This is a genomic window from Sphaerisporangium rhizosphaerae, assembly GCF_042665155.1.
GTDB classification, from domain to species: Bacteria; Actinomycetota; Actinomycetes; order Streptosporangiales; family Streptosporangiaceae; genus Sphaerisporangium; species Sphaerisporangium rhizosphaerae.
This window is the reverse complement of sequence record NZ_JBHTCG010000010.1, coordinates 225,730-279,959: the sequence shown is the minus strand read 5'-3', so window position 1 is coordinate 279,959 and position 54,230 is coordinate 225,730. Positions and strand designations below refer to the sequence as shown.

At 70.8% G+C, this 54,230-nt stretch carries 54 protein-coding genes and 4 tRNA genes (1 of these 58 running past the window's edge); 29 read left to right on the top strand and 29 right to left on the bottom strand.

Annotated features, from left to right (window positions below):
• Positions 1-243 precede the first annotated feature (243 nt).
• The 7 genes from ACFQSB_RS18070 to ACFQSB_RS18040 all read left to right on the top strand — a co-directional run bounded on the left by ACFQSB_RS18070 (position 244) and on the right by ACFQSB_RS18040 (position 6,650).
• Entirely contained in the window at positions 244-960 is a 717-nt protein-coding gene (locus ACFQSB_RS18070; protein ID WP_380827755.1) for an ABC transporter ATP-binding protein, read from the top strand.
• 5 nt (positions 961-965) lie between these two features.
• Positions 966-1,697 (top strand): ABC transporter permease, encoded by a 732-nt coding sequence (locus ACFQSB_RS18065; protein ID WP_380827753.1) that lies wholly within the window; start codon positions 966-968, stop codon positions 1,695-1,697.
• The gene (locus tag ACFQSB_RS18060; protein ID WP_380827751.1) at positions 1,694-3,076 is read left to right on the top strand and encodes a sensor histidine kinase; all 1,383 of its coding nucleotides are present in this window, start codon (positions 1,694-1,696) and stop codon (positions 3,074-3,076) included. Before ACFQSB_RS18065 ends, ACFQSB_RS18060 begins: the two co-directional genes overlap by 4 nt.
• A 2-nt stretch (positions 3,077-3,078) precedes the next feature.
• Positions 3,079-3,717 (top strand): response regulator, encoded by a 639-nt coding sequence (locus tag ACFQSB_RS18055; RefSeq protein WP_380827749.1) that lies wholly within the window; start codon positions 3,079-3,081, stop codon positions 3,715-3,717.
• Positions 3,718-3,822: 105 nt separating this feature from the next.
• Positions 3,823-4,755 (top strand): MerR family transcriptional regulator, encoded by a 933-nt coding sequence (locus ACFQSB_RS18050; RefSeq protein ID WP_380827746.1) that lies wholly within the window; start codon positions 3,823-3,825, stop codon positions 4,753-4,755.
• 163 nt (positions 4,756-4,918) lie between these two features.
• Positions 4,919-5,758, top strand: a complete 840-nt coding sequence (locus tag ACFQSB_RS18045; protein ID WP_380827743.1) for a hypothetical protein — start codon at positions 4,919-4,921, stop codon at positions 5,756-5,758.
• 97 nt (positions 5,759-5,855) lie between these two features.
• Positions 5,856-6,650, top strand: a complete 795-nt coding sequence (locus ACFQSB_RS18040) for a helix-turn-helix domain-containing protein (RefSeq protein ID WP_380827742.1) — start codon at positions 5,856-5,858, stop codon at positions 6,648-6,650.
• 29 nt (positions 6,651-6,679) lie between these two features.
• On the opposite strand, the gene ACFQSB_RS18035 is transcribed toward ACFQSB_RS18040, so the two are convergent.
• Complete coding sequence (locus tag ACFQSB_RS18035) at positions 6,680-7,312, bottom strand: TetR/AcrR family transcriptional regulator (RefSeq protein WP_380827741.1); 633 nt, start codon at positions 7,310-7,312, stop codon at positions 6,680-6,682.
• Between the two features lie 95 nt (positions 7,313-7,407).
• Between ACFQSB_RS18035 and ACFQSB_RS18030 the strand changes: the two genes are divergently transcribed.
• Positions 7,408-8,244 carry a class I SAM-dependent methyltransferase gene (locus ACFQSB_RS18030; RefSeq protein ID WP_380827739.1) on the top strand — a complete coding sequence of 279 codons (837 nt, stop codon included), beginning with the start codon at positions 7,408-7,410 and terminating at the stop codon, positions 8,242-8,244.
• A gap of 348 nt (positions 8,245-8,592) precedes the next feature.
• Here ACFQSB_RS18030 and ACFQSB_RS18025 read toward each other — a convergent pair whose 3' ends face one another.
• A complete protein-coding gene (locus ACFQSB_RS18025; protein WP_380827738.1) occupies positions 8,593-10,002 on the bottom strand; it encodes a glycoside hydrolase family 18 protein in 1,410 nt (469 codons plus the stop codon).
• Positions 10,003-10,166: 164 nt separating this feature from the next.
• On the opposite strand from ACFQSB_RS18025, the gene ACFQSB_RS18020 reads away from it, so the two are divergent.
• The 4 genes from ACFQSB_RS18020 (at position 10,167) to ACFQSB_RS18005 (ending at position 14,215) form a co-directional block, all read left to right on the top strand.
• A complete protein-coding gene (locus ACFQSB_RS18020; RefSeq protein WP_380827736.1) occupies positions 10,167-10,988 on the top strand; it encodes a helix-turn-helix transcriptional regulator in 822 nt (273 codons plus the stop codon).
• 201 nt (positions 10,989-11,189) lie between these two features.
• A complete protein-coding gene (locus ACFQSB_RS18015) occupies positions 11,190-12,254 on the top strand; it encodes a LacI family DNA-binding transcriptional regulator (protein ID WP_380827735.1) in 1,065 nt (354 codons plus the stop codon).
• Between the two features lie 90 nt (positions 12,255-12,344).
• The gene (locus ACFQSB_RS18010; protein WP_380827733.1) at positions 12,345-13,559 is read left to right on the top strand and encodes a sensor histidine kinase; all 1,215 of its coding nucleotides are present in this window, start codon (positions 12,345-12,347) and stop codon (positions 13,557-13,559) included.
• Positions 13,556-14,215 (top strand): response regulator, encoded by a 660-nt coding sequence (locus ACFQSB_RS18005; RefSeq protein WP_380827731.1) that lies wholly within the window; start codon positions 13,556-13,558, stop codon positions 14,213-14,215. Before ACFQSB_RS18010 ends, ACFQSB_RS18005 begins: the two co-directional genes overlap by 4 nt.
• A gap of 140 nt (positions 14,216-14,355) precedes the next feature.
• Here ACFQSB_RS18005 and ACFQSB_RS18000 read toward each other — a convergent pair whose 3' ends face one another.
• Both ACFQSB_RS18000 and ACFQSB_RS17995 read right to left on the bottom strand, forming a co-directional pair.
• Positions 14,356-15,288: an NADP-dependent oxidoreductase gene (locus tag ACFQSB_RS18000; protein WP_380827729.1), complete on the bottom strand. Its 933-nt coding sequence runs from the start codon at positions 15,286-15,288 to the stop codon at positions 14,356-14,358.
• Positions 15,289-15,417: 129 nt separating this feature from the next.
• Positions 15,418-16,056, bottom strand: a complete 639-nt coding sequence (locus ACFQSB_RS17995) for an HD domain-containing protein (protein ID WP_380827728.1) — start codon at positions 16,054-16,056, stop codon at positions 15,418-15,420.
• A 300-nt stretch (positions 16,057-16,356) separates the two neighbouring features.
• On the opposite strand from ACFQSB_RS17995, the gene ACFQSB_RS17990 reads away from it, so the two are divergent.
• Together ACFQSB_RS17990 and ACFQSB_RS17985 are read left to right on the top strand one after the other, a co-directional pair.
• The gene (locus tag ACFQSB_RS17990; RefSeq protein ID WP_380827727.1) at positions 16,357-16,614 is read left to right on the top strand and encodes a helix-turn-helix domain-containing protein; all 258 of its coding nucleotides are present in this window, start codon (positions 16,357-16,359) and stop codon (positions 16,612-16,614) included.
• Positions 16,615-16,627: 13 nt separating this feature from the next.
• Positions 16,628-16,936, top strand: a complete 309-nt coding sequence (locus ACFQSB_RS17985) for a helix-turn-helix domain-containing protein (protein ID WP_380827726.1) — start codon at positions 16,628-16,630, stop codon at positions 16,934-16,936.
• Positions 16,937-16,981: 45 nt separating this feature from the next.
• On the opposite strand, the gene ACFQSB_RS17980 is transcribed toward ACFQSB_RS17985, so the two are convergent.
• The gene (locus ACFQSB_RS17980) at positions 16,982-17,971 is read right to left on the bottom strand and encodes an ArsR/SmtB family transcription factor (RefSeq protein ID WP_380827724.1); all 990 of its coding nucleotides are present in this window, start codon (positions 17,969-17,971) and stop codon (positions 16,982-16,984) included.
• A gap of 134 nt (positions 17,972-18,105) precedes the next feature.
• Between ACFQSB_RS17980 and ACFQSB_RS17975 the strand changes: the two genes are divergently transcribed.
• Complete coding sequence (locus ACFQSB_RS17975; RefSeq protein ID WP_380827722.1) at positions 18,106-18,960, top strand: isocitrate lyase/PEP mutase family protein; 855 nt, start codon at positions 18,106-18,108, stop codon at positions 18,958-18,960.
• 113 nt (positions 18,961-19,073) lie between these two features.
• Here the strand turns inward: ACFQSB_RS17975 and ACFQSB_RS17970 are convergent, their stop codons facing one another.
• From ACFQSB_RS17970 to ACFQSB_RS17930, 9 genes are all read right to left on the bottom strand, one after another.
• On the bottom strand, positions 19,074-19,829 hold the full coding sequence (locus ACFQSB_RS17970; protein WP_380827721.1) for a class I SAM-dependent methyltransferase: 756 nt from the start codon (positions 19,827-19,829) through the stop codon (positions 19,074-19,076).
• Positions 19,830-19,898: 69 nt separating this feature from the next.
• Positions 19,899-20,543, bottom strand: a complete 645-nt coding sequence (locus ACFQSB_RS17965) for a response regulator transcription factor (protein ID WP_354844554.1) — start codon at positions 20,541-20,543, stop codon at positions 19,899-19,901.
• Positions 20,536-21,708: a sensor histidine kinase gene (locus ACFQSB_RS17960; RefSeq protein ID WP_380827720.1), complete on the bottom strand. Its 1,173-nt coding sequence runs from the start codon at positions 21,706-21,708 to the stop codon at positions 20,536-20,538. The genes ACFQSB_RS17965 and ACFQSB_RS17960 overlap by 8 nt, the downstream gene beginning before the upstream one ends.
• 3 nt (positions 21,709-21,711) lie before the next feature.
• The gene (locus ACFQSB_RS17955; protein WP_380827719.1) at positions 21,712-22,404 is read right to left on the bottom strand and encodes an ABC transporter permease; all 693 of its coding nucleotides are present in this window, start codon (positions 22,402-22,404) and stop codon (positions 21,712-21,714) included.
• Between the two features lie 14 nt (positions 22,405-22,418).
• Positions 22,419-23,312, bottom strand: coding sequence for an ABC transporter ATP-binding protein (locus ACFQSB_RS17950; protein WP_380827717.1), 894 nt, complete (start codon positions 23,310-23,312; stop codon positions 22,419-22,421).
• 315 nt (positions 23,313-23,627) lie between these two features.
• Positions 23,628-23,701, bottom strand: a tRNA-Phe gene (locus tag ACFQSB_RS17945).
• A gap of 26 nt (positions 23,702-23,727) precedes the next feature.
• Positions 23,728-23,802, bottom strand: a tRNA-Asp gene (locus tag ACFQSB_RS17940).
• 115 nt (positions 23,803-23,917) lie between these two features.
• Positions 23,918-23,990 (bottom strand) — tRNA-Glu (locus ACFQSB_RS17935).
• 83 nt (positions 23,991-24,073) lie between these two features.
• Complete coding sequence (locus ACFQSB_RS17930) at positions 24,074-25,759, bottom strand: metallophosphoesterase family protein (protein ID WP_380827715.1); 1,686 nt, start codon at positions 25,757-25,759, stop codon at positions 24,074-24,076.
• A 126-nt stretch (positions 25,760-25,885) separates the two neighbouring features.
• Between ACFQSB_RS17930 and ACFQSB_RS17925 the strand changes: the two genes are divergently transcribed.
• Together ACFQSB_RS17925 and ACFQSB_RS17920 are read left to right on the top strand one after the other, a co-directional pair.
• Positions 25,886-26,227, top strand: a complete 342-nt coding sequence (locus ACFQSB_RS17925) for a metallopeptidase family protein (RefSeq protein ID WP_354844539.1) — start codon at positions 25,886-25,888, stop codon at positions 26,225-26,227.
• Positions 26,228-26,508: 281 nt separating this feature from the next.
• The gene (locus tag ACFQSB_RS17920; protein WP_354925339.1) at positions 26,509-27,801 is read left to right on the top strand and encodes an MFS transporter; all 1,293 of its coding nucleotides are present in this window, start codon (positions 26,509-26,511) and stop codon (positions 27,799-27,801) included.
• On the opposite strand, the gene ACFQSB_RS17915 is transcribed toward ACFQSB_RS17920, so the two are convergent.
• Positions 27,798-28,247 carry a PspC domain-containing protein gene (locus tag ACFQSB_RS17915; RefSeq protein WP_380827712.1) on the bottom strand — a complete coding sequence of 150 codons (450 nt, stop codon included), beginning with the start codon at positions 28,245-28,247 and terminating at the stop codon, positions 27,798-27,800. The two genes, ACFQSB_RS17920 and ACFQSB_RS17915, sit on opposite strands and share 4 nt — an antisense overlap.
• A 231-nt stretch (positions 28,248-28,478) precedes the next feature.
• On the opposite strand from ACFQSB_RS17915, the gene ACFQSB_RS17910 reads away from it, so the two are divergent.
• A tRNA-Lys gene (locus ACFQSB_RS17910) sits at positions 28,479-28,550 on the top strand.
• A 68-nt stretch (positions 28,551-28,618) separates the two neighbouring features.
• On the opposite strand, the gene ACFQSB_RS17905 is transcribed toward ACFQSB_RS17910, so the two are convergent.
• Entirely contained in the window at positions 28,619-29,221 is a 603-nt protein-coding gene (locus ACFQSB_RS17905; protein ID WP_380827711.1) for a tyrosine-type recombinase/integrase, read from the bottom strand.
• A gap of 2 nt (positions 29,222-29,223) precedes the next feature.
• On the opposite strand from ACFQSB_RS17905, the gene ACFQSB_RS17900 reads away from it, so the two are divergent.
• Positions 29,224-30,404 (top strand): IS3 family transposase gene (locus ACFQSB_RS17900; protein ID WP_380827709.1). Its coding sequence is split into 2 segments (ribosomal slippage): positions 29,224-29,482 and positions 29,482-30,404, totalling 1,182 coding nucleotides; the frame shifts between segments, so codons are not numbered across the junction.
• A 208-nt stretch (positions 30,405-30,612) separates the two neighbouring features.
• Here ACFQSB_RS17900 and ACFQSB_RS17895 read toward each other — a convergent pair.
• Positions 30,613-31,794 carry a cellulose binding domain-containing protein gene (locus ACFQSB_RS17895; protein ID WP_380827707.1) on the bottom strand — a complete coding sequence of 394 codons (1,182 nt, stop codon included), beginning with the start codon at positions 31,792-31,794 and terminating at the stop codon, positions 30,613-30,615.
• A gap of 768 nt (positions 31,795-32,562) precedes the next feature.
• Positions 32,563-32,676 (bottom strand): integrase, encoded by a 114-nt coding sequence (locus tag ACFQSB_RS17890; RefSeq protein WP_380827704.1) that lies wholly within the window; start codon positions 32,674-32,676, stop codon positions 32,563-32,565.
• 1,268 nt (positions 32,677-33,944) lie between these two features.
• On the opposite strand from ACFQSB_RS17890, the gene ACFQSB_RS17885 reads away from it, so the two are divergent.
• Positions 33,945-34,895 (top strand): S41 family peptidase, encoded by a 951-nt coding sequence (locus tag ACFQSB_RS17885; RefSeq protein ID WP_380827701.1) that lies wholly within the window; start codon positions 33,945-33,947, stop codon positions 34,893-34,895.
• A gap of 15 nt (positions 34,896-34,910) precedes the next feature.
• Here the strand turns inward: ACFQSB_RS17885 and ACFQSB_RS17880 are convergent, their stop codons facing one another.
• Positions 34,911-36,131, bottom strand: coding sequence for an FAD-dependent monooxygenase (locus ACFQSB_RS17880; RefSeq protein ID WP_380827699.1), 1,221 nt, complete (start codon positions 36,129-36,131; stop codon positions 34,911-34,913).
• Positions 36,132-36,207: 76 nt separating this feature from the next.
• Here ACFQSB_RS17880 and ACFQSB_RS17875 point away from each other — a divergent pair, with 76 nt between their 5' ends.
• On the top strand, positions 36,208-36,942 hold the full coding sequence (locus tag ACFQSB_RS17875; protein WP_354844486.1) for a TetR/AcrR family transcriptional regulator: 735 nt from the start codon (positions 36,208-36,210) through the stop codon (positions 36,940-36,942).
• Between the two features lie 83 nt (positions 36,943-37,025).
• Here ACFQSB_RS17875 and ACFQSB_RS17870 read toward each other — a convergent pair whose 3' ends face one another.
• From ACFQSB_RS17870 to ACFQSB_RS17860, 3 genes are all read right to left on the bottom strand, one after another.
• The gene (locus ACFQSB_RS17870; RefSeq protein WP_380827697.1) at positions 37,026-37,460 is read right to left on the bottom strand and encodes a YkvA family protein; all 435 of its coding nucleotides are present in this window, start codon (positions 37,458-37,460) and stop codon (positions 37,026-37,028) included.
• Between the two features lie 67 nt (positions 37,461-37,527).
• On the bottom strand, positions 37,528-38,112 hold the full coding sequence (locus tag ACFQSB_RS17865) for a Chromate resistance protein ChrB (protein ID WP_380827694.1): 585 nt from the start codon (positions 38,110-38,112) through the stop codon (positions 37,528-37,530).
• Positions 38,113-38,210: 98 nt separating this feature from the next.
• A complete protein-coding gene (locus ACFQSB_RS17860; RefSeq protein WP_380827692.1) occupies positions 38,211-39,491 on the bottom strand; it encodes an MFS transporter in 1,281 nt (426 codons plus the stop codon).
• A 287-nt stretch (positions 39,492-39,778) separates the two neighbouring features.
• Between ACFQSB_RS17860 and ACFQSB_RS17855 the strand changes: the two genes are divergently transcribed.
• On the top strand, positions 39,779-40,075 hold the full coding sequence (locus tag ACFQSB_RS17855; protein WP_380827690.1) for a hypothetical protein: 297 nt from the start codon (positions 39,779-39,781) through the stop codon (positions 40,073-40,075).
• Positions 40,076-40,424: 349 nt separating this feature from the next.
• Positions 40,425-41,723, top strand: coding sequence for an RICIN domain-containing protein (locus tag ACFQSB_RS17850; protein WP_380827688.1), 1,299 nt, complete (start codon positions 40,425-40,427; stop codon positions 41,721-41,723).
• 156 nt (positions 41,724-41,879) lie between these two features.
• Here ACFQSB_RS17850 and ACFQSB_RS17845 read toward each other — a convergent pair whose 3' ends face one another.
• Positions 41,880-42,452, bottom strand: a complete 573-nt coding sequence (locus tag ACFQSB_RS17845; protein ID WP_354925373.1) for a TetR/AcrR family transcriptional regulator — start codon at positions 42,450-42,452, stop codon at positions 41,880-41,882.
• 85 nt (positions 42,453-42,537) lie between these two features.
• On the opposite strand from ACFQSB_RS17845, the gene ACFQSB_RS17840 reads away from it, so the two are divergent.
• Entirely contained in the window at positions 42,538-42,909 is a 372-nt protein-coding gene (locus ACFQSB_RS17840) for a DUF4267 domain-containing protein (protein WP_354844468.1), read from the top strand.
• 58 nt (positions 42,910-42,967) lie between these two features.
• Here ACFQSB_RS17840 and ACFQSB_RS17835 read toward each other — a convergent pair whose 3' ends face one another.
• The 3 genes from ACFQSB_RS17835 to ACFQSB_RS17825 form a co-directional block, all read right to left on the bottom strand.
• Entirely contained in the window at positions 42,968-43,534 is a 567-nt protein-coding gene (locus ACFQSB_RS17835) for a GNAT family N-acetyltransferase (RefSeq protein WP_380827685.1), read from the bottom strand.
• A gap of 173 nt (positions 43,535-43,707) precedes the next feature.
• A complete protein-coding gene (locus ACFQSB_RS17830) occupies positions 43,708-44,082 on the bottom strand; it encodes a hypothetical protein (protein WP_380827683.1) in 375 nt (124 codons plus the stop codon).
• A gap of 104 nt (positions 44,083-44,186) precedes the next feature.
• Complete coding sequence (locus ACFQSB_RS17825; protein ID WP_380827680.1) at positions 44,187-44,939, bottom strand: SDR family oxidoreductase; 753 nt, start codon at positions 44,937-44,939, stop codon at positions 44,187-44,189.
• 289 nt (positions 44,940-45,228) lie between these two features.
• On the opposite strand from ACFQSB_RS17825, the gene ACFQSB_RS17820 reads away from it, so the two are divergent.
• The 4 genes from ACFQSB_RS17820 to ACFQSB_RS17805 all read left to right on the top strand — a co-directional run bounded on the left by ACFQSB_RS17820 (position 45,229) and on the right by ACFQSB_RS17805 (position 51,997).
• The gene (locus tag ACFQSB_RS17820) at positions 45,229-47,268 is read left to right on the top strand and encodes a GTP-binding protein (RefSeq protein WP_417774567.1); all 2,040 of its coding nucleotides are present in this window, start codon (positions 45,229-45,231) and stop codon (positions 47,266-47,268) included.
• Entirely contained in the window at positions 47,265-49,004 is a 1,740-nt protein-coding gene (locus ACFQSB_RS17815) for an ABC transporter ATP-binding protein (protein ID WP_380827677.1), read from the top strand. Before ACFQSB_RS17820 ends, ACFQSB_RS17815 begins: the two co-directional genes overlap by 4 nt.
• Positions 49,001-51,022 (top strand): ATP-binding cassette domain-containing protein, encoded by a 2,022-nt coding sequence (locus tag ACFQSB_RS17810; RefSeq protein ID WP_380827675.1) that lies wholly within the window; start codon positions 49,001-49,003, stop codon positions 51,020-51,022. The genes ACFQSB_RS17815 and ACFQSB_RS17810 overlap by 4 nt, the downstream gene beginning before the upstream one ends.
• A 114-nt stretch (positions 51,023-51,136) precedes the next feature.
• Complete coding sequence (locus tag ACFQSB_RS17805) at positions 51,137-51,997, top strand: inositol monophosphatase family protein (RefSeq protein ID WP_380827673.1); 861 nt, start codon at positions 51,137-51,139, stop codon at positions 51,995-51,997.
• Between the two features lie 64 nt (positions 51,998-52,061).
• Here the strand turns inward: ACFQSB_RS17805 and ACFQSB_RS17800 are convergent, their stop codons facing one another.
• Positions 52,062-52,304 (bottom strand): hypothetical protein, encoded by a 243-nt coding sequence (locus ACFQSB_RS17800; RefSeq protein ID WP_354925397.1) that lies wholly within the window; start codon positions 52,302-52,304, stop codon positions 52,062-52,064.
• 179 nt (positions 52,305-52,483) lie between these two features.
• Here ACFQSB_RS17800 and ACFQSB_RS17795 point away from each other — a divergent pair, with 179 nt between their 5' ends.
• On the top strand, positions 52,484-53,113 hold the full coding sequence (locus ACFQSB_RS17795) for a hypothetical protein (RefSeq protein WP_380827672.1): 630 nt from the start codon (positions 52,484-52,486) through the stop codon (positions 53,111-53,113).
• A gap of 103 nt (positions 53,114-53,216) precedes the next feature.
• Here the strand turns inward: ACFQSB_RS17795 and ACFQSB_RS17790 are convergent, their stop codons facing one another.
• Both ACFQSB_RS17790 and ACFQSB_RS17785 read right to left on the bottom strand, forming a co-directional pair.
• Complete coding sequence (locus tag ACFQSB_RS17790; protein WP_380827671.1) at positions 53,217-53,735, bottom strand: sarcosine oxidase subunit gamma; 519 nt, start codon at positions 53,733-53,735, stop codon at positions 53,217-53,219.
• Positions 53,725-54,230, bottom strand: partial view of a 2Fe-2S iron-sulfur cluster-binding protein gene (locus ACFQSB_RS17785; RefSeq protein ID WP_380827668.1) — the 3' portion only. Its footprint extends 2,221 nt past the window's final position; 506 of the gene's 2,727 nt are visible here — the last part of the coding sequence; its start codon lies off the right edge, out of view — the gene reads right to left on this strand; it ends in the stop codon at positions 53,725-53,727. The genes ACFQSB_RS17790 and ACFQSB_RS17785 overlap by 11 nt, the downstream gene beginning before the upstream one ends.

The following is a 54,230-nucleotide window of genomic DNA, read 5'->3' as shown; positions in this document are numbered from 1 at the left end:
CGCGCCGCCGGTGAGTGTGCTGCTCGCCGGCGACGACGCTCACGTTAGGAGCCGGGCAAGGGGGTCTTCTGCGTACGAATGCACACTCGACCGCGAGCGTGCACAACGACACACAACGGGCAAAAAGCGGCCCGCGCGGCGCCGAACCCCATCCCCCTCTCACAGAATCCGCAGCCTCGACCCCGTGCTCATCAACCGATCGGTGGATTCCGGCGCCCCCGTCCGGCGATGATCCTCAAGTACATGACAGTCATCGAGATCGACGGCCTGCGCAAGGGTTACCGAGGCGGCACGGCCGTGGACGGCGTGTCCCTGCGCGTCGGACGAGGCGAGATCTTCGGCATCGCCGGCCCCAACGGCGCGGGGAAGACCACGGTCGTGGAGTGCGCGTCGGGCCTGCGGCGCCCGGACGGCGGCACCGTACGCGTGCTGGGTCTGGACCCGCAGACCGACCGGCGGCGATTGCTGCAGCGCGTCGGCGCCCAGTTGCAGGAGGCCGCCCTACCCGACGCGATCACGGTCGGGGAGGCGCTGCGGATGTACGCCTCGTTCTACGACGACCCGGCCGACTGGCGGGCGCTCATGGACCAGTGGGGGCTGACGGAAAGGCGGCGCACCGGCTTCGGGAAGCTGTCCGGCGGCTGGAAGCAGCGGCTGTTCATCGCACTGGCCCTGGTCGGCAGGCCGGAGGTGGTCTTCCTCGACGAGCTCACCACCAGCCTGGACCCCTCCGCCCGCCGCACCACCTGGGGCCTGATCCGCGACATCCGCGAGCGCGGGGTCACCGTGGTACTGGTCACCCACTTCATGGACGAGGCCGAGGCGCTGTGCGACCGCCTCGCGATCATGGACCGGGGGCGGGTCGTCGCGACCGGCACCCCGGCCGGGCTCATCGCCGAAGGGCGATGCCGCTCGCTGGACGAGGCGTACTTCGCGCTGATCACCGAGAACGGGGTGTGAACGGGATGACACACATGAAAGGCCTCACCCAGGTCGTCGCGGTCGAACTGAAGCTGGGCCTGCGGGAGCCGATGTCGGCGTTCTTCGCCCTGGCCTTCCCGGCCGTGATGCTGTGGGTGAAGATGCGCGGCGACCGCCCCCTTCCCGGCGGGGTGCGGGCCATCGACGCCACGGTGCCGATGCTCGGCGTCTTCATCATCGGCCTGACCGCCCTCACCGTCCTGCCGGCCACGCTGGCCCAGTACCGCGAGCGCCGGGTGCTCAAGCGGCTGCGCGCCACCCCCGCGTCGCCGGTCATGCTGTTCGGCGCACAGTGGGCCGCGCACATGCTGCTCGCGGCGTCCGGGACGGCACTGCTGATCGTCATCGGGCTGGCGGGCTACCGGCTGGCGGCGCCGGGGAACCCGGCCGGCGTCCTGCTCGCGTGGGCGCTCGGCGCGTCGAGCCTCGGCTCGGTCGGTCTGCTCATCGGCGCCCTGGTCCCGAGCGGCCGCGCCGCGACCGTGATCGGGCTGGGCCTGTTCTTCCCGATGGCGTTCCTGTCCGGCGCCGTCATCCCCCGCGAGAACCTCTCGGGCTCCATGCGCGCCATCGGCGACCTGACCCCCATGGCCCCCGCGGTCCAGGCGTTGCGCGAAGGCTGGGCCGGCGCCGCGATGTCCCCGGCCGCCCTGGGCGTCATGGCGGCGATCTCCGTCGTCGCGGGCGGTCTGGCCCTGCGGGCGTTCCGGTGGTGAGCGCCGGCGGCCCCGGCCTGTCGCGCTGGGACCGGTCCTGGCCCGTCCTGCCGTACCTGTTCGTCCTGCTGCCCGCGGCCTTCTCGCTGCTGCGCGACTGGAGGCCGCAGGTGCTGGGGCTGGCCGTGCTCGCCGGGGCCTGGCACTGGTTCATGGTCACCGCGCGCCCCGGGCGGGTGGACCGGCCCGCCGGGCTGGTCGTCTACTTCGCCGTGACCCTCGCCCTCGTCGGGGCGCTGATCAGGATCGACACGCTGTTCACCGTGACGGGACTGGGCGCGTTCGTCCAGTCCTTCACCCTGCTGCCCCGCAGGTGGGCGTACGCGGGAGTGGCCGCGACGGCCGCCGTGCTGGTCCTGGCCCGGCCCCCGTCCGGGCGGAGCGCCGGAGAGCTGGTGTTCTCGATCCTGGTCGGGACGCTCGTCGCCTCGACGTTCGGCCTGTCGGTGCAGACGATCACCGACCAGAACGAGCAGCGCAGGGCGATGATCGCCCAGTTGACGGAGACCGGCGCCAAGCTGGCCGCGCTGGCGGAGGAGAACGCCGGGTTGCAGGCCCGCCTTCTGACCCAGGCCCGCGAGGCGGGCGTTCTGGGCGAGCGGCAGCGGATGGCGAGGGAGATCCACGACACGATCGCGCAGGGCCTGACCGCGATCATCACCCAGCTCGAAGCCGCCGAGGACGCCCTCGACGACGTGCCCGCCACCCGCGCACGCCTGGACACGACGCGCGCCCTGGCCAGGGAGAGCCTCGGCGAGGCCCGCCGCTCGGTCCAGGGGTTGCGCCCGGCGCCGCTGGAGGAGTCCCAGCTCCCGGCCGCCCTGCACGACGTGGCCGCCACCTGGTCGCGGACCACCGGCGTCCCCGCCTCGGTGTCGGTCACCGGCGACGCACGGCCGTTGCACGCCGAGGTGGAGGTCACCTTGCTCCGGGTGGCGCAGGAGGCGCTGGCCAACGTCGCCAAGCACGCCTCGGCCGGCCGCGCGGGTCTTACCCTTTCGTACATGGAGGACGTCGTGGTGCTGGACGTGCGCGACGACGGGAAGGGCTTCACCTCCGAGGCCGCGGGCTCGCGGGCCCGAACCGGTTTCGGCCTCGTCGCGATGCGCCAGCGCGTCACCCGGCTGGCCGGGGCCCTGGAGGTGGAGACCGCCCCAGGCCAGGGAACGGGCATCTCCGCCACCGTCCCCGCCATCCCCGCCGCCTCCCCCGCCGTTACCCCCGCCGTTTCCGCGGCCCCCTCCGTGCTCGAAGGTCCCTTCCCTTCGCCCGCCCATCCCCCGGCGCCGTCCGCGCCGTCCGCGCCGTCCGCGCCGTCCGCGCCGTCCGCGCCGTCCGCGCCGTCCGCGCCGTCCGCGCCGTCCGGAGAGGAGAGGTGACCATGCCGATCCGGTTGATCATCGTGGACGACCATCCGGTGGTCCGGGACGGGCTGCGCGGCATCTTCGCCGCCGACGACGCCTTCGAGGTGGTCGGCGAGGCCGCCGACGGGCCGGAGGCGCTCGCCGTGGCCATGCGCACCATCCCCGACGTGGTGCTCATGGACCTGCGCATGCCCCTGATGAGCGGGGCGGAGCTGATCCGCCGGCTCCGGGAGTGGTCGCCGGGCGTCAACGTGCTCGTCCTGACCACCTTCGACGACGACGCCGACGTCCTGCCCGCGATCGAGCAGGGCGCCACCGGCTACCTGCTCAAGGACACCCCGCGCGCCGACCTGCGCCGGGCCGTGCGGGCCGCCGCCCGTGGCGAGACGGTGCTGTCGCCCTCGGTGGCGGGCGTGCTGGCGCACAAGGTGCGCGCGCCGCAAGCGCGGGCGCTGAGCCCCCGGGAGCTCGAGGTGCTCGGGCTCGTCGCCCGCGGCGCGACCAACCGCGAGATCGCCGCGAAGCTGTTCGTCACCGAAGCGACGGTGAAGACGCACCTGCTGCACGTCTTCGCCAAACTCGAGGTCAACGACCGCGCCGCGGCGGTCGCGGCGGCCTACGAGACCGGCCTGCTCAAGCCCACCGGCGGCGCCTGACCTCCAGCGCCCGCCCGGAACCGGCCGCCCGCCATCGCACCCTGACCATGTCCGGCTCCGGGGGTGGCTTGACTCTCCGCCAAGGGGAGGCGCGAGAGTGGCGGCATGGACGGCGACGCGCTCCACACGATCGGCGACCTGGCCCGGCTGACCGGGCTGACGGTCAAGGCCATCAGGTTCTACTCCGACCGCGGGATCGTGCCGCCCACCGGACGCAGCCCGTCCGGCTACCGCCTCTACGACGACGCCGCCCTCGCACGCCTGGACCTGGTCCGTACGCTGCGCGACCTGGGACTGGACCTGGCCACCGTCCGCAAGGTCGTGAACCGGGAGACCACCCTGCCCGAGGTCGCCGCAGTGCACGCCGCGGCCCTGGACGCGCGGATACGGACCCTGCGCCTGCGGCGCGCGGTGCTCATGGCGGTCGCCGGGCGTGGAGCCACCCACGAGGAGATGGATCTCATGCACAAACTGGCCCGGCTCACGCAGGACGAACGCCGCCGGCTGATCGCCGAGTTCCTCGACGCGGCGTTCGGCGGCCTGGACGCCGGCTTCGCGGGCGCCGCCCGCTCGATGACCCCCGAACTGCCCGACGACCCCGGTCCCGAGCAGATCGAGGCGTGGGTGGAGCTGGCCGAGCTCTCGCAGGACCCCGGCTTCCGCTCCGGCATGCGGCTCCTGGCCGAGCAGCACGCGGCCGACCGCGCCGACGGCGGCGTCACCGTCCCGCGCCGCGACGCCGTCGCGATCGCCCACGACAAGGCGGCCCCGGCCCTGGAGGCCGGCATCGCCCCCTCCTCACCCGCCGCCGGCCCGATCGTCGACGCGGTCGTGGCCGAGTACGCGCGCCTGGTGCGCCGTCGCGACGACGACGAGCTGCGACGCCGGCTGCTGACCCGGCTGGAGGCCGCGGAGGCCCCTCGCAGAGAGCGGTACCTCCACCTGCTCGCCGTGATCAACGGCTGGTCGGCGCCTCCCTCCCTCGCCCCGGCGCTCGGCTGGTCCGTCCAGGCCCTGCGCGCCCGGATGGCGGGCTGAGCACCCCCGTTCCCCCGGCGGAAGCCCGATCGGCGCGATCGGCGCGATCGGCGGAGTGAAAGCGGCGGGTGACCCGGTGGTGAGCGTCCTCTCTGAGCACGATCGCCGCACGAAAGCCGAATTCGTCGACAACATAATCGGCGTGATCGGCATCTAAGCCAGCATGGAGCGGACAATCCCTTTACGGGCCCTGTTGTCGGTGACCGTCACCACCGCCGCGGCGGCGGTCCTGACCTCGGCGGGCGCCCTCGCCGCGACCACGCCGGAGCCGGCCCTCGCCCGTGCTCCGGCCACCGCCGGCCTGGTCGTCGCCGCCGCGGCGCCCGCGGCCACCGGTACGGCGGACGCGGCGAACGCGGCGAACTCGGTGAACGCGGCGAAGCCCACCACCTGCCTGCGCATCCGGGGCGCGGCGGCGTGCGTGGGAGCGGACGAGAGCGACCGTCCGGGGATCTCGGTGGAGGACACCGCGCCCGACAGGTACCACGCCGTGGTCGAGTACTACCTGAACGGCTACCTGGGCACCAAGTACGTCATCCACAACCTGGGGCACGAGGGCGAGATCCGGAGCAACCGCGAGATCGGCGCCACCGTGACGTTCAGGGCCGCGGTCTACAAGGGCAACCACCGGATCAAGGTCAGCCGGTGGAAGACCGTGCGCAGCGACACCGAGTACCCCGTCAAGCGGGACACCGATGTCACCCCGTCCACGGCGCGGGCGCGCTCCCAGATCTGCACTTCGACGAAGAGCGCCGCCTCCACGTGCTTCGCCGACCGGAAGCAGACGGTCGTCTACGCGTGCGACACCAGCGCCGACCGGCGTCAGGCCCGCGCGGAGTACTTCCTCGGCGGCGATCCGACGGCGCGTTTCGAGATCCACCAGCTGGCGGGGGTGAACACCTGCGGCAAGGCCGAGCACGGCGACGTGCGCGTCAGCAAGTACCGCGCCTCGGTGTTCGACCTCGGCCACCGGGTCGCCACCAGGCTCTACAAGTACCACTAGCCGCACGGCCCGGCGGCGCGGCCGTGTCCTTCCCCCGCCCGGCGAGGGAACGGCTCGCGCCTGTGCGGCTTTACCTGCGATTTCGTAACCTGGTGATATGGCAAGCGCCTTGGGGGACTTCCTTCGCGCCCGGCGCCGGCTCGCCACCGTCGACCGCGCCGGGCCGTGGCACGGTGAGCGCCGGACGCCGGGCCTGCGCCGTGAGGAGGTGGCCATGCTGGCCGGCGTCAGCAGCGACTACTACACCCGGCTGGAGCAGGGAAGAGAGCTCCGTCCGTCGGCGCAGGTGCTCCAGGCCCTGGCGCGCGCCCTCGAGCTCTGCCCTGAGGCGACCGAGTACCTGTACCGTCTCGCGCACCCCCAGGAGTGTGGACGCCGGCAGCTCGGCGGGGACGAGGAGATCTCACCGCACATGCTCCGGTTCCTGGAGGGCTGCGACCACGTGGTCGCCTTCGTCGTCAACCGCCGGATGGACTACCTGGCCAGGAACCGGCGGGCCGCCGCCCTGTACCGCGGGATGGACATCGCGGACAACGTGCTGCGGCTGATCTTCTTGTGTCCGGCGGCACGCGAGTTCTACGTGGACTGGGAGCAGGAGGCCCGCGCCTTCACGGCACACCTGCGCGCCGCCTCCGACGCGGGCCGCGATCCGCTGGTGCGCGAACTGGTGGAGGAGCTCTCGGCGGCAAGCGACGACTTCCGCCACATCTGGGCCCGGCACGACGTGCGGGTCAGAACGAAGATGCCGATCCGCTACCGCCACCGCGACGTCGGCGAGATGACCCTGCAGTACGAGACGCTGCGCGTCGGCAGCGCCCCGGGCCAGTTCATCGTCATCGGACAGGCCGAGCCCGGCAGCCCGTCCGCACGCGCGTACGCCTCGCTCGGCTGACCCGCGACCGCCGCCGGTCGGGCGGCGTCTCACTCGGAGCAGAGCTCGGAGCTCAGCGCCTCGTAGGACCAGCGTTCCCACTTGACGGGCGACCAGCCGCGGTCGCGGACGAACACCAGGTAGAGCTCCGGGCTGAGCAGGCCGAACAGCAGATCGGCGGCGTGCTCGGCCGTCACCCCCTGACGGGCCCCGGGCTTGGCGACCAGAGACCGCGCGGCCGTCGCGTGGACGGTGAACCTCGGGTCGGCGTCCTGCTCCCAGAGCCCGGCGATCGCCGGGTCGGCCGCCGCGGCGGCGCGCAGCATCTCGATGATCGGCGCCACCCGTTCGAGGATCGCCCGCGTGCCCTGGACGTGCAGCCGCAGGTGGACGCCGGCGGTCTCGGCGGCGAGAGCGTCGGTGAACCACGGCCGCTCCATCGTCGCGACCGGCTCGTCGTCGCCCGCGATCGACACGTCGATCAGTTCTTTGAGCAGTGCGCGCTTGTTGCCGAACGTGAAGTAGATCGTCTGCACGGCGACCCCGGCCCGGTCGGCGATCTCCTGCAGCGCCGTCGCGCCGTAACCGCGCTGCACGAACAGCTCGCGGGCGGCGTCCAGCATGCGCTCGCGGGTCTGTCTCGCCTTCGCGGTCCGCTTGCCCGTGCTCTTGACGTCGGTCATGCCTGTAGCTTATCTCTAGAGTCGAACACTAGAGTTCGCATCTAGTGAAATTCGGCCCGGCGAAAGCGGGCGAACGGACGGACGCGGGAGGAACCATGCGGGTCATCGCCAACACCCAGCAGGCGGAAGCGTGGAACGGCTGGGAGGGGGTCAACTGGGCGAACGACGCGGAGCGCTACAACGCGATGATGGCCGCGTTCAACGACCCGTTCTTCCAGGTCGCCGCGATCGGCGAGGACGACCGCGTCCTCGACGTCGGCTGCGGTACCGCCGAGCCCACGCTGGCCGCCGCGCGCAAGGCGTCGCGGGGGCACGTCCTCGGCGTCGACATCTCGGCGCCGATGCTGGAACGCGCCCGCGCCGACGCGGCCGGGCAGGGCGTCGCGAACGTCGCCTTCGAGCAGGGGGACGCCCAGGTGCACCCCTTCCCGGAGGGAGCCTTCGACGTCGCGATCAGCCGGGGCGGGGTGATGTTCTTCGGCGACGTGGTGGCCGGGTTCGCCAACATCCGGCGGGCGCTGCGGCCGGGCGGGCGGCTGGTGTTCATGGGCCCGCAGGGCGGCGGCCCCGACACCGACTACGCCCGCGCCACCGCGGCGCTCAGGCCGCTCATGCGAGGGCCGTCGCCCGCGTCACGGGGCATGGGGTCGCTGCTCGACCCCGCCCGCATCCACCAGGTGCTCGACGAGGCGGGGTACGCCGAGGTGACCATCACGCCCGTCGCGGCGCCGATGGACTACGGACGCGACGCCGCCGACGCGGCGGACTTCATCCTCGGCCAGGGGCCCGTCCGCCACAACCTCGAAGGGGTCGATCCGGCCGTCGTCGATCGGGCACGGGAGGAACTGCGCGCAGGGCTCGCCGCGTACGCGACCTCAGACGGCGTTCGCATTCCCGGCGCCGTCTGGCTGGTGAGCGCCACCCGCCTCTGAGCCCTCACCACGGCGCTCCATCGCCCGGCGCCCCCACGAGACCAGGAAGAGCACGAAGAACAGGCACGGAAACACAAAGAGCAGCTGCCACCCGCCCTCGGTGAGAGCGCCGGCGAGGCTGCCATGGTCCATGTAGTGCCGTGCGGCCAGACCGACGGCGCCCGCGACGCTGAGCGCCGCGCTGCGCACCAGAACCTGACCGGTACTCCGGGGGAGCGCCATGGAACGGATGTTAACCCGCGCGACCCCAGGCGATCCAGGGACCCAGACGAACCCCGGCGAACCCGGCAGGCACGCGAACGCCCCGGGCGTGGGAGCCCGGGGCGTTCTGGCCGTTCAGGGGCGTGGTCAGCGCAGGATCTTGTAGAGGGCCGAGGTGAGGGAGGCCTTGGCGTCGTCCTGGTCGATGGACCACATCATCGAGCCGCCGAGCCCCTTCAGCCGGATGTAGGCGGCCTTGCCCAGCAGCGACGCCGGGTCGTCGTAGGACCAGAACTCGTTGCCGTCGTACAGCCACAGCGTGCCGGTGAGCAGGTCGCGGTAGCGTCTGCCCGGCTTGCCGGCGAGGATCTTGTAGTCCTCGGTGCCGGGCGCCCAGGTCGCGGGCGCCGGGCCGGTGGCGCCGGCGTACAGCCCGTCGCCGGTGGACCGCACGCCGGTCCACCCCTGCCCGTACGCGGGGACGCCGACCACGATCTTCCTGGCCGGGGCGCCGCGCGACAGGTAGTCGCGGACGGTGGTGTCCACGCTGTACTTGACCGGGTTCGGGTCCCTGCGGTCGGTGAACAGGTTGCCGTTGTGGCCGGTCCTGGTCTCCCACGAGCCGTGCAGGTCGTACCCCTGGATCGTGGCGAAGTCGAGACTGCGGAACACGTCGCGGACCTCGAAGCCGGCGTCGATCTTGGCCGCGGCGGCGGGGAGGAAGGCGGTGAGCTCGCTGCCGGCGTCGTACGCCTTCAGCTGCCGGCGCAGCTCGGCGGCGAAGAGGGTGAAGTTGTGCCTGTCCTCCGGCCGGATGACGTTCCCGGCGTTGCCCTCCGAGCCCGGCCACTCCCAGTCCAGGTCGATGCCGTCGAAGACGCCCGCGCCGGCGCCCGCGGGCAGGCCGGGCAGGTCGCCCCTGATCCAGAGGCCGACGCAGGAGGCGGCCAGCGCACTGCGGGCCTCGGGGGTGCTGACGGCGTCGGAGAAGTACTTCGAGCCGGTCCAGCCGCCGAGGGAGATCAGCGCCTTGAGGCCCGGGTGGCGGGCCTTGAGCTTCTTGAGCTGGTTCAGGTTGCCGTTGAGCGCCTGACCCGGCTGGTCGGCCACGCCGTCCACGCTCTCCTCGGCGGACACCGGCCGCTGCCAGTCGGCCCACGCGTCGGCCGAGACGCAGGTGCCGTCGGCGCCGACGTTGCCGAAGGCGTAGTTGATGTGGGTCAGCTTGGCGGCGCCGCTGGTGTCCACGTCCTTGACGTGGTAGTTCCGGGCGTAGATGCCCCACTGAACGAAGTAGGCGACCCGCTTGAACCGGTCACCACCGCCCGTTCGCGCCTGAGCCCGCCCGGCCGCGTCCGTCGCCGCCTGGCCCCCGGCAGGTACGGACGCCGTCGGACCTCCGGCAGGTACGGACGCCGCCGGATCTCCGGCGGGTAGGGGCGCCGCCGCGTCTCCGGCAGGCACGGGCGCCGCTGCCAGGGCCTCGGCGGGGACGGCCACCGTGGTGAGGCCGGCGGCGATCGCCGCCGCGAGTAGGTGCTGGAAAGGACGTCGCACGGCCATCTCCATTTACTGCTCGAGGAGCCTACTTATAGGAAAGTTTCTTATAAGTTGCTCCGGATCGTAGAGTCCGCCATGCGACGCGTCAATGCCGGCCGCGCCGCCATATTCGCCGCGGTAGTTTTGCAGGTCCTTGACCTGCGGGTTCCTATGCTCGCGCTATGGCAAGCTGTCTTGGTTACTTTCTCCGGGCCCGACGCCAAGCCACGCCTCTCAGCAAGGTCGGGCTTCCGCCCGTGGGCCGCCGGAGGACACCGGGCCTGCGCAGAGACGAAGTGGCGGTGCTGGCGGGCGTCAGCGTCGACTACTACACGCGATTGGAGCAGGGCAGGGAGACCCGCCCCTCGGAGCAGGTGGTCAACGCGCTGGCCGAGGCCCTCGATCTCGATGGGGAAGCCACCCAGCACCTTCACGACCTCGCTCGCCCCACAAAGCACCGGCGGGCCTTTCCCGGCCACGCCGACCAGGTGAACCCCAAAGTTCTGCAACTGATGGCGAAATGGGAGGACTACCCCTCGACGATCGTGAACAACCGGCTGGACGTCCTCGCGCAAAACGCCCTGGCCTCAGCCCTGTTCCAGGGGATGGAACACGCGGACAACCTGCTGAGGCTGATGTTCCTCAACCCTGCTTCCCGCGATTTCTTCCTGGACTGGGAGGAGGACGCCTTGTCCCTGGTCGCCCACCTGCGCGCGATGTGGGGCACAGAACCAGACATCTCATCGCTGGTCGCGTTCGTCGAGGAGCTGTCGGCCGCGAGCGGGGAGTTCGGTGAGATGTGGGCCCGTCATGACGTGCGGGCGAAGACGCACCACTCCATCGAGATCCGGCATCGGTGGATCGGCGAGGTGACCTTCTGGCACGAGACCTTCTCCATCGACAGCGCCCCCGGGCAGCGCCTGTTCGTCGGGATTCCTGAAGCGGGCAGCCCATCGGAACACGCCCTGGCCGAGCTCTACCTGCGCACCATCGCCGAGCGCTGACCCGGCGGTCCGAAAACCGGTGGAAGGCGTCGTGATCGGACAAACGGACGCCGTCGCGGGCACGGTCCGGCTGGTTCGACCATGAGCCGGTCGAGCACGACTCGGGCCACGCCGCGCGGGATAGTCTGGCGCCGAGAACGGCCCACGGGCCGGCTCCGGGACGATGCGGTGCCAACGATGCGGCCCGAGGAGGAAGCCAAGTTGTCACAGCTCGAGACGGGCGAGCCGGTCGCCGACCACGAACTCCCGCGAGGCGACCCGGCCAGGCCGGTGACCATCGCCTACATCGCGAAGTCCGCCGGGGTCTCGGTGCCCACGGTGTCGAAGGTCATCAACGGCCGCTCCGGCGTGTCCGCCGACACCCGCGCCCGTGTCGAGGCGCTCATCAGCCAATACGGGTACCGCAAGTCGGCTCAGCGCACCAACATGATGGAACTGGTCTTCGACCGGCTCGAGCACCTGTGGGGCGCGGAGATCATCCGCGGGGTCGAACAGGTGGCCCGCGAACACCGGGTGGGCGTCGTGCTGACGGAGTTCGGCCCCCAACGCGACCAGACCAACCACTGGATCGACGACGCCGTCGCCCGCCGCCCCGACTGCGTCGTGACGGTGGCGCAGCTGTCGAACGAAGAACGCGATCAACTGCGCGCCAAGGGCATCCCGTTCGTCGTCTTCGACCCGACCGTCGAGCTGCCGGACGACGTGCCGTTCGTGGGGGCCACGAGCTGGAACGGCGGCCGCTCGGCCGCTCGCCACCTGCTCAAGCTCGGCCACCGCCGCATCGCGATGGTCAGCGGCCCCGACCACGTCCTGTGCTGCCGAGCCCGGCAGGACGGGTACCGCTCGGCCATGGAGGGCGCCGGCCTGACGGTCGACGCCGGCCACGTGGTGCGGGCCGAGCTCACCAGGGAGGGTGGGCACACCGCCGCGCTCGGCCTGCTCGGCCGCCCGGAGCGTCCCACCGCGATCTTCGCGAGCAACGACCTGCAGGCGCTCGGCGTCTACCAGGCCGCGCGGGAGATGGACCTGCGCATCCCTCACGACCTGAGCGTGGTCGGCTTCGACGACCTGCCCATCGCCGCCCTCGTCGATCCCCCGCTGACCACCGTCCGCCAGCCGCTCACCGAGATGGCGGTGGCCGCGACCGAACTCGCCCTGGCCCTGGGCCGCGGGGAGAAGACCTCCGAGGCCGGCTTCGAACTCGCGACCACCCTCACCGTCCGGGAAAGCACCGCACCTCCCACGGACCGGCGAGGACAACGGTGACGACGTCCTCATAGTGCCGGCCCGCCCGCGCGGCAACCTGGTCCCCGGCCGGGGCGGCGCGCGGACCGGCGCGACCGCTACGCTCCCTCAGTGATCGAACTTCGGCGGATCACGGATCTGTGGCGACGACTCGACGTCACGATCCGGGATCTCTCGTTCGCGCTGCTGCTGGCCGTCGCGGCCTTCCTGCCGGCGCTTCACGACCACGGGACCCAGCTCGGCGACCTGCCGGCCCGCCCCTTCGACGCGCTGACCATCGTGGTGATCGCCCTCGAATGCCTCCCGCTCGCCGTGCGCCGGCGATGGCCGGCCGTCTGCCTGATCCTGGTGTCGCTCGGCTTCGCCCTGGACCAGCTCCGCGCCTACCACACGGTCACGGGCACCGCCCTGGCGATCGCGCTCGTCAGCGCGGGCGCCTACCTGGAACGCCACCGGCGCCTCACCGCGATCCTGCTGTCCGCGGCGTACCTGCCGCTGGCGCTCGCGCTCGACCGGCTCGGCTCGCCCGAGGGGCCGGAAGGGTACGTGACGTTCTACCTCCTGCTGGTTGTCGGGTGGGGCATCGGGTCCTGGCTGCGCTCCACCCGGGCGGCCGAGGCCGAACGCCGGCGCCACGTCGCCGAGACCACCCGCGCCGCCGAACGCATCCGCATCGCCCGCGAGCTCCACGACGTCGTGACCCACCACGTGACCGCGATGGTCGTGCAGGCCGAGGCGGCGCGCTACCTGACCGCCGCGCCCGACCGCCTCGACGCGTCCCTGAGCGCCGTCACCGACACCGGCCGACGGGCCATCGCCGACCTGCGGCACCTGCTCGACCTGCTCACCCCCGACCACGACGCGGACGTCAGGCTGGCGTCGGTGGGCGAGCTCCAGGCGCTGGTGGAACAGACGCGCCGGGCCGGGCAGCCGGTGGAGTTCATCGAGGAGGGGACACCTGCGCGATCGACCGGCAGCGCCGAGTTCGTGACCTATAGGGTCGTGCAGGAGTCCCTGACGAACGCCCTCAAATACGCCCACGGCAGCCGCACGGTGGTCCGCGTGCGCTTCGGCGAGAAGGAGATCACCGTGGAGGTCGGCACCGACGGTTCCGGCTCGCACACCGACCCGCGGAACGGCCCGCACACCGACCCGCGGAACGGCCCGCACATCGGCTCGCACGCCGGCTCGCTGGGCGGGAGCGGGCGGGGCCTCGCCGGGCTGCGCGAGCGGGTCGACGCCCTGGGCGGTGACTTCAGCGCCGGCGGGCAGTCCGGCGGCGGCTTCCACGTCCGGGCGCGCATCCCCATGGAGAGCCCGTCGTGACCGTGCCGATCCGGGTCCTGGTCTGCGACGACCAGGCGCTGATCCGCACCGGGTTCGCGACGATCATCGACGCGCAGGCCGACCTGGAGGTGGTGGGCGAGTGCGGGGACGGTCGCGCCGCGGTCGACCTCGCCCACCGGCTGAACCCGGACATCGTGGTGATGGACGTGCGCATGCCGGTGCTCGACGGCATCGAGGCGACCCGCCTGCTGGCCGGCGCCGGAGTCGCCCATCCCGTCAAGGTGCTCGTGGTGACGACGTTCAACCTGGACGAGTACGTGTATCAGGCGCTGCGCGCGGGGGCCAGCGGATTCCTGCTCAAAGACGCCCCACCAGCGCAGTTGCTGCACGGCATCCGCACCGTCGCGGCAGGCGCCGCGCTGCTGGCGCCCGAGGTGACCCGGCAGCTCGTCGGCAGGTACGCGGCGCGCATCCGTCCCACCGAAGGCACACCGGGCGACATCGCACTGACCCCGCGCGAACTGGAGGTCCTGCGCCACATCGCCGACGGCCTGTCCAACAGCGAGATCGCCGCGACTCTGGTGATCAGCCAGGAGACCGTGAAGACCTACGTGTCACGCATCCTCACCAAGCTCGACCTGCGCGACCGCGTACAGGCGGTCGTCTACGCCTACCGCAGAGGCCTGGTGACCTGACACCCGCCCAAGGGACTCGACGCCACATCGCCGCGTTTCCCACGCGAACCCGCATCCGCAGCGACCGCGGGCGGCTGCCGTCGCTGTCAGAACCACCTTCCCCGAAGATCAGCCCCCCGGCTCACGAGGCTCGGGGCGCCTCAACCGTCCAGGGATTCGTCCGCGACCCGGATGATCGTCTTTCCGGGGGCGCGGCGGTCGCGGGCGAAGGCGGAGGCCGTTTCGGAGAGCGGGCGCACGGCGCCGACGACGGGCTTGAGCCGTCCGTCCCGGACGCGCTCGGCGAGGTCGGCCAGCCGGGCGCGGTCGGGTTCGACGACGAAGAAGACGGCTCGCCCGTCCTTGGGCTGCGCGGTGGGCGGCATGGTGATGGTGACGACAGTGCCGCCCGGGCGTACCAGTTCGGTGGAACGCGCGAGGATGTCGCCGCCGATGACGTCGAAGACCACGTCCACCTCGCCGGCGTGCCGCAGATCGTCGGCGTCCAGGTCGAGGAAGGTCTGCGCGCCGAGGCTCAGCGCGACCTCACGGTCGCCGGCCCGGCCGGTGCCGATCACGCGGGCGCCGGCCTCCCGCGCGAGTTGGACGGCGATCGAGCCGACGCCGCCCGCGGCGCCGTGAACGAGGATGGTCTGGCCGGTGGTGAGGTGGCCGTGGTCGAACAGTCCCTGCCAGGCGGTCAGTCCGGAAATGGGCAGCGCGGCGGCCACGGTGTGGTCGATGTCGGCCGCGAGGGGGGCGAGGTTGCGGGCCTCCACCGCGGTGTATTCGGCCAGGGATCCGTCGCGGGCCCAGTCGGTCGGTCCGAACACCCGCTGGCCCACGGTGAGGCCGGTGGTCCCGTAGCCGAGTTCGACCACGACTCCGGACAGCTCGTGCCCGGGGATGCTCGGCGTCCGGTCGCGGCCGGCGCGGTCGGACCATGTCGTCGGCCAGTCGAGCTCTCCGGGGGTGAAGCCCGCGGCGTGCACGCGCACGATGACGTCGTTCTCCGCGGCGTGGGGGTAGGGCATGTCGGTCAGGGAGAGGCCGCCGACACCGGCGTCACGATCCCGCACGGTGATCGCCCGCATACTCGGATCCTTTCAATGGCGTTCGTGGATATGTGGTGGTCGTGAGAGCTCAGCTCTCGGAATCGTCTTTCTGGCGCGCGTGTCCGAGCGGCTCACACCGTCCGACGGGTGGCCTGGTGTGATGTCCGGTCAGCTCGGCCAGGGCGAGCCGAGGATGCGCTCGACCGTCGTCGTGCGCCGGAAACCGGGGATGAAGTGCTCGAGCACGTCGGAGTTCACGGTGCCGTTCGTGGTCTCGGGACGGTCCTTGAGCCCGTCGAAGTAGGCCCGCAGAAACTCGTTCTTGAAGTTCCCTCGCGGGTGGACGGCGAGGATCTCCTCCAGCTGGTCGTGTTCCAGTTCGTCCAGTCCGAAGCCGAGCACGTCGGTCAGTACGCCGAGGTGCGTGGTCGCGATCTCCGGGGCCATCCGGCCGGGGATGCCCGGCGTGGTGTGCAGCGCGATCGCCGCCCAGACGGTCTCGGCGGCGGTCGTCGAGAAGCCCCGCTCCACGAGGAACTTGCGCGCGTGGTCGGCGCCGTCGACCTCGAAGCGCTGCTCGACGTCGGAGAAGGGGGTGAGCAGGCCGGTGTCGTGGAACAGGGCCGCCACGTAGAGCAACTCCGGGTCCGGTTTCACGCCGAGCTTGTGCGCGTGGATCAGGCCGAAGAAGTAGACCCGCCGGGAGTGGTGGTAGATGAGGGGGCTCGTCGTCTCCTGGATGAGCCCGGTCGCTTCGGCGACCGCCGCCGTCTCAGGAATCTCCAACCCCGCGATGACCTCTGGCATGACTCTGACTTTCCGGGAAGCGTGTCGGATCGTGGAACTGTCCGTCCCACTTCCATGCTGCCCATGGGTCGGCGTGCGGCGCCGCCTTCGTCCGGCCAAGAATCACCTATATCCGGACGAGGCCCGCCCGACTTCGGCGCCCGCCCGGCGGTCGGGGCGATCGAGGGTCCCCGTCACCCTCAGGTGACGGTGTGCTACCAATGAACGGTGTCCATGCCTCCCGCGTCGTCGGCCGGACGGCGGTCAGCGCCGCCGGAGTCCGGATGGTCGCCGCGCGGATCCGGTTCCGGAGAGACCGGCGTGGTGCACGCGGCCCCCCATCGCGTCGCGGTCCTCGTCTACGACGGAGTGACGTTGCTGGACGTCGCAGGCCCCGCGGAGGTGTTCAAGGAGGCGCACCGGTTCGGCGCCGACTACCGGATCGAGCTGCGGTCGCCGACCGGCGCGGACGTCACGTCGAACCTCGGCATCCGGATCACGGTCGACGGCCCCGTCGCCGCGGAACCGGCGTTCGACACGGCTGCAAGGCCCGCCGCCCCGCTCGCCCGCCCTCCGTAAGATCACCGACCTGGTGACGGCGAACCCCGGGGGTGACCACTCGCTCGGTGAACTCGCCGATCACCTCAACGTGAGTACCCGCCACCTCACCCGGCTCTTCCATGACGAGCTGTCCACAACGCCGGCCCGGTATGTGGAGAACATTCGATTCGACATGGCCAGGGCGCTGCTCGACCAAGGACACACCGCGACGCAGGCCGCGGCCCTCGCCGGGTTCCCCGGTTACGAGAGCATGCGACGGGTCTTCGCCCGGAAGCTGTCGATCAGCCCCGCCGCCTACCAACGCCGCTTCAGCACCACCCGCCGCACCGACCTGGGGTAGGCCCGCGCCGCCGCGCACACGGTCAGCGTCACGCCGATCGGGCCTTCACGTCTGCGCGGTGAGCAGGGCATCGGCGAGACCGGTCCGGGCGTAGAGCACCGAGCGGCCCGTTCGGTGGGTACTGGTCAGGCCGGCGGCCCGCAGCGCGGTGAGGTGCTGGGACACGCCCGCCGCGGAAAGGCCCGACCGCCGGGCGAGTTCGGTGGTCGAGGCGGGAGAATCCAGTTCGGCCAGGATCAGCGCGCGGGATCGGCCGATCACCGCGGCGAGGGCCTCCATACCCTCATGGGTCCCCCGCTCCCACAACGTGCCGATCCCCCGCGCAGGGTAGGCGAGCTGAGGCGGTTCCGACGCGACGGACCGGGTCAGCACTCGCGGCCAGGCGAAGACCGACGGCACCAGGAGCAGCCCGGCCCCGGTCTCGATTCGGGTGACGGCGCAGTGGCGCTGCACCAGGTGGAGGCCGCCGCCGGCCCAACGCACCGTGTGGTGCAACTGGTCGAGCGCCCGGGCCGTACCGTGCTCGGCCACCTGGCGACCCCGATAGAAGAGGTCCGCCTCCAGCACCGAGCGGATTCTGGCCCAGTAGGGCGCTATCGCCAGCCGCCAGTAGGCCTCGATCTCCGCGACGATCCGAGGCAGGTAGAGCCGAGGGGTCCGGTGAAGGCTTCGCAGCCGGGAGGACAACGAGCCGTCGCGCTCGGCGGCCAGAATGTCGAGGTCCCGCCGTACCTGCTCGGGGTCCGTGGCCTCGATGGCGGCGAGTTCGTCGGAAAGACCGCTGGACGTGGTCGCCGGTACCGGGTTGAGGAAATCGGGGAGATGGCCGGTGGGCGGAATCATCTCGGCCAGCCACCCACGATCGAGACCCGCCGCCGCGAGCCGCGGGCGTACCTGGTCGGCCCAGCCGCGATGGGGATCCGGCACCGTGGCGGCGGCCAGCGCTCTGCGGCTGGTGACGACCTCCCACATGGGCGAGACGGCGAAGCGGGTCTCGGCCAGATCGTTCACCGAGAAGGTCAGCCGCGCCTTCATGCCGCCTCCATCTGTTCCACGATTCGGCCATAGCTTAATCAGTGGACCTTCACTTCCCGGCCCGGCACCATCCCGTGGGCGGGCCCACGAGTCAGGGTGCCGGAAAGCAGAACAACGCGAAGGCGGTCGTCCCCATGTCCGTTGACATCTCCTCCTCCCCCGATGCCGCGATCGAGGGGAAGGCCCTGCTGTTCCGCACCTTGCACACCGAGTCCGTGCTGGTGCTGCCCAACGCCTGGGACGCCGCCAGCGCGAGTGTGATCGCCGCGGCCGGCGCAACGGCGATCGCCACGACCAGCGGTGGCGTGTCCTGGTCCCTGGGCCGCGGCGACGGGCAGGGGCTCGGCCGGCGCGAGATGGCGGAGGCCGCCCGGCGCATCGTGGACTCCGTCGACCTGCCGGTGACGGTCGACGTGGAGAGAGGGTACGGACCGGCCCCGGCGGACGTGGCCGCGACCGTGCGGGCGGTGATCGAGGCCGGCGCGGTGGGCGTCAATCTCGAGGACTCGACGGCCGTCGGCGGTCCCCTGTTCGACGTCGCCGAGCAGAGTGCCAGACTGCGCGCCGCCAGGGACGCGGCGGAAGCGGCGGGCCTGCCGAAACTCTTCGTCAACGCACGCACCGACGTCTTCCTGTTCGCGATAGGTCCGGCCGATGCCCGGCTGGGCGAGGTACTGGCGCGCACGGAGGCCTACGCCAAGGCCGGAGCCGACGGCATTTTCGTCCCCGGCCTGCTCGACCTCGACATGTTGAACAGCCTCTGTGCGCGGTCGCCACTGCCGGTCAACGCCATGGCCGTCGCCGGTGGACCGAGCGTCACCGAGCTCACGCAGGCGGGGGTGCGCAGGATCAGCCTGGGGACCGCACTGGCCCAGGCCGCCTACACCGCGGTCCGCGAAGCCGCCGCCGAACTCCTCGGCACGGGAAACCTCACGGCCCTGGACGGCTCACTGGACTTCAGCGAACTCAACGGCCTGTTCCGTCATTGACCGAGGACCGACGAGCAGGCCCAGGAAGCGATGAGGAACCGGAGGCCGACGTTCTCGCGGCGCCCGGTGCGATGGAGGCGATCTCAAGCCGGCCCCGTGTGACCACGGGGCGGTCACGTGCTCGTGACGAGGCGATAGCCGAGGTCGAGGGTGTCGGCGTCGAGGAGATCTTCGTGTCGTTCATGCCAGCGTCGAGTGGTGAGGTCGATGTCGAGGCGTCGCATCGCGCGCTCGACAAGGTGCTGGTCGAGTCTGGCCAGGGCGGAGATGGCGGCGCGGACGTGGGGGTCGAGGTAGTGGTGCGGCCGGCTCCAGTACGCGCCCAGGAAGCCGTCCGTGCAGTCGGCCGGCACCGGCACGGGGATGACGCTCACTCGTGCGCCCTCGCGCCGGAACCAACTCTGGACGACGTCGAGACAGGCGAGTCCGGCCTCCGCGTCGGCGATCTGCGGGAGGTACTCATCGACCAGCCAGAATCGTGCGGTGACGGCGGGGTCCCAGGTGAGGACGATCTGCCGGTCGGACACTCGGCGCAGCTCGGCGAGGCCGGCGGCCGCGTCGGTCCAATGGTGGACGGTGAGGATGGCCATCGCGGCGTCGAACGACTTGTCAGGGACCGGGAGGGACTCGGCGTACCCCTGGACGACCGGCGCCGATCCGGGGGGACGCTGGCTTATCATCACCGCCGACGGCTCCACGGCGATGACCTGCCTGCCGCGGGGCTCGTAGGAGCCGCTTCCGGCGCCCACGTTGATCACCGTCGCGGCGGAGCCCAAGGCCCGGTCGATCTGGCCGGCGATGCGAGGGTCGGGGCGGCGGTGGTGCGAGTAGCCGAGGCCCATCGTCTCGTACGGGTTGGCGTTCCCCATCCTTGTCGCTCCTCTCAACTGCCATGAGTCGATATTGCATGAACACGAGGGAGGCGCGAGAACGCGCCGTCAGCGGTCGTTCTCCACGGTGAGCAGGCCCCGGCGGAAGGCGGTGGCGACGGCGGCCGCGCGGTCGTTGACGCCGAGTTTGGCGTAGATGTGCAGCACATGGCTCTTGACCGTGGCCTCGCTGATGAACAAGCGTGCGGCGGCTTCGCGGTTGGTGGCGCCGTCGGCGATGAGCTGGAGGATTTCCAGTTCCCGCGCGCTCAGCGGGTCGGCAGGGGCGCGGACCTGACCGAGGAGGCGGGTGGCGACCGACGGGGACAGCACGGCCTCACCCCGCGCCGCGGTACGTACGGCGCGAACGAGCTCGTCGCGGCCGGTGTCCTTGAGCAGGTAGCCGGTGGCTCCGGCCTCGATGGCGGGCATGACGTCCCGGTCGGTGTCGTAGGTGGTCAGGACGAGCACGCGGGCCGCGATGCCGAGCCTGACCAGTTCCTTGATGGCCGTGACGCCGTCCATCCCGGGCATGCGGAGGTCCATGAGGATCACGTCGGGGTTCAGTGCCCGGGCGCGCTCCACGGCCTGCGCGCCATCCCCCGCCTCGCCGAGCACCTCGAAGTCCGGGTCGCCGGCGAACATGCCGCGGATGCCGTCGCGGACGATGGGGTGATCGTCGGCGATCAGCAGCCTGACCGGGGTCTCAGCCACGTACCACCGCCGGGACGCTCGCGGAGATCGCGGTGCCGGCCCCGGGCTCCGACTCGATCTCCAGCGTGCCCGCCAGCCGGGTCACCCGCTTGCGCATCGCCGTCAGACCGAAGCCGCCGCCGTCGCGGACACGCTCGGGGTCGAATCCGGCGCCATCGTCGCGGACGTCCAGGGTGACCACGTCCTCCATGTACGACAGGGTCAACCCGATCCGGGACGCGCCGGCGTGCTTGGCCGCGTTGGCCAAGGCCTCCTGCGCCGTGCGCAGCAGCGTCTCCTCCACCTCCGGATGCATGGCACGGACCGTACCAGTGACGGTGAAATCAGCACGCACCCCGTTGAGTTCGCCCCAATGGGTCAGGACGTCGTTCAGTGCCTGGGACAGCGGTGCCGCCTCCAGTTGGCCCGGGCCCACCGCGTGCACGGAGCGCCGGGCCTCGGCCAGGCTCTCCCGCGCCAGCCCGATCGCGTTGTCCACACGGCGGCGCCGGTCCTCGGCCTGCTTGGCCGCCATGGCCGCCTGAAGCTGAGTGATGATGCCGGTCAGGCCCTGGGCGAGGGTGTCGTGGATCTCAGCCGCCATGCGTTGCCGCTCGTCGAGTACGCCCGCCTCTCGGGCCTGGACCAGGAGCTGGGCATGCAGGCCCGCGTTCTCCCGCATGGCCTCCTCCAGCCGCGCCACCATCAGCTTGCGCTGGGCGCTCCGCTCGGCGGTGATCTCGCCGGCGAAGCTGAACAGGCCCACCGCCGCGACGATGGCGGCGGTGAAGAAGAGGTAGGTGAGGGTTGCGGACGCGGTGGGCTCGGGCAGGCCCCCACGGTAGGTCGCGACGCAGATCGCCGCCGTAGCGGTCAATCCGACGAAACGCCACTTCCCCTTCAGGTACTGCCAAGAGTGCAGATATCCAACGAAGCCAAAGAAGCTCGCGAACCATATGCCCTGCGTACACAGCGCGCCGATCAGCACCACCAGCCCGGCCACGTAGACCGGGCCCCGCGGCGCCGACCACATCCAGGCGGCGGCGAGCGCGGCCACGCCGGACGTGACCCACGGGTTGCCGCCGGTGAGCAGGGAGAGCACCATGGAGACCGCCAGCAGCACGTACGGCGCGGCCGCCAGCTGCCGCTCCAGCAGGTGCTCCCATCGGTCGAGCCGCCCGGTCATGCTTCACTCCCAGCGGAAGAACTTGGCCGCCGCGATGCTGATGACCAGGGCATAGGCGGCCATCACCCCCAGCAGCAAGGGGCTGGGAGCACTGCCCGCCCAGACATCCCGCATGCTTCGCCCGAAAGCACCCAGCGGGGTGTACTCCCCAATGGCCGCCACGATAGCGGGCATCTGATGCGTCGGCTGGATGAGCCCGGCGAGGTAGGCCATCGGGAAGTACAGCAGCACCCCGATCCCGTTGGCGGCCCGGCCGTTCGGCGCCAGCGCCGCGATGAGCAGGCCGATCGCGAACATGCTCGCCGTACCGACAAGGAACACCAGCACACCGGACAGCACCCGGCTGGGCAGATGAGCGCCGAGGACGGTGCCCGCGACCGCCATCAGCAGCCCGCACGCGGTCACCGCCAGGACCAGCTGCAGGAGCAGCTGCACCATCAGCAGGTTCCCTGGACGCACCGGCGTGGTGGACAGCCTGCGCAGTATGCCCCGCTCGCGGTAGGTCGCCAGAGTGGTGGGCAGCAGGTACAGACTCACCAGCCCGACGGCGATGGCCAGCGCCATAGGCAGCAGCACGGTGTCACCCGGCTCGATCGAGCTGCCGAACACCACCAGGATGAACAACGGTATGAGCAGCGAGAACAGCGCCCCGGGCTCGCGCGTCAGCAGCTTGGTCTCGACAATGGCGAGTTTCATCATGATCTGCTTCCTCAGCCGAAGGACCGGCCGGTCAGGGCGGTGAACGCGTCTTCCAGAGTGCGCCTGTCGAGGCGGAGATCACTGACCAGGACCTGGTGGCGGGCCAGATGCGCGGTGACCGCCGTGGCGAAGTCGCCCCTGCCCGAGACGACCACCCGGTCCCCCTCCCTGGACACACCGGTCACCCCTGGCAGCCCTTCCAGGCCGACCATGTCGCCCGCCATCAGCGTGAACCGCATCCGGTGCTCTCCGCCGACCAGCCCGGCCGGACTGTCGACCGCCACGACCTTGCCGTGGTTGAACACCGCGACGCGGTCGCACAACTCCTCGACCTCGTCCATGAAGTGGCTGACCAACACCACGGTCACGCCGCTCGCCCGGACCTGCTTGATCAGCTCCCAGGTGGCACGGCGGGCCTGCGGGTCCAGGCCCGTGGTTAGCTCGTCCAGGAAGGCCACCCGCGGGTTGCCCACCAGCGCCAGCGCGATGAACAGGCGCTGCTTCTGACCGCCCGACAGCTTCCCGAAGCGGGCGTTGCGCTTGTCGGCCAGCCCCCACTCCTCCAGCAGTTCCCGCCAGTCATGGGGCTTGGCGTAGAAGGAGGCATACAGATCGAGCGCCTCCCATACCTTCAGGTTCTCCGGCAGTTGGGTCTGCTGGAGCTGCACCCCGATCAGCTCACGGACCTTGGGCCCGTCCTCGAACGGGTCGAGCCCAAGGACCTTGATCGACCCACTGTCCGGGCGTCGCAGGCCCTCCACAGACTCCACGGTGGTCGTCTTACCGGTGCCGTTCGGGCCGAGGATGCCGAAGATCTCGCCCTCCTCCACGGAGAACGACACGCCGTCCAGAACTGTCAGATCTGCGTACCTCTTGCGGAGGTCTGTGACTTCGATGACTGCCATGGCTCAAGCATCTTGTGCTCGCCTTCGCGGCGAATCGACCTGCCAGCCATGATCAACCGCGAATGATGCTGACCAGAAAATCCACCGAACGGTGGATACCGCTCTCCTTGCGAACCGCCGGCGGGCTGTGAGGCCTGCCAGATCTTGGAGAGGGCGTCGTGCCACAGGGAGTGGCGGTGCGAGAGCGGACCTTGTGAGAGCCGCCTAGAGCCGACTCGGTTCTCACAGAGCCGTTGCTGTCAGTGTCGCTGTCACTGGAGATCAAAAACGCCCCGTAGCACGGATGCTCGGGGCGTTTTGGCTGTTCTGGATGTGTGGTCAGGGGCGGGGTCGAACCGCCGACCTTCCGCTTTTCAGGCGGACGCTCGTACCGACTGAGCTACCTGACCCGGTGGTGAGATGACACCTACCAGAGCGGTCCTGACGGGACTTGAACCCGCGACCTCCACCTTGACAGGGTGGCGAGCACTCCAAACTGCTCTACAGGACCTTGCTTGCCTTGCTTGTCACCGGGAGCTTGTGGCTCTCGGCCTTTGCGCTCGCTTAGCCTACCAGCTCTTCGGAGATCTTCGACCTCCGTCGTTCTGGCGAGCCGTGCTCGCGCGTGCCCCCAACGGGATTCGAACCCGTGCCGCCGCCTTGAAAGGGCGGTGTCCTAGGCCGCTAGACGATGGGGGCTCAGGACTCTCGCCCTGGATCCGTGACGCCTTCCGTCGGGGACTCCTGAAGCATAGGGGACTGCGCCCCAGATGCCAAAGTGGTCATCTTCTGGATGGTGTCGCGGTGGAGTCGACCGGCTTCGCTGGCGACGAGGCGACGAGCGGCTCTGGAAGAATTGTACGTCCAGGCTCGGGCTCGACGTTACGTTGAATCTGCACCCATTGCTCTCCGAAGCCGCCGAGCGTGACGTCGTCCCAGGCCTGGAGGCGATGGGTCTTCCTGTCGAAGTAGAGCACGGACGCCTGGATGGGCGTGGGCTCGTCATGTTCCAGCCCGCGCAGGCCCGCGGCGCCGGTCGAGCCCTGGATCATGAGCCGAGTACCGGACTTGAGCATCTCGGTGGAGCGTTCGTGCACGTGGCCGGCCAGGACGAGGGGGACGGCCCCGCTGAAGGCCCGTCCGATGGTGGGGTCGTGTACGGCGACGAGATCGACGGTGATCTTCTTGGCGGCGTCGGTCCCAGCGGGCCCCCTGGTCGCCGCCGGAGAGGGAGAGGGGGAAGGGGACGGCGAGGGCCGCCTGGACGGGGACGGGGAGCCGTGGCCGGAGGACCGGGACGGTCTGGCCGCCGCGTGCGGCGGCTTCCTGCCGGTGGGCGCGGCGTTCGCGGGGGAGGTCAGCCGCTCGGCGTGGAAGCGCCCGAGATCCGTGAGCAGCTGGGCGTCCGACTTGACGTCGACCGACTTGTCGGGAGTGAACCGCGGGTCGCCCACCCCGTAGATCCGCAGGCCCTCCACGGTCTTCTCACCGCCGTCCAGGACGACGGCGTTCTTCTGCTGGGCGACGGCGTGCTGCGTGCCGATGGAGTCGTGGTTGCCGCGCACGTAGACGTACGGGACTCCGAGTTCGCCGATCTCCTCGACGAACTTGTTCTCGGCCTTGGTCCCGTGGTCGGCGATGTCGCCCGTGTCCAGAACCATATTGATCTTGAACTCATCCTTCAGCGAGCGGATCGTGCTCCAGGCGACGGGATTGAGATGGATGTCCGAGACATGCAGAACGCGCAACGTGTTGGGGTCCGGCGAGTACACCGGCAGGGTGGTGCCCGCGTGGTAGAGCTGCGAGACGTTGGTCACCAGCTTGGCGAGCTGCGTCCTGTACTCCGAGAAGCGGGTGACGATCGACTCGGCGCTGCCGATGAGCGAGGGGACACCGGTGAGCAGGCCGGTGTAGCGCGGCTCGGCGATGGACCGGGGGTTGAAGGTCAGCACCGCAAGCAGCGCGACGAGTCCCATCGCCACCAGGCTGCCCAGACCCGTCCACAAAGCGCTGCGCCAATGGCGGAACACGATGAGCCCCGCGAGCGCCCCTCCTGCCACCGCGAACAGCGTGGCCCTGATCACCAGCTCGCGCAGGCCCTCCTGAAGGTCCGCCTCGATCAGGTCCGGAAGGGTCTCCGCCCAGCGCGGACTCTCCAGGAGCCGCTGCGCCACGTCCGCGCGGATGCCGTCCAGGCTCAGACCGAGCTGGATGGGCCCGTTATGGGAGTCGAAGCGCAGGGTGCCGAGGGGACGGATGTCCACGACCGTCTGGCCGCCCCACGAGGGCCGCAGGCTCATCCCGATCTCCGCGGGGCCCACGGCGGTGCGGACATGGGCGCCGATCGCGAGGCCGAGCCATGCCCCCGCCAGCGCGACGACGGCGATGAGCAGGGCGTTCACACTGCGGCGCACGGCGCGCCGTTCGTTCAGCCGCTGAGCGGTCGCCTTCCAGCGCATCAGATTCATCGCCGTCTTGCCTACCCGAAAACCCGGCCCCACTCATAGCCACGACGAGTCAGCCCGCGTGTCGGCGCCAGTCAAGACGGCTGATCGTGGTTACGCGACGTCCCACACCAATGACACGATTGACCGGTGGTGGAGGTTTCGCGGGAGAAGTTCGAGGAGCTCGTGGCCGAGGCGCTGGACACGATCCCGCCCGAGCTGGCCCAGGTCATGGAGAACGTCGTCATGGTCGTCGTCGACGATCCGCCCGAGCCGGGGCTGCTCGGGCTGTACACCGGCATCCCCCTGACCGAACGGGGCGACTGGTATGCGGGAGTCCTCCCGGACCGCATCGAGATCTACCGCAACCCGATCTGCGAAATCTGCGAGACAGAGGACGAGGTCGTGGAAGAGGTGCAGATCACCGTGGTCCACGAGATCGCCCACCATTTCGGGATCGACGATGACCGTCTGCACGAGCTGGGCTGGTAGCCCCCTCCCCTGCCTGAAGCCCGGTTCTCGTCCCGTCACAGCGCGGATCCGCCGGCGCCAAGGGCGCCCGGCCACTCTCGATGTCTGCCGCGTACCCGTCGCCCCGGGATGCCGCCGTCCATCCCATACCTGACGTCATCCGGACGTAGCGCACGAGGACGGGCTGGTCACGGCCCTTGGTGCCGCCATCGGGCTTGCGAAACGAGCGGCGGACCGGGCACCGTAGGTGACATACTGAACACGGACTGTCAGGAACGGCCCAGCGAGCCCACCGGAGTCATATGGCGGCCATCAGGCCCAGCCGGCTGCCCGGGCGGCACCGCCGCTCGCCCGAAAGCCAGGCAACGTACGGCGAGGTCATCGCCATCGGCGAATTCCGTGCGCTGTGGCTCGGCCAATGCCTGTCCTTGCTCGGCGACCAGCTCGCCCAGGTGGCGCTGGCCCTCCTCGTCTACGACCGGACGGGGTCTCCGCTGGCCACCGCGGCCGTGTACGCCCTGACCTACCTCCCGCCCATCCTCGGGGGTCCCGTGCTGGCCGGGCTCGCCGACCGGTTCGCGCGCCGCCGCATCATGATCGTGTGCGACCTGGCGCGAGCGGTGCTGGTGGGTCTGATGGCCCTGCCGAGCACGCCGTTCCCCGTGCTGTGCGTTCTGGTGTTCTGCGTCGTCCTGCTCAGCTCGCCCTTCACGGCCGCGCGCGCCGCGCTGCTGCCCGAGATCCTCGAAGGCGACCGGTACGTCGCCGGCTCGGCACTGCAGAACATGACGAACCAGGTGGTCCAGATGCTCGGGTTCGCCGCGGGCGCCGGAGTGATCGCCGCCATCGGCGCCTACGAAGGGCTCGCGCTGAACGCCGCGACCTTCCTGGCCTCCGGGCTGATCCTCACGCTCGGGCTGCGCCGGCGTCCCCCGCCGGCTCCCGAGGACGGCGTCCACGCGTCCATGTGGGCCATGACCAAATCGGGCGCCCGGCTGGTCTTCGGCGACCGGCGGCTGCGCACTCTGGTGTTGTTCGCGTGGCTCTGCGGCTTCTACGTACTCCCCGAGGGCATCGCCGTGCCGTACGCCGTCACGCTGGGCGACGATGCTCGAGAGGTCACGTTGATCACCGGTCTGCTCATGGCCGCCATGCCGACCGGCACGGTCATCGGGGCCTTCGTGTTCAGCCGGTTCGTGGCCCCCACCGGGCGCCTGCGCGCCATGGGGTGGATGGCCATGCTGAGCTGCGCACCGCTCATCGGCTGCGCGACGCGGCCTCCGCTGGCCGTCGTCCTGGTCCTGTGGATGCTCGCGGGGCTCGGAGGGGCGTACCAGCTCGCGGCCAACGCCGCCTTCGTGCAATGCGTTCCGCCCGGCCGCCGCGGCCAGGCCTTCGGGCTGGTGCAGTCCGGCCTGCTGGCCGCCCAGGGCTTGGGCATCCTCATCGGAGGCGCCGCCGCGCAGGCACTCGGCCCAGAGCCGGTGGTCGCCCTCGCGGGGGCGGCCGGGCTGTGCGTCGCCGCACTGCTGGCCATGCTCTGGACCGAGACTCGCACCGAGATAATCACCAGGGTCCGCACCCAGGTGAGCTAGATGGTGGCGGGGGGCTCGTCCACCGGCGACTGCGGCCGGCTCGTCGGCGACTGCGACTGCGGCTGGGCGGCGGAGGGGGCCGTGTAGGGCGACTGGCCGGTGGGCTGGTCACCGTACGGCGCGCGGCCGTCCTGCGGGGTCTGCGACGGCTGCCAGTACGAGGAGACCTGGTGCCAGGCGGACCCGCTGTCGCTCTTCTGCTTGTTGATGAGGTCCTGGACGATCGAACCGTTCTTGCCCTCTTCGGGGATCAGCAGCCAGGCGACGGCGTAGATGCCGACGCCGAGGCCGCCGAAGAAGGTGGCGACGGCGAGCGCGAGGCGCAGGATGTTGGCGTCGATGCCGGTGAACTCGGCGGCGCCGGAGCAGACGCCGGCGACGATCCTGCCTTCGCGGGTGCGGCGGAGTTCCTTGGTGGAGTGACCGTGGAGGTTCATCTCGTTCATGTCTCAAGACTGCCCTCGGGGCCCCTCTTCGCACATCGGGATTCCCCCTGGCCCGACCCTGGTGACGCCCTGAAGCCACGAGAGCCGAAGCCGCTGCTTGAGCCTTACCCTGACAGGGCACCACCTGTAGGTGAAGGCAGCGTCGCCCGGCACACCGCCCCTTGCCGCCCCGCGAGAGGTGGTAGGCGGTCGCGCGAGGCGCGGTACGCTCAGTACCCTGCAATCCATGCCGGGCCGCTAGCTCAATGGCAGAGCTGCGGACTTTTAATCCGTAGGTTCAGGGTTCGAGTCCCTGGCGGCCCACCTGCGAAAACACCCCCGGAGCGCCATGCGTCCGAGGATGTTTGCCAACACCTTTGCTAACAGCGGCCCTACGGCGCCCCCTTCAGCGCCTGCACGAAGACATCAGCCGCGGATGCTTCCGCCGACCGGATCACATGGGCGTACACCCTGAGCGTGATGGCAGGGTCCGCGTGCCCGAGTCGCGCGGCGACCACGTGTACCGGGACGCCGGCCAGCAGGAGCGTGGTGGCGTGGACATGTCGGAGGTCATGCAGTCGCGCGAACGGCAGCCGCTCTGCGGACGGCTGTGCGGCGTTGTGCGCCTTCACGAGGTCCCGGATCAACTGGGTGACGGTGTCGGGGTAGATCGGCCGCCCGAAGCCCGTCGTGAAGACGTGGAGATCCTTCGGCCCGCTCCACTCCTCCCCCGCCGCCGCCTTGTCGGCCTCCTGCCGCGCCTGGTGCTCCCTGAGGACGGCAACGGTCTCGTCGTCGATGCTCACCACCCGAATCCGCCCGCTCTTCGTGGTGCCCTCGATGCGCTCACCATCCACGACGCCGGCCGACCCGGCAATGGTGATCGTCTTTCCACCGAAATCGACATTCGACCAGCGCAGATTGACCAGCTTGATGTTGCCCCGGTCTTGTGGACACCTGATCGCTTGGGACGATGTGTCCCGGGAGGAGTTCACAAGTGCCGATGTCACGTCCGCCGTACCCGCCGGAGTTCCGGCGGCAGATGGTGGAGCTGGTCCGCGCCGGCCGGACGCCGGAGGAACTGGCCAAGGAGTTCGAGCCGACCGCGCAATCCATTCGTAACTGGGTGGTCCAGGCCGACCGCGATGAAGGCCGCCGCGACGACGGCCTGACCAGCGCCGAGAAACAGGAGCTGGCTCGGCTGCGGCGGGAGGTCCGTCAGCTGCGGGAAGAGCGGGAGATCCTGAAGAAGGCCGCGGTTTTCTTCGCGCGGGAGACGGATCGGCCGAGATGAAGTACCGGCTGATCGACGCGGAGAAGACACGCTATGGCGTCTGCCTTCTGGCCCGGGTGGTGGGTGTGTCGCGCCAGGGCTACTACGCCTGGAAGAGCCGCGGCCCTTCGCATCGGGCCCGGCAGGACGAGGCCCTGACGGACACGATCACCAAGATCCACGCTGGATCCCGGGGAACCTACGGTTCTCCGCGTGTCCATGCCGAGCTGCGCCAGGAGTACGGCGTGCGTATCGGGCGCAAGCGGGTGGCCCGGCTGATGCGCGCCGCCCGGCTTGAAGGAGTGCATCGGCGCCGCAGGCGCGGGCTGACCCGCCGCGATCCCGCGGCGACGCCGGCTGAGGATCTGGTGAAGCGGGACTTCACCGCTCCGGCACCGGATCGGACCTTGACGGCCGACATCACCTACGTGCCGACCGGCGAGGGATGGCTGTATCTGGCGGTCGTGCTGGATGTGTTCTCCCGGCGGATCGTGGGGTGGGCGATGACCGATCACATGCGCACCGAGTTGGTCATCGACGCTCTGGAGATGGCGATTTGGAATCGCCGACCGGCCCCAGGGGTGATCCGTCACAGCGACCAGGGATCGCAGTATACGTCGCTGTCGTTCAGTCAACGGTGCAGGTCAGCAGGCATCCGGACCTCGACCGGGACGGTCGCGGACTGCTTCGACAACGCGGTCACCGAGAGCTTCTTCGCAACTTTGGAGACCGAGTTGCTCGACCGGCATCACTTCGCCACCCGCGCGCAGGCCAAGGCCGCCTGCTTCGACTTCATCGAAGGGTTCTACAACCCCCGCCGCCGCCACTCGACCCTGGGCATGCTCAGCCCGGCCGAATACGAACGCCGATACAACGCCGAACAAGACCGCTACGCTGCCGCGTAGCCGCAAACCCCGATCTGTCCACACAACCGGGGCAACTTCAGCCCTTCCCTACGGATCAGAAGGTTGGGGGTTCGAGTCCTCCCGGCCGCGCAGCACGAAAGCCCAGGTCATCAGCCGATGACCTGGGCTTTCTCGTGTTCCAGATCAGTTGCCGGTGTCCACGACGTCGAGCCGACGGATCAGCGCGCCGGCGCCTCCGCTGCGCCGGTCAGGCGGCTGAGCATTTCGACCCGTTGAGCGCGTACTCCACGGGCCGCGAGTTGGTGCCGGTCCAGGTGCCGATGAATCCGAAGGAGACGGTGGCCCCGCCCGCGATGTCCGGATTCCAGTCGGCGTGGGCGACCGTGGGGGACACGCCGTTGGATACTTGGACGGCGTTCCAGATCTGGGAGATCGTCTGGCCGTTGGCGAAGGTGAAGGTGAGCCGCCAGCCGTGGACGGTGGTCTTGCCGGTGTTGAGGATCTTCACGTCGGTGTGGAATCCGCCGGGCCATTGGCTGTTAATGGTGTAGGTGACCGTGCAGCTGGTGGGTGGGAGCACGGTCGGGCTCGGCACGGGGACACCGTAGTCGAGACTGTTGGGCGCCGGCGAGATGTTGCCCGCCGCGTCCAGGGCGCTGACCCAGAAAATGTGGAGGCCGGGGGCGGCGATGCTGAGGGTCTGGCTGGTCGTGGTGACCGGAACGGTGACGAACTCGGCGTGGACCGTCCCGCCGACCTCCCACCACTGGTGGCCGACCAGGTAGCTCACGACAGGCACGCTGCCGGCCGCGGCCCAACTCACGGTGGCGGTTGACCCGTTGACCGTCAGCATCTGATGGCCGGGGTAGCCGTACGGGTACCCACCAGACGGCGACGGCGACGGCGACGGCGGCAGGCAGGACGCCGACCAGCATCCCGTGGTGGCTTGGCCAAGTCCGGAGGCGTTGCCGGCAGCGTCCACGGCCGTGACCGTGTAGACCTCGTGCCCCTCAACGTGGCTGACCGCGAACGAGGTGCCCGTCACGAAGTAGCGGTAGAACTGTTCGGACTGGTTGATGTTGCGCAGGATGTAGTAGCCGACCACGCCGACGTTGTCGGTGGCGGGCGCCCAGCTGACCACGACGGTCGGTCCGCACTCGGTGAAGACCGGCCCGCCGTGCGGCGTGGGCGGCAGGGTGTCGCCATTGGCCACGGCTGGGCTCGCCGTCCCCCATGGAATGAGCGCCGTCGGCGACGTGGGGCAGGTGGTCGGCGTCGTGCTCGGGGTCGGCAGGACGCCCGCAGTGCTGCTCGGCGTGGGGGTGGCCGCTGCGGGAACTGCGGACTGGATGGTCGCCGCACCGGCAGTGCCGGCGACCAGCCCGATGCCGGCGACCACGGCGGCCAGCATGGCGAGCACGACGCTCACGGAGCGCGCACGCGGACGAGGCCGGGTGGGGGCAGCCTCGGGTACAGGTATGACAGGTTGGTGGGTCATTGGGGCCTCCGGGGGACGGCTTCAGGTCTTGCTTGATGAGCCAATGGCCAATTTCTCCGCTTCTGAGTTCAGCACAGCGCCGCCAGAAAGATGGTGTGACGGGGACACTGACGACTTGATCGTTTTCCAGTTCTAGAAACACGCTGTGCCAGCGGCGGTCAAAGAATCGGTCCCGGTCCACCTTGAAGATCCGAAGCCCGTAGCCAGAACCAGTGGCGCGATGGCTGCCGTTGTTCCATCCAGTGACACGCATGGGTTGCTCCATCGGTCGATCTGGCTCCAGAGTGTCACGTCAGCGAAGTGCAGCAACAGAGCCGCACAACTCCTCACTCCGACCCCCATTACCACGCGCCGGAACAGGACGAGGAGCTTCCCAGGTAGTGACTGGCTCCCGTTTGCAAGCAGGCACTCTGTTCCCAGCCCTGCTAACACGGGCGCTAACAGCGTCCGTAGACGTGGGTGGACACTAGTAGAAGATGATCAATAAATCATGCAGTGTCAGTAGGTGTGGCTGACATAGGCAAACATCAGTAGACGATTTTCGGACGACTTTTAATCCGTAGGTTCAGGGTTCGAGTCCCTGGCGGCCCACCTGCGAAAACAGGCGTGTTGGGCCTTGCTTCGGCCCGCACTACAGCCATCCTCTACAGCCAACGGGGCCGGACCCCGTCTTGGGAGCCGGCCCTTGCGCTTCTGCGCTCACCCGAAGAGTTTCTTCGCGACCGCATCGACGGCCTCACGCCCGACCTCGGGCAGGACGTGAGCGTAGGTGTTCATCGTCAGCCCGATCTGACTGTGTCCGAGCGTCTTCATCACCGTTCATGGAGAGGCACCGCAGGCGATCCAGCGGCGGCGCGCCGCCGTACTACGCCCCGCGCCGACGTCCCCGCGCCGCGCATGCGGCCTGGGGGGCGCCGCGCGGGGCATCGCCGTAGGCGCCCCCCGTCGTACCTCAGTGCCTCGCCAACCAACGACCCGCCGCCGCCCAGGCGCTCCGAGCCTCCTCGGGTGCATTCCCTTGCGCCTGCTCGCGTCGATCACGTTCCGCATTCACATGGTGCAGCGTCCAGAAAGCCAGGCCCATGGCGACCGCCAGGGTGAGCACCCAAAGAGCGAGTCCCACCGGCAGCGACAGGGGCATTAACGCCGCCGCCACCGCACTTGTGGCCGCTGGGATGAAGAAGAGAAGCCTCCGCTGCCGCATGAGCCAAGTGTGCACCTTGGTGGCTTTGATTGAAGGGTCGTAGGTGGCCGAGGTATGGGTGAGCCGTCACACCACTACAGGTTGCGATCGCGCTGTGGCTGGTCACCATACGGGGTTGGGGGGCGATCGAAGGTCCGGGACTTCGTTCCTCAGCCCCGGCCCATCAAATGGCCGGGTTGCGGTAAGCGGCCGTGCCGGGGTTATAGATGACAGACGGGACGATCGGGCAGATGAAGTAGTGCGGGCATGTCGGCAGAGCCCGCCTTTTTCGCCTACTGTTCGCCCATGCCCCTCAATCAACGAACGCGCCGCCTGCTGACAGGCCAGGTCACACTCTCCAGGGGAATAGGTCTCGCTCTGATAGGTTTTGCTCTAGTTATAGGCAGCCTCGTAGCGATCCGCCTACGACTTGGTAGCGTCCACCTCACGCTGACCGAGGGACACGCCATGCTGAACGGGCCAGGTGTCAGCGGTTCCTTCCAGGCGGACAACGGTCTGACCGCCCTCGTCCCCGGAGAGGTGCCATGGACCGATCGAGGGGGCACCCAGCATCACGGAGACCGACCCGAATGCCTCTGGGATGAAGATCCGTCTGACAAGATGAATCGAAGCGAGGGAGCACGCGTGGAAGCGGGATACAGGTGGGTTGACATTCCGGGTGGGGGTTCTTATCCCCTGGTCATGTGGCTTCGCTGCCCATAGCCTGCCGATTGTGCAATGCCTTGGCTGTACAGCCACAGAGAACGCCGGCATCCTCCGCCTCATCGCCGAGCGGAACATCCTCAGGGAGATGGCACGTGGCAAGGCTGATCACGCTTACCGAGAGTGTCCGAACGTCTTTGACGTTTTCTCAAGGACAGTGATGTACTCCCTGCCCATGACGACTCTGACGAAGGTGCAGCCTGCCCCTGTCATCGACGAGATAGCGCGGCTGCTGACCGAGCACTACGTTTTCCCTGAGATAGCCGAGCAGCTCACCGGCGTGCTGCGACGACGCCTGGCCGAGGGCGCCTATGACGTCGACGGCGCCGAGGAGCTCGCCCGTCTGGTCACCGCGGATCTGCAGTCGGTCAACAACGACCAGCACCTGAGACTGAAGCACCACGCCGACCCGGTGCCCCCCAAGCAGATGGAGGCCACCCTCGCCTCCATGCGCCGGGACTTCGACACCTCGCTGGGCGGTGCGCCCCGGGTGGAGTTGCTCGACGGAGGGATCGCCGTGGTGGAGCTGGCGCCGATGCTGTTTCCGCTGGACTGGGCCGCCGAACCGCTGAGCGCCGCGCTCACCCTGGCCTCCCGCGCCCAGGCGCTGATCGTGGACCTTCGCGGCAACCGGGGCGGCGACCCGGACACCGTCGCCTTCATCTGCAGCTACCTCTTGGACGAGCGCACTCACCTCAACACCATGTACTGGCGCGACGGCGAGCGCAGCGAGCAGTCCTGGAGCCTGCCGCACGTTCCGGGCGCGCGTTTCGGCGGCAGCAAACCGTTGTATGTGCTGTCCAGCGACAGCACCTTCTCCGCCGCTGAAGAACTGGCCTACGACCTGCAACAGCTCGGCCGCGCAGTTGTCGTCGGCGAGCCCACCCGCGGCGGCGCACACCCGTGCAAGGGGTGGACCGTGCACCCCCACCTGGAAGCCACGGTCCCCACCGGCCGCGCCATCAACCCCGTCTCCGGCACGAACTGGGAAGGCACCGGTGTGCGGCCCGACGTCCCTTGCGCCGCCGCGGAATCCCTCGACCGGGCGCACGCCCTGGCCCTCGCCCGACTGGCAGGCGACGATCGGCCCTCGCCGAGCGCGGATCGCTCTGTGAAGTCGCGTTGAACGGCATGTGCCTTTCTACGGCCGCGCCGTCGGCTGTGCCGCGGTGGGGTAGTCGCGCAATTCGATGCCGTTGGCCGCTTTCCGGATCGGCTTCATAATGGCTTCCATCACTCGTGCCTTGCCCGGCATGTGCGGCGCCATCCGCAGCATGAGGCCCTGCAGGCGCGCGCGGGTCCGGGAGGCGGGCACCATGCCCTTGGCGGCGGTGCGGCCCAGCCGCTGGTTCAGCTCGACGAACCCGCGCATCTCCTCCTCGTACCGTGCGAATGCGACCCGGTGGTCGCCCTGGGCGGCGGCCAGCTCTCCGGCGAGCACGTAGGCGCCAACGAGGGCCATGCCGGTGCCTTGTCCGGACGCGGGTGAGGGGCAGTAGGCGGCGTCGCCCAGCAGCACCGTGCGCCCACGCGACCAGGAATCCATCCGTACCTGCGCCAGGGTGTCGAAGTAGAAGTCGCCCGCCTCCGGCATCGCGGCCAGCAACCGCGGCACCTCCCATCGGTGTCCGGTGAACGCCTGCGCGACGGCCTGCTGTTGGGCCGCCACGTCGTGCCGGTCGACGGGCCGTTGCGGCGCGGGGAAGAAGAACTGGGCCTTGGCCGCCGTCGCCGCCCGCACGCTGTAGACGTTCACCACGTGCCCGGCGGCCGACAGGACCATCTCCCAGCGGTCCAGGCCCAGGTGGTTGGGGACGCCGAAGACCGCCACGCCCAGGCCGAGTCCCTCGGTGAACCGCTCCTCCGGGCCGAAGACGAGCGCGCGAGTGCCCGAATGCAGGCCGTCGGCCCCCACTACGAGGTCGAACGTACGCGGTGCCGCATCGCGGAACGTCACGCGCGTCCCGCGGCCCTCATCGGTGATCGAGGTGATCGTGTCGCCGAAGACGTACTCGGCCTCGTCTCGGGTGCGGGCATGAAGGATCTCAGCCAGATCCCCGCGCATGATCTCCAGGTCTCCCGGGTCGCGAAACCCGATCATGTCCGGACCGAGTGTCGCGAGGGTCTTGCCCGCCCCGTTCAACCACGTCCCGCCCCGGATATCGGTCGACCGGCGCCTCACCTCGTCGAGAATCCCCATCCGCCGCGCCACCTCCACCGCCACCCCGCGCAGGTCCACCTTGTAACCGCCGGGGCGAGGCGCGGCGGCCCGCTCCACCACAGTCACTTCGAAGCCGTGGTGGCGCAGCCAATACGCCAGGGCGGGACCGGCGACACTCGCGCCAGAGATGAGCACGTTCATGAACCCTCCATCTGTGTATGCCATACGCTCTATTGCGTATGACGTATACCTTACTGCGTATGCTATACACAGAGGCATGGATGTGGGCAAGATCGAGGAATCGGAGATCCCCGTCGGCATCGCGGTGGCCTGGGGGCTGCGGGACCGTCCCGGCAAGGGCCCCAAACCTGCCCTGAGCCTGCCCAGGATCGTCCAGGCAGGCTTGGACGTCGCCCGCGCCGACGGGCTGGCGGCGGTGTCCATGGCACGCGTGGCCAAGGAGGTCGGCGTGTCGACCATGGCTCTCTACCGCTATGTCGCGGCCAAGGACGTTTTGTTGGAACTCATGCAGGACGCCGCCTACGGGCCGCCGCCTGAAGCGACTGCGGACCAGGACTGGCGCGCTGGGCTGACCGAGTGGTCCTGGGCCATCCTGCATGCGATCAGGAGGCATCCGTGGGTGCTGCAGATCCCTGTCAGCGGGGCTCCGCTGCTGCCCAACCAGATCACCTGGCTGGAGCGTGGCCTCACATGCCTGAGCGGTACGGGCCTTGCCGAGTCCGAGAAGCTGTCGGTCGTCATGCTGCTGTCCGGCTATGTCCGGCAGTGGGCGGGCCTGTCAATCGCCGTCGGTGCGGCAGGGCCTGACCAGGCCGCGCGATACGCCAAGACGCTCGCCCGCGTCATCGACCCGGTCCGTTTCCCCGCGGTCTGCGCCGCCATGGCCGCCGGTGCCGTCAACGACGAGTGGGACGACGGCGACACCGAGTTCGTCTTCGGCCTCGACCGCGTCCTGGACGGCATAGCCGCCCTCACCCACGCCCGCTCCTGATGCGCAATGGGCGACAACAGCGTGAGCATCACATGGCGACGTGGCGTTCATGTCAGATCGGTGTGGGTGTCCGAGCGGCTTTGTCACTGTTCGGGGAGAGGCTGCGGCTTGTCGAGGCCGGTCAGGCGGGTCAGGACGGTGAAGCCGTCGTCGGTGCCGGGCCAGTGCCGGCGCACGGCCTCCAGCCCGGAGCGGCGGACCACCGAGCGCAGTACGGCGGTGACGATGACGGCGTCGTCGGCGTACCCGAGGATGGGGATGAAGTCGGGGACGATGTCGATGGGAAAGGCCAGGTAGGCCAGCAGCAGCGCGAGCCGGACGCGGACGCCGCGGGGCAGGTCGGGGTCGGCGGCCAGGCGGCGCACCAGGCGCAGCACGTCGGGCAGCAGCCGCAGCGCCTCGCGCAGCAGGCCGCCGCGCGGCCGGACGAGGGCCAGCGTGCCGATGAGGACCAGCCAGGCGGCCAGCAGGGCGATCGCGATGCCGATGAGCAGGTCCCATCCCCATGACCCGGTCATACCGGCCCCCCTTCGCCCATCTCGGCCACAGCGATGCCGCCGAGCAGGTCCCACCACCATGGCCTGGTCATACCGGCTCCTCTGAGCCCACCGCGGGCACTGCGATGCCGGTCTCGGCGGCCAGCGCGGCCTGTTCGAAGTCGGCGAGGTCGGTTTCGGCATCGGCGATCGCGGCGCGTACGAGAGCACCGGCGGGGGCGGCGAAGTAGTCGCGTGCGTCGATCTTGGCCAGCCAGGAGCGGAAGCGTTCCAGGTCGGCCTCCGACTCCTCCACCTCTGCGTAGGTGGCCCGGCCTCGCTCGCGTTCGCGCGCCAGCTCCTCGCGGAAGGCGGGAAGACGCTCCATCACCTCGGCGTACTCGGCATCGCGGGCGGCGTTGAACTCGCCGATGACCTGCCGCTTCTCGGCCGGGTCGGTGAGCGCCATCCGCAGCATCCGGGCCGTGCCGCCCTGCCGGCGCACCCGGTCCAGCAGGCGGCGCACCTGCCGCAGGGTCTGCTCGCGCTCCGGCAGCAGGCATACCGACTGTTGCAGGTACAGCCCACCCAGCGAGCGCAGCTTTCGCCACACTTGCACGCGCAGGGCCGGAGCGGCCCCGGCGGTGGACACGCTGACCAGCAACCAGCCCCGATCCTCCGTATCGTCCGTCACGTCTTCATGTTACATCCGTAACATTCCCCTGCAGGCGCCAAATGCAGGTGGACGGGCGAGGCCGATGGACCGTCCTTCGACTAGGTGCCGCCCTCCCGTTACCCGGCTTCGTCGGGAACGCCTGCTGCCTGTGGTGGGGGACCGATCGTCGCCGACTCGAGGGTGCGGACGATTTCGGGGGCCGGGTGACGGGGGAGCAGCAGTGGGCTGACGAAGATGAGCAGGCCCGCGATGGTGATGGCCGTGCGTGGGCTCGTGGCGTCGGCGAGCAGTCCGCCGAGGGCGCTGAAGACGGCGATGGAGGCGTTGCCGCTGATCGACCAGGCCGACAGAGTGCGGGCGACGCGGTCCTGGGGAGTGTGCTCAAGTCGATAGGTCGCCAGTACCGGGGTGTACAGGCTCATGCTGATGATGATCGCGAGTTCGACGGCGATCACGATCGCGAGGCCGGCGACACCAGGACGGACGAAGGCGAGGCCGACCAGCCAGACGGCGCGCAGCGTGCCGACCGTGCGCAGGACCCGGTGTTGGCCGTAGCGCGCCACGACCCTGCGGGCAAGGCGTGAGCCGATCAGTCCGCCGACACAGGGAGCGGCGAAGGCGAGGCCGTACTGCCAGGGCGGGAACCCGAGCTGGCGCAGCAGGAGCACGGCCAGCAGCGGCTCGGTGGCCATGATCAGCCCGTTGACGAGGAGGTTGTTGAAGTAGAGGGCCCGCAGGCCGGGATGGGTCAGGATGTGCCGCCAGCCGTCGAGCAATTCGCCGGCTCCGACCTGGTTCTTGCCGCTTCGCCGTGGAGGCTCTTCCCGGCCGCGGATGGCGGTGATGCTCAGCGCGGACAACAGGTAGCTGAGCGCATCGGCCACCACCGTCGTCACCGGCCCGAACAGGCCGATGGCCGCTCCGCCCAGCGGCGGACCGACCGCGATCGAGCTCCACGTGGTCGACTCGAACCGCGCGTTGGCCACCAGAAGATCGTCCGGCCGGACCAGGGCCCGCAGGTAGGCGCCGCCGGCCGCGTTGGAGGTGATCTTGGCGGCGGCGACCACGGCGGAGACGATCAGCAACTGGACGAACCCGAGCAGGCCGAAGGCGTAGGCGACCGGGATGGTCATCATGACCCCGAACCGGGTCAGGTCCATCGCGATCATGACCGGCCGTTTACGGCGGAACTCGACCCACGGTCCGAGCGGCAACGCGATCAGCATGCCCACCGCCGGTCCCGCGGCGGACAGCGCGGACACCTGAGCGGGGCCGGCGTGCAGCACCAGCACGGCTATCAGGGGAATCGCCCCGAACCCCAGCCCGGAGCCATAGGCGCTGACCGCGTAGGCAGCCCACAGCCACCCGAACCGCCGCCCCAGAGATCGTCTGGCCACGAAGCTCCTGCCTCCCGCTATGGACAACCAATGGTTGACCGCTCCGATCAAAGCAAGCCCGGGAATGCAGATCAAACAACCGAACGGACAGTCGGCCACAACCAACCGTTGTGTGATCACGGTTTGGCACGTAGACCTCAAAACCGTACGCACACTCGTCGCCGTCGCCGTCGCGGACGTCGGCCGGTTGCCGGAAGCCGCCGCCGAGCTTCCGATCACTCACCCGGCCACCTGCCGTGACGTCCGCGTGTCTTGCGCCTCCTCGCGGGCTGACGGATAGTCCGGTCATGTATCGGCCGGTGCAGGGGTTGTCATGGGGTCTGGCCGGCGTGACCACGGCTGTGGTCCTCTACGTTCTCGCGGTCCCGCTAGTCGTCACGCTGACGTTGAGCCTCTACACCTTGGTGATCCTCATGCTGTGGCTGCCGATCGCCTGGCTGGTGATCGGCGTGCTCGGAGTCGCCGTGAGCACAGTGGTGCTGGTACGGACCCCGTCGCCGGCGGCCTTGTCGTGGCTTTCTTTCTGCTGCGGCTGGGCCCTCTGTCCCGCCGTGTATCTCCTCGTCCTGCTCAGCAGGAGCTGATGAGCGTTCGGCACGCTCTCGCGGGGGCATGCGGGGGGCGGCGGGAGGTGAGATCGGCGGCCGGGTGGTGGTGTGGGAGATGAGTGATCCGGCGTACTTCGGGGTTGGCGGGCGGGGTTCTGACTGGGGCATTGACAGGGGGACCCGGCTGATCGTAGCCTCGGCGCGAGCCCATTGTTAGTAAACTTTCTTAAAGAAAGGGCTTCTCGGCGGTCTGAGGGCTCCCGCTCGTCCCCACGATGGCACGGTGGCGCGGTCGCCCGTCGGCGCGTACGCGATGGCAGGGCACGGCACCAGCGGCCATCACCACTCTCGGCACCAGCCACCCCCCACCGGCGAAGGATCCACTGTGCCCAGAAGCTTCGTGAAACGCTCTCTCACCGCACTGCTCGGCGTCACGGTCGCGGCCTGCCTCGGCCTTCCGGCCGCTCCGGCCAGCAGCGCCGCCACCCGGCAGGCCGCCGCCCCGTTCAAGGTGCTCGCCTTCTACAACGGCACCTGGGACGCCGCCCACATCGACTTCGACAAAGAGGCCAGGGACTGGTTCCCCGCGGCCGGCGCGCAGAACGGCTTCACCTGGGAGGCGACCACCGACTGGAGCCGTCTCAGCGCCACGGGGCTGTCGCAGTACAAGGTGATCATGTTCCTGGACGACGCCCCGCCCGCGAGCCAGCGCGCCGCGTTCCAGACCTACATGCAGAACGGCGGGGCGTGGATGGGCTTCCACGTCAGCGCGTGGACCGACAACCCCGGCTCGTGGAGTTGGTACTACAACACCTTCCTCGGTTCGGGCGCGTTCCAGACCAACACCTGGGGGCCGACCGCCGAGACCCTGAAGGTCGAGGATCGCGGCCATCCGTCCACGGCTGGGCTGCCGGCCACCATCCAGTCGTCGGTGAGCGAGTGGTACTCCTGGAGCCGCGACCTGCGGCAGAACCCCGACATCGACATCCTCGCGTCGATCGACGCCTCGAGCTTCCCGGTGGGTGACGACCCGAACCAGCAATGGCGCAGCGGGTTCTACCCGATCTTGTGGACCAACAAGAACTACAAGATGCTGTACGCCAACTTCGGGCACAACGGGATGAACTACTCCACGAACACGCGCACGTCCTCGACCTTCGCGAGTCCCCAGCAGAACCAGTGGCTGATCAACGGCCTGCTCTGGCTGGCCGGCACGGGCGGCACCACGCCTCCCCCGACCGACACGATCTCCCCCACCACGTGGTACTCGGTGGTCAACAAGAACAGCGGCAAGTGCGTCGACGCCCGCGCGGCCGGGACGGTCAACGGGACCGCGATCCAGCAGTACACCTGCAACGCGACCAACGCGCAGCAGTACCAGTTCGCGCCGACGAGCGGAGGCTTCGTCCGGGTGAACAACCGCGGCAACAGCGCCCAGGTGCTCGACGTTAAGGATGTGTCGACCGCCGACAACGCCCCCATCCAGACCTGGACCTACAGCGGCGGCAACAACCAGCAGTGGCAGCCGGTGTCCGAGGGCGGCGGCTACTACCGCTTCGTCAACCGCAACAGCGGTAAGTGCCTCGACGTGCCGGCCGCCTCGACCACCGACAGCGTCCAACTCGTCCAGTACGCCTGCAACGGCACGGCCGCCCAGTCCTTCCGGCTGGCCGCACAGGGCTGAGCAGGCGGTACCCGAGCGAACACCGGCGTCCCGTCGGTACCCGAACCACCACCGGCGTCCCGCCGTCGCCACGCCCTGGCGACGGCGGGACGTCAGCGCGAGCCGACCACCGCCGGGTCAGCGCGACGATCCGCCGGGGCAGCGCGAGAAGCGGGGTCAGCGCGAGAAGCGGGCGAGGAGGAGGGTCAGCCGCCGGTCGTGGTCGTCGCGGCGGAGCCTGCCGTTGCGCATGAGCGTGAGAAGCCCGTGCAGCGCGCTCCAGAACGTCTCGGTGAGCGTCTCAAGGTCGTCGTCCCGCGCGAGAGGGCGCAGGGCTTCGCGCAGCTCGCCGAAGCCCTCCCGCAGGGCGGGCGGCGCCTGCGCGGTGGCGAACGGCAGGTCGACGGCGTGGGTGAACATCGCGTCGTACAACGCGGGCCGCCGCGCGGCGAACAGCGCGTACGCGGCGCCGACGTCGGCGAGGGCCTGGCGGGGATCGGCCGCCGCCGTGCGCGCCGCGCGCAGCTCGGCGGCGAGGTCGGCGAAGCCCTCGACCGCGACCGCCGCCATGATGGCGTCCTTGCCCTTGAAGTGGCTGTAGAGGACCGGCTGGCTGTACTCGATCTCCTCGGCGAGCCGCCGCGTGGTCACCGCCTCCCAGCCTTCCGACTCGGCCAGTTCGCGCGCGGCCGTGACGATCAGCCGTTCGCGCTCCGCTCGTTCGCGCTCCCGGCGCTCCTGGATGGACACGACCGACATTCTAGCGCCGCTAGCGCGCCTGCCATCGATACGTTAGTGTCGCTCTTGTATCTAGCACTGCTAGCGAGGAGATGTCGTGCTCACCCCCATCGCGTACGGACTGGCCATCGTGCTGGACGTGTTCATCCTGTTCATCGGCGCCCGCTTCCTGCTCGCGCCGCACGCCGCGGCCGCCGGCTACGGCGTGCCGGCCCGGAAGGACGGGGACCCCGCTTACCTCTCCATCAAGGGCCTGCGCGACCTCACCTATGGCGTGCTCGGCCTGGCCCTGCTGGCCTTCGCGGGCGCCCGCGCCGAAGCATGGTTCATGCTGGTCGTCGCTCTGGCGCCCCTCGGCGACACCCTCATCGTGCTGCGCAACGGCGGCACCAGGGCGGTCGCCTTCGGCATCCACTTCGCCACCGCCGTGATCGTCCTGATCAGCGCCGCCCTGCTGTTCGCCGTGTGAGGCCCGCGGCTCTCGTGCCGGGCCTCAGAGAAGAGGTCCGCGGCTCGGGTGCCCGGCCTCAGGGAAGCGGCCGCCGAGGTGCGTGCCGGATGTGGACATGGCCGTCGCCGGGGAACGGAGGCCGGGCGGGGACGATCTCGTCGAGGGCGTATCCGCACTTCTGCGCCACCCGGCACGAGGCGAGATTGCCCACCAGGTGGAGCAGCCGCAGGCGACGCAGCCCCTGGGAGGCGAAACGCTCGAAGGCCCAGGCGGTGAGCGCCTCCAGGGCCCGGCCGGCGACGCCCCGGCCGCGCGCCGCGCGAGCGGTCCAGTAACCGACGTCGGCGTGGTGCCCGCCGGTGACCAGCCCTTTAACCACCACGTTGCCCACCAGACGGGAGCCGCCTTCCGGCTCCGCCTCCACGACCGCGAAGCTCAGCCGATGGCCCTCGCTCCAGCCCTTCCACTGGATCTCCAGCCAGCGCCGGGCGTCCTGCTCATCGGTGACGTGGAGCCTGGTCCACTGGCGCATGACCGGATCGCGGTAGGCCGCGATCAGTTCGGGGATGTCCTGGTCCGTCCAGGGCCGAAGCATCAGAGACGAACCCTGTCCATGCGGAGCGGCATGCAGGACGACGGTCATGCGTCCTCCTCCCCTGGGGGCACGGTCTCGTGCGATCGCGAAGCTAGCTCAGGGAACGGCGAGCGGCAAACCGGCCTGGGCGAACATATTCGTCGCGATCCACGACGTCCGTGGGGCCGGCGGGAACGGATCAGCGGCGCACGGCGGCGCGCCCATCGGCACGCTGAGGACGATCACCCTCCGGCCGCCGGCTTCCGACGGGGCGCGGGGCGGTCTTTCGAGGGCAGGAGGGCCACCTGGTAGCGGTCGCGGTAGATCACCTGGGATCTCGCCGGGTTCTTGACGCGGATCACGCGAATGGTGTGCCCACGGGCCCGCAGGGCCGCCGCGAGGTCTCTCCCGTAGACCCGCCAGCCCTCCTCGGTGAACCAGAACCTGGCCCGCCGGTTCTCGATGTACGGCATCGGCAGGTCGCCCAGGACGGCATTGCCGCCGGCCATCACCCAGGCGCCGCCGAGCCGGGTGCCGGAGGGGTCGTCTTTCTGTTCGTCCGTCGCGGTGACGTCGACCCAGCGCCGGACGCTGTCGGCAAGGACGCGGTACAGCATGATGCCAGGATGCGGCAGCACCCCCGCTGATTTCAGTAGATGGGAGGAGACTCGTGGTACCGCGTCGGCCCTGAGCGTCAGCCTTGAGCGTCGGCGTGCGCGGATCAGCCCTGGCCGGTGGGACGGATGATCAGGTCGTTGACGTCGATGCCGTCCGGCTGGGCGATCGCGTACGCGATGGCGTCGGCGACGGCGGCGGCGGGGATGCCCAGCCGCTCCGACATCTCATGCACGGCGGCGCGCACCTCCGGGTCGCCGCCGTGGTCGGTGAGCTCGGTCCGGGTGTAGCCCGGGGACACGAGGGTCACCCGGATGTCCCGGCTCTCCTGCCGCAGCCCTTCGGACAGCGCCCGGACGGCGTACTTGGTGGCGCAGTAGACGGCCGCGGTCGGGTCCACCCGGTGCGCCGACGTCGAGGCGACGTTGACGATGTGGCCGGCGCCCCGGGCGCGCATGAGCGGCAGGACCGCCGCGATCCCGTGCAGGGTGCCGCGCAGGTTGACGTCGATCATCTGGTTCCAGTCGTCCACGCGCAGCGCGTCGACGGTGGACAGCGGCATGACGCCGGCGTTGTTGACGAGCACGTCGACGCGGCCGTGCCGGTCGTGCGCCCGCCCGGCGAAGGCGCGCACGCTGTCGAGGCTGGTCACGTCGAGGTGTCCGTGGTCGGCGCGGCCGCCCGCCGCGCGGAGCTCCTCGGCGAGGACGGCGAGCCGGTCCACGCGCCGCGCGCCGAGCACGACGTGGTGCCCGTCCGCGGCCAGCCGGCGGGCGGTCGCCTCGCCGATGCCGCTGCTCGCGCCGGTGATGAGGACGATCTTGCCGTCGACGGGCGACGGGCCGTTCATGCTGCTCATGTGGACTCCTGCCAGAGGTGGAAGACGCGGAGGTGCGCCGCGTCCACCCTGTGGCCGTCGCCCGCGCGGAGGAAGGCCGTGTCTTCCTGGGTGCGCCACACCCAGGAAGACCTCCGCCGTCCCGCCCGCCGTCCGCAGGGGGCGCGCGGCGGCGGTAATTCGGTTGTCCGCCCGAGGCCGTTCTGTTGTACTCCGGGAGACGACCGGCCAACCGAGGAGGCGACCATGTCTCGAGCGTTCATGTCCATCCACCAGGAAGTTTCCGCTCGCCCAGAGGACATGACGCTTCGTGAGAATGCTCAATCTCGGGATTTTGGCCCATGTAGACGCCGGTAAGACCAGCCTGACCGAGCGGCTGCTGCACGCCGCCGGTGTCATCGACGAACTCGGCAGCGTCGACGACGGCAACACCCAGACCGACTCCCTTGCCCTGGAGCGGCGGCGCGGCATCACCATCAAGTCCGCCGTCGTGTCGTTCGTCGTCGGCGGCGTCACCGTCAACCTGATCGACACTCCCGGGCACCCCGACTTCATCGCCGAGGTCGAGCGGGTGCTGGGCGTGCTCGACGGCGCGGTGCTGGTGGTCTCCGCCGTCGAGGGCGTGCAGGCGCAGACCCGCGTGCTGATGCGGACGCTGCGGCGCCTGCGCATCCCCACGCTGATCTTCGTCAACAAGATCGACCGGCACGGCGCGCGCTACGAGGGCACGCTGGGCGGCATCGCCGAACGGCTGACGCCGGCGATCGTCCCGATGGGGACGGCGCACGGACTCGGCACGTGCGAGCCCGCCTTCATCCCGTACACCGCCGTGGACGCCGCCTTCACCGCCCGGCTCGTCGAGGTGCTCGCCGAGCATGACGAGGCTCTGCTCGCCTCGTACGTGGACGGCGGCGCGGCGATCTCCTACCGGCGGCTCCGCCGCGAGCTCGCGGCGCAGACCCGCCGGGCGCTGGCGCACCCGGTGTACTTCGGGTCGGCGATCACCGGAGCCGGCGTCGACGCGCTGATCGCCGGCGTCACCGAGCTGCTGCCCTCGGCCGAGGGCGACCCGGACGGCCCCCTGTCCGGCACGGTGTTCAAGGTCGAACGAGGACCCGCCGGCGAGAAGATCGCCTACGCCCGTCTGTTCTCCGGGTCGGTGCGCGTGCGCGAACGGCTGCCGTTCACGCGCGACGCCGCAGGCAAAGTGCACGGCGAAGGCAACGTGCACGGCGAGGGCAAGGTCACGGCCGTCGAGGTGTTCGAGCATGGTTCGGCCGTCCGCCGCGACGCGGTCACCGCCGGGCGCATCGGCAGGCTCTGGGGCCTGCCGGACGTCCAGATCGGCGACACGCTCGGCGTCCCGGGGACGGGCGCGCCCACGCGGCGCGTGTTCGCGCCGCCGACCCTGGAGACCGTCGTCGTGCCATGCCGTCCCGCCGACATGGGCAGGCTGCACGTCGCGCTCACCCAGCTCGCCGAGCAGGACCCGCTGATCGGCGTGCGGCAGGACGACGTGCGCCGCGAGGTGTCGGTCTCGCTGTACGGCGAGGTGCAGAAGGAGGTCGTCCAGGCCACACTGGCGGAGGATTTCGGCCTCGATGTGGACTTCCGCGAGACGACGACGATCTGCGTCGAGCGGCCGGCCGGCACCGGCGCCGCCGTGGAGTTCATGCACAAGGACCCCAACCCGTTCCTCGCGACCGTCGGCCTGCGCGTCGACCCGGCCGCGGCCGGCGCGGGCGTCGAGTTCCGGCTGGAGGTGGAGCTGGGGTCGATGCCGTTCACCTTCATGAGGACCGTCGAGGACACCGTCCGCGAGACCCTGCGCCAGGGGCTGCGCGGATGGCAGGTCATCGACTGCGCGGTCACGCTGACGCACTCCGGCTACGCGCCCCGGCAGAGCCACGCCCACGCCACCTTCGACAAGAGCATGTCGAGCACCGGCACGGACTTTCGCGGCCTGACGCCGCTGGTGCTGATGGACGCGCTGCGACGCGCCGGCACGAGAGTGCACGAGCCGCTGCACCGCTTTCACCTGGAGATCCCGGCCGACACGCTGCGCCCGCTGCTGCCGGTGCTGGCCCGCCTGCGGGCCGTGCCGCGGACGACGGCGACCGAGGGCCCGGTGTGGGTGGTGGAGGGCGAGATCCCGGCGGCCCGGGTGCACGAGTTGCAGCGGCACCTGCCCGGCGTGACCCGCGGGGAAGGCGTGCTGGAGTCGGCGTTCGAGCGCTACCACCCGGTCGCCGGCGAGGCGCCGTCCCGGCCGCGCACCGGCCACGACCCGCTGGACCGCAAGCAGTACCTGCTGCGCTTCATGCGCCAGGTCGAGGGCGGCCGCCGATGAACTCCTCCGAACGGCGGGCCATCCTGCGGGCGTTCCGGCCGGGACGGCGGGCCGGCGCCGCACTGGTCGCGGCCACCGGCGCCGCCACGGTGCTGCCGCTGCCGGCGCCGCAGCTCACCCGGCGCTTCGTCGACGAGGCGATCGGCGGCTCGGCCACCGGGCACCTCACGCTCGTCGCGCTCGGCTACCTCGCGCTCGCCGTCGCCGGCCAGGCGGCGCGCATGCTCACCGCCTGGCTCGCGAGCCGGCTCGCCTGGGACGGCACCAACCGCCTGCGGGAGGACCTCGCCGGGCACGCGCTCGGCCTGGACATGGCCTTCCACGGCAGCCGCACCCCCGGCGAGATGATCGAGCGGGTGGACGGCGACGTGGTCGCCGTCGCCGACTTCGTCGTCGCGTTCGTGATGGACGTCGTCGTGGGCTTCCTGCTGCTCGCGGGGGTGCTGGTCGTGGTCCTCGCCACCAACGTGCGGCTCGGCGGCGTGCTGCTGCTGTACTGCGTGCTCGCCGGGCTGGTCATCGCGCGCGCCCAGCGGCTGGCCGTCCCGTCGGCGATCCGTGCGCGGGCGGCCGGCGCGGTCGTGGCCGGCGCCCTGGAGGAGCGGCTGACCGCCGTGGAGGACCTGCGGGCCAACGGCGCGGGCGAGCACGCCGTCACCCGGTTCCACCAGGTGAGCGCCGCGCTGTACCGGGCCGAGGCGCGGGCGGACGTGACGCGCAGCGGCCTGCTCGCGGGCACGTCGGTGGTGTTCGCGGCGGGCACGGCGCTGGTGCTGGGTCTTGCCGTGTGGAGCCGGCAGTCGGGCGCGCTCACCGTCGGCACGGCCGTGCTGCTGTTCCAGTACACGCAGATGGTGCGCGCGCCGCTCGAGCGGCTGATCGACCAGCTCAAGCAGTACCAGGCGGCGCTGGCCGGCGTGACCCGCGTCGCCGGGCTGCTGGCCGAGCGGCGGACGCTGCCCGACCCCGCCGACCCGCGACCGCTGCCGGCCGCCGGGCCGCTCGGCGTGCGCCTGGACGGGGTCGGGTTCGCCTACCCGGACGACGGCGAGCGGGTGCTGTCCGGCGTCACCCTCGCCCTGGCGCCCGGCGAGACGCTCGGCCTGGTGGGGCGCACCGGCAGCGGCAAGACCACCATCGCGCGGATGCTGCTGCGCCTGTACGACCCGGCCGAGGGCCGCGTCGAGGTCGGCGGGCTGGACCTGCGCGAGGCCGACCCGGCATCGCTGCGCCGGCGCGTGTGCGTCGTCACGCAGGACGTCCAGCTCTTCGCGGCGAGCGTCCGGGACAACCTCACGCTGTTCCGCGCCCTCGCCGACGACCGCCGGCTCCGCGCCGTCCTGGCCGGAGTCGGGCTCGCCGAGTGGCTGGCCGGCCTGCCCGACGGGCTCGACACCGAGTTGGGCGCCCAGGGCGCCGGGATGTCGGCCGGGGAGGCGCAGCTGCTGGCGTTCGCCCGGGCCTTCCTCACCGATCCGGGGCTGGTGGTGCTGGACGAGGCGTCCAGCCGGCTGGACCCGGCGACCGAGCGGCGCGTCGAGCACGTCACCGGCCGCCTGCTGGCCGGGCGGACCGCCGTGCTCATCGCGCACCGGCTCTCCTCGCTGTCCCGCGTGGACAAGATCGCTGTGGTCGACGGCGGCGAGATCGTCGAGTACGGCCGCCGCGAGGAGCTGGCCGCCGACCCGCGCAGCCGCTTCTCCGCCCTGCTCACCGCCGCGGGGGTGCGCCGATGAGGCCGGTTCCGTTCGTCCTGCGGTTGACCGCGATCGCCGGCCTTCGCCGGTATGTGGTCGGCGGGCTGCTGTGGGCGCCGGTCAGCGTCCTGCCGCTCGCCGGCGGGCTCGCGTTGCAGCGGCTGTTCGACCTCATCGGCGCGCATCGCGGCGTCGCCGTGGCCGAGCCGTTGTGGCTGTGCGCGGCGCTGGTGGGCGTGGAGGTCGTCCGCGGCCTGGTCATGGTCGTCGCCTGGGTCTACGGGACCTACTGGTGGGACGCCGCCGCGACCCTGCTCCGCGCGAACGTGCTGCGCTCGCTCCTGACCGCGCGCGGCGCGGCGGCCCGCCGGCTGCCGCACTCGTCGGGCGAGGCGATGGCGCGCCTGCGCGACGACGTGGGCGACCTGGTGCAGCTCACCGACGACATCGTCCCCCTGGCCGGGGCCACGCTGTTCAGCTGCGCCGCGCTGGTGATCATGGCGGCGATCGATCCCCTCATCACGCTCGTCCTGGTGGTGCCGATGATCGTCCTCGGTGTGCTGACCCGGACGCTGCGCGGGCTGATCCAGCGGCTGCACCGGCGCGCCCGGACGCTCGGCGCGGCCGTCACCGCCTCCATCGGCGACATCTTCGCCGGCGTGCTGGCGATCAAGACGGCGGGCGCCGAGGAGGCGGTGCTGGAGCGCCTGCGCGCGCGGAACCGGGCGCGGCGGGACGCCGCCGTCGCCGACCGGCTGGCGACCGACACGCTGGACACCGCGCTGGGCGCGACCGTCGAGGTCAGCGTCGGGCTCGTCCTGCTGCTGGCCGCGCCGGCGATGCGACGGGGCGAGTTCACCGTGGGCGACCTCGCGCTGTTCACCAGCTACGCCGGCTGGCTGACCGCGCTCCCGCGCACGATCGGCTCGATGCTGTCGCGCCTGCCCCAGGCCGCGGTGGCCATCGAACGGCTCGGCCGCCTGCTGGCCCCGCACGAGGACGCCCGCGACCTGGCACGCGCCGGCGAGGTGTGGTTCGGGCGCGAGCCGCCGGCGACGGCCTCGCTTCCCGGTCACCAGGACCCGCTGCGCGTCCTCGCGGTCCGCGGCCTGTCCGTGCGCCACCGGCCCGTCCACCGCGACGGCGCCGCGACGAGCGCGGACACGAGCACCGCGACGAGCGCGGACACGAGCGGGGACACGAGCAGGGACACGAGCACCGCCACGAGCGCGGACACCGCGGCCGACGCGGGGGCGGCCGTGGGAGACGGGCTCGCGGACGGTGGCGGGGACGGCGATGGCTTCCTGGGCCGGGGCGTGCACGAGATCGACCTGCGGGTCGAGCGGGGATCGTTCACGGTGATCACCGGGGCGGTCGGGTCGGGCAAGACGACCCTGGTGCGCGCCCTGCTCGGCCTGGTGCCGGCGGACGCCGGGACGATCACCTGGAACGGCCGGCGCGTCGAGGACCCGGGCACCTTTCTCGTGCCCGGCCGCGCGGCCTACGCGGCCCAGGTCCCCCGGCTGTTGTCGGAGTCCCTGGAGGAGAACCTCCTGCTCGGCCTGCCCGCGGACGGCGACCGGATCGCCGCCGCGCTGTGGCTGGCGGCGCTGGACCAGGACGTGTCCGGCATGCCGGACGGCTTGCGCACCGTCGTGGGACCACGCGGGGTGCGGCTGTCCGGCGGCCAGGTCCAGCGGGCGACCGCGGCGCGCGCGCTGGTCCGCTCGCCGGACCTGCTCGTCGTCGACGACCTGTCCTCGGCGTTGGACGCGGAGACCGAGAGGGTGCTGTGGGACCGCGTCGCCGCCGCCGCCCGCGACGGCGACGGGCCGGGCACGCTGCTGGTGGTGTCGCACCGTCGCGCGGCGCTCGAACGCGCCGACCAGGTGGTCGTGCTGGACCGCGGCCGGGTCGCCGGACGCGGCACGCTCGCCGGCCTGCTGGCGAGCTGCCCGGAGATGCGGCGGCTGTGGCACGGCGAGCTCTTGGCCGAGGCCGGGGAGCAGGCGCGGGCGCGCTCCAGGAGCGCCTCCGCGCCGCCCGTCGCCGGTTGAACCCATGATCGGCCGGAGGTGGTCCTAGAGTCGGAACCGACGCCGGCCCCGGCCGCATGGGGCATCGCCGGCGAGGCGGCATTCGGCATGGGGAGTGGTTGCGGGACATGAGCGATGACGCGCGGGCTCTTCTCTCCGTCGCGCTGGAGGCGGCCGGCGTCGCCGGCGAACTGGTCAGGACGCGCCTGCCGGGCGCCGTCACGGCCAAGGGCGACCGGGACATGGCGACCGAGGTCGACTACGCCGTCGAGCGGGCGGTCCGCGACCACCTCCGCGAGCGCACCCCCGCAGGTCGGCTTCCTGGGCGAGGAGGAGGCGGCCGGAACCGGATGGGAGCCGGGGGCGGGGCTGCGCTGGGTGCTGGACCCGGTGGACGGCACGGTGAACTTCGTCCACGGCCTGCCGCTGTGCGCCGTATCTCTGGGCCTGGTGCGCGGGGACGTCCCCGTCCTCGGCATCATCGAGCTGCCGTTCCTCGGCTCCCGCTATGCCGCCGCCGAGGGGTGGGGCGCCACCGTGGACGGCCGGCCGATCAAGGCGAGCGGCGCGGTGGCGCTTTCGGCCGCGCTGGTCTCCGTCGGGGACTTCGCCGTCGGCGACGGGGCCCCGGAGGCGAACCGGCTCCGGCTCGCGATCACCGGCCTGCTGGCGGAGCGGGCGCAGCGCGTCCGCATGTTCGGGTCCGCCGCGATCGACCTGGCCTGGGTCGCCGAAGGCAGGACCGACGCCTGCCTGATGATGAACAACCGGCCGTGGGACACCGCCGCCGGCGTCGCCATCGCCCGCGAGGCGGGCGCGCTGGTCGTCGACCGCGACGGGACGCCGCACACCATGCGCTCGACGGCCACCGTCTGCGCCGCCCCTGGCGTGCTCACCGAGGTGCTGCAGATCGTGCGGGAGGCCAGGAGCGGCACCGCGAACGGTGACATGACCGACCATGGAGATGCGGACCTGGCCGGTGACGCGGGGCGGTAGCCGCTCAAGCCCCACGACGCGCCGGACGCGGGCCCGGCGCTCCGCCGGCGAGCGGCAGGCGGGGTCAGCCGCCTACGACGGCCGTCTCGTCGCCGCGGAGCAGGCGCTCTTCGAGCTGGACCTCCGCGGCGAGATAGGCCGCGAGCTCGTCGAGCGTGGCGGCGCAGCGGACGTTGGACAGGCCGCGCGAGAGCAGGCCGCGCGAGACGCCGTGCCGGCGGACGGCGTACCAGCCGCCGCCCACGGCGTCGGACACGAGCCAGTGCTTGCTGTAGCGGTCTTTCAGCTCGTTGATCGTCACCGCCATCGCCGGGCACCCGCCGAGGACGGAGGGCGAGGAGCGGACGGGGCCGGCGCGAAACCGCGGGCCGTGGCGGTGGGGGAGGGCATGCGTCAAGGCTAGTCAACGACTCGTATTCGCTCAATCACACAACGTAATCGGGTCGGCATTGGCCTACATCGGCCACACCCCTCAAGCTTGAGGGTATGAACGAGAACGAGTCGGCCACGACACGAAGGTCCCTGCACGGCGTCGCCGAACTGCTGCTGGCCGGGCCGCAGCACCGGCGCAGCGGCACCATACGCCTGCGGGCCACGCCCGGCGGCTTCGCCACGGTCACCGAGCCCGACCTGCGCGTCGAGGGCGCCGACCTGGTGGCGGGCGAGCTTCGCCTGCCGATCTCCGGCACGTCGGCGCGGGCGCTGGGCGCGGCGGCGGGGACGGACGCGGGCGCGCCGGAGAACCTCTACTCCGACGGCTCGGGGGTCTCCCCCGACGAGGTGCTGCGCGTCGACCCCGTCGCGGCGGCGGAGCTCGCCCACGCTCTCACGCTGGGTGACCAGGCGCTGCGTGCCCTGTCCCCCGGGGCGACGCCCGTGCTCTGGCCCGAGCACTTCGATCTGGCGATCACCGTGGACAAGGTGAACTACGGCGTCTCACCCGGCGACTCCTACCTCGCGGTGCCGTACGCGTACGTCGGCCCCTGGGAGCCGCGCGGCGGCGAGTTCTGGAACGCGCCCTTCGGCGCGGCGCGCCCGCTGAGCGAGCTGGGCGGGGTGGTCGCGGCGATCACCGGCTTCTTCGCCGAGGGCCGCGACCGCGCCACCATCTCCTGACGTCCCCGCCGCCGCGTCGTCCCGCCGTCCCGCCGTCCAGCCGGCGTCGGCCGTCCATGACCGGAGGCGAAACGGCGGAGGGGCGGACGAGCGGCGGCGGAGATCAGTAGTCCACGGCCGCGTCGACGAGCCAGGCGGCCAGGTAGCGGGCGTAGGAGGCGCGGACGAGGACGCGGAACTCCTCCTCCCCGGCGATCAGCACGACGTGGGCGCGGGCGAGCATGGTCTGCGCGCAGCGGCCGGGGCCGAACACCGAGGGGTGCAGGTCCAGGGCGCACCCGTGGGCCAGCAGGTCGCGGGCGCCCGGGCCGGCCACCATGATCGTGGTGCGCTGCGCCGAGACGTCGGTCACCGCGACCTCCTCCGAGCGCGACAGGGGTGCCTCGCCGATCACCAGCCACTCGTCCGGCCCGAGCCAGACCACGTCGGCCTCCTCCGAGCGCAGCCAGGTGCCCGGCTCCAGCGGCAGCCTCACCCCCAGCGAGGCCGGAACCCGCGCGGGGTCCACGCGGAGGTTCGTCTGCCGCAGGAAGGGGATCTCCCGCACCTGGAGCCGCGGGCCCGTGACGCCGTCGAAGACGCCGTCGAATCCGGCGAGCGGGCTGGTCCGGTCAACCGTCACGGCGGGTCCCCTCGGGGTCGTAAAGGACGGGGTGGGCGACCGTCACCGGGACCAGGCCGGCGCCGGTGTAGGCGTGCAGGCGCTCGCCGATCCTGTCCCTGCCGCCGGCCACGAGCGCGAGGGCGAAGGCGCGCCCCAGGGCGGCGCTGCGGTAGGCCGAGGTGACGTGGCCGAGCATGGGCACCGGCGGTTCGGGGAGCCGGTCGGCGGCGATGACCTGGGCCCCCTCGGGGAGCAGTTCGGCCGGGTCGTCGGGGAGCAGGGCCACCAGGTGGCGGCGGCCGGCACGGGCGGTGTCGGGCCGGGTGAAGGACCGTCTGCCCACGAAGTCTGCCTTGCTCCTGGAGATGATCCAGCTCATGCCGAGGTCGGCGGGGGTGACGGTCCCGTCGGTGTCCTGGCCGATGATGGGGTATCCCTTCTCGGCGCGCAGCACGTGCATGGTCTCGGTGCCGTACGGCGTGACGGCGCCGGTGCCCATGACGGCCTTCCAGA

Bases quoted from the DNA above. Each gene is read 5' to 3' on its own strand.
- ACFQSB_RS18070 (WP_380827755.1), top strand. From the start codon at position 244: ATGACAGTCATCGAGATCGACGGCCTGCGCAAGGGTTACCGAGGCGGC.
- ACFQSB_RS18065 (WP_380827753.1), top strand. From the start codon at position 966: ATGACACACATGAAAGGCCTCACCCAGGTCGTCGCGGTCGAACTGAAG.
- ACFQSB_RS18055 (WP_380827749.1), top strand. From the start codon at position 3,079: ATGCCGATCCGGTTGATCATCGTGGACGACCATCCGGTGGTCCGGGAC.
- ACFQSB_RS18050 (WP_380827746.1), top strand. From the start codon at position 3,823: ATGGACGGCGACGCGCTCCACACGATCGGCGACCTGGCCCGGCTGACC.
- ACFQSB_RS18045 (WP_380827743.1), top strand. From the start codon at position 4,919: ATGGAGCGGACAATCCCTTTACGGGCCCTGTTGTCGGTGACCGTCACC.
- ACFQSB_RS18040 (WP_380827742.1), top strand. From the start codon at position 5,856: ATGGCAAGCGCCTTGGGGGACTTCCTTCGCGCCCGGCGCCGGCTCGCC.
- ACFQSB_RS18035 (WP_380827741.1), bottom strand. From the start codon at position 7,312: ATGACCGACGTCAAGAGCACGGGCAAGCGGACCGCGAAGGCGAGACAG.
- ACFQSB_RS18030 (WP_380827739.1), top strand. From the start codon at position 7,408: ATGCGGGTCATCGCCAACACCCAGCAGGCGGAAGCGTGGAACGGCTGG.
- ACFQSB_RS18020 (WP_380827736.1), top strand. From the start codon at position 10,167: ATGGCAAGCTGTCTTGGTTACTTTCTCCGGGCCCGACGCCAAGCCACG.
- ACFQSB_RS18000 (WP_380827729.1), bottom strand. From the start codon at position 15,288: ATGCGGGCGATCACCGTGCGGGATCGTGACGCCGGTGTCGGCGGCCTC.
- ACFQSB_RS17995 (WP_380827728.1), bottom strand. From the start codon at position 16,056: ATGCCAGAGGTCATCGCGGGGTTGGAGATTCCTGAGACGGCGGCGGTC.
- ACFQSB_RS17980 (WP_380827724.1), bottom strand. From the start codon at position 17,971: ATGAAGGCGCGGCTGACCTTCTCGGTGAACGATCTGGCCGAGACCCGC.
- ACFQSB_RS17975 (WP_380827722.1), top strand. From the start codon at position 18,106: ATGTCCGTTGACATCTCCTCCTCCCCCGATGCCGCGATCGAGGGGAAG.
- ACFQSB_RS17970 (WP_380827721.1), bottom strand. From the start codon at position 19,829: ATGGGGAACGCCAACCCGTACGAGACGATGGGCCTCGGCTACTCGCAC.
- ACFQSB_RS17960 (WP_380827720.1), bottom strand. From the start codon at position 21,708: ATGACCGGGCGGCTCGACCGATGGGAGCACCTGCTGGAGCGGCAGCTG.
- ACFQSB_RS17955 (WP_380827719.1), bottom strand. From the start codon at position 22,404: ATGAAACTCGCCATTGTCGAGACCAAGCTGCTGACGCGCGAGCCCGGG.
- ACFQSB_RS17950 (WP_380827717.1), bottom strand. From the start codon at position 23,312: ATGGCAGTCATCGAAGTCACAGACCTCCGCAAGAGGTACGCAGATCTG.
- ACFQSB_RS17930 (WP_380827715.1), bottom strand. From the start codon at position 25,759: ATGAATCTGATGCGCTGGAAGGCGACCGCTCAGCGGCTGAACGAACGG.
- ACFQSB_RS17920 (WP_354925339.1), top strand. From the start codon at position 26,509: ATGGCGGCCATCAGGCCCAGCCGGCTGCCCGGGCGGCACCGCCGCTCG.
- ACFQSB_RS17915 (WP_380827712.1), bottom strand. From the start codon at position 28,247: ATGAACGAGATGAACCTCCACGGTCACTCCACCAAGGAACTCCGCCGC.
- ACFQSB_RS17890 (WP_380827704.1), bottom strand. From the start codon at position 32,676: ATGAAGACGCTCGGACACAGTCAGATCGGGCTGACGATGAACACCTAC.
- ACFQSB_RS17885 (WP_380827701.1), top strand. From the start codon at position 33,945: ATGACGACTCTGACGAAGGTGCAGCCTGCCCCTGTCATCGACGAGATA.
- ACFQSB_RS17880 (WP_380827699.1), bottom strand. From the start codon at position 36,131: ATGAACGTGCTCATCTCTGGCGCGAGTGTCGCCGGTCCCGCCCTGGCG.
- ACFQSB_RS17875 (WP_354844486.1), top strand. From the start codon at position 36,208: ATGGATGTGGGCAAGATCGAGGAATCGGAGATCCCCGTCGGCATCGCG.
- ACFQSB_RS17870 (WP_380827697.1), bottom strand. From the start codon at position 37,460: ATGACCGGGTCATGGGGATGGGACCTGCTCATCGGCATCGCGATCGCC.
- ACFQSB_RS17855 (WP_380827690.1), top strand. From the start codon at position 39,779: ATGTATCGGCCGGTGCAGGGGTTGTCATGGGGTCTGGCCGGCGTGACC.
- ACFQSB_RS17835 (WP_380827685.1), bottom strand. From the start codon at position 43,534: ATGACCGTCGTCCTGCATGCCGCTCCGCATGGACAGGGTTCGTCTCTG.
- ACFQSB_RS17830 (WP_380827683.1), bottom strand. From the start codon at position 44,082: ATGCTGTACCGCGTCCTTGCCGACAGCGTCCGGCGCTGGGTCGACGTC.
- ACFQSB_RS17825 (WP_380827680.1), bottom strand. From the start codon at position 44,939: ATGAGCAGCATGAACGGCCCGTCGCCCGTCGACGGCAAGATCGTCCTC.
- ACFQSB_RS17815 (WP_380827677.1), top strand. From the start codon at position 47,265: ATGAACTCCTCCGAACGGCGGGCCATCCTGCGGGCGTTCCGGCCGGGA.
- ACFQSB_RS17810 (WP_380827675.1), top strand. From the start codon at position 49,001: ATGAGGCCGGTTCCGTTCGTCCTGCGGTTGACCGCGATCGCCGGCCTT.
- ACFQSB_RS17805 (WP_380827673.1), top strand. From the start codon at position 51,137: ATGACGCGCGGGCTCTTCTCTCCGTCGCGCTGGAGGCGGCCGGCGTCG.
- ACFQSB_RS17800 (WP_354925397.1), bottom strand. From the start codon at position 52,304: ATGGCGGTGACGATCAACGAGCTGAAAGACCGCTACAGCAAGCACTGG.
- ACFQSB_RS17795 (WP_380827672.1), top strand. From the start codon at position 52,484: ATGAACGAGAACGAGTCGGCCACGACACGAAGGTCCCTGCACGGCGTC.